We start from the raw sequence: 56,441 nt of genomic DNA, 5'->3' as shown, positions 1-56,441 counted from the left end.
TCAAGCAGTTGCAGGAGTTCAAGTCCGGCAAGCGCAAAAACGCCATCATGATGGGTTTTGCCACAGCGCTGTCCGAGGACGACATGAGAAACGTGGCTTATTGGGCCACCTCCAAAAAAGCCAAAGCCGGTTTCGCCAAGGAGAAGGACCTCGTCACGCTGGGTGAGCGCATTTACCGCGGCGGCATTGGCGATCGCCAGATCGCCGCCTGTGCCGGCTGCCACGGCCCCACCGGGGCGGGTCTTCCCGTGCAGTACCCGCGCCTGAGCGGCCAGCATTCGGAATACACCGCGGCCCAGTTGACGGCCTACCGTGACGGTGTACGTAACAACAACATTGCCATGAGCCAGGTCGCGGCCAAGCTTAATGACAAGGAAATCCGTGCGGTAGCCGATTACATTGCCGGCTTGCATTGAGCACAGCTGGGGCAACCGGCAAGTCGCAACGCGAGGCAAACCTCTTTAGTTGGCGTGAATACGCGTAAAACGCCTGTGACATTGAACCCAGGCCGCCAAAATTAATCACAGCAAGGCGGGTCTTTCCAAGGAAAGTCCGCCTTTTTTCTTTTCAGTCCCTTTTTTCACCCCCTCACCAGCGCCGCCAGGCTTGAGTTTCACGTATGACAGTTTCCACCGAAGGCATGAAAGTCAATTGGGGCTCGCGTCCCTGGCGGGCGTCCGTGGAGTTGCTGTCGTCAATGCGCTTCTCCATTTCCCTGCTGACAGTCATCTGTATTGCATCAGTGATTGGAACCGTCCTCAAGCAGCAGGAGCCACTCGGAAACTACGTGAACCAGTTCGGGCCTTTCTGGGCCCAGGTGTTCAGCTTGGTGAGCCTGAACACGGTCTACAGCGCCTGGTGGTTTTTACTGATTCTGGCCTTTCTGGTGGTCTCTACCTCCCTGTGCATTGCCCGCAACACGCCCAAAATACTGGCTGACTTCAATCAGCTCAAGGAAAATGTCCGGGAGCAGAGCCTGAAGGCCTTCGGCCACCGTGCGCAGGCGGCACTTGCCGAGTCGCCCGAGGCGGCGGCCCGTCGCATCGGCCAAACCCTGGTGCAAAGCGGCTGGAAGGTCAAGCTGCAGCAACGAAGCGCCGGCTGGATGGTGGCGGCAAAAAAGGGGTCAGCCAACAAGATCGGCTACATCGCCGCGCACAGTGCCATTGTGCTGGTTTGCGTGGGCGGGCTGCTCGATGGCGACATGATGGTGCGGGCCCAGATGTGGCTGGGCGGCAAGTCTATTTATACCGGCGGTGGCCTGATTGCCGATGTACCTGCGCAGCACCGGCTGGGCGAGCGCAACCCGACTTTTCGTGCCAATCTGCTGGTAGCTGAAGGCACTCAGTCGAGCACAGCCATCCTGAACCAGCCCGGCGGCGTGTTGCTGCAGGAGTTGCCCTTTGCCGTGGAATTAAAGAAATTCATCGTTGAGTATTACTCCACCGGCATGCCCAAGCTTTTTGCCAGCGATATCGTCATCCACGACAAGGCGACGGGCGAAAAAACGAATGCGCGGGTTGAGGTCAACCATCCCGCTAACTACAAGGGTGTGGAGATTTACCAGTCCAGCTTCGACGACGGCGGCTCCAGCGTCACGCTCAAGGCTGTCCCGATGGCCGCAGCCAGCAAACCCTTCGAAATCCAGGGCACGATTGGCGGCTCCAGCAGCCTGATCAATGGCGAGGGCAACAGCGCTGAAAAACTGACGCTCGAGTACACCGCGTTGCGTGTCATCAACGTGGAAAATTTTGGCGCCGCTGGCAACTCGGGCGGCCCAGCGACGGCCGGAACCGATGTGCGCAAGGTTGATTTGCACAAGGCCATCGAGACGCGGCTGGGCGCTGCCAACAAGACCACGACGAAAAAAGAGCTGCGCAATGTCGGCCCCAGCGTGAGCTACAAGTTGCGCGATGCGTCGGGCCAGGCGCGTGAGTTCCAGAATTACATGCTGCCGGTCAGGATGGATGACAACCCCGACAGTCCTGCCATGTTCCTGATGGGCGTGCGTGAAAACCCGGCTGATTCCTTCCAGTACCTGCGCATACCGGCGGACCCTGAGAGCAGCATGGACACCTTTGTCCGCCTGCGTGCCGCGTTGGCCGACCCAGCGCAACGCGAGCAGGCTGTCAGGCGCTATGCCCGTCTGGCGATTGGAGCCGACCGCCCGGAGCTGATCCAGCAGCTCACGGAGTCGGCTTCGCGTGCGCTGACCTTGTTTGCCGGCGCTGATGGTGCCGGCGTGAGCGTTGGCAAGGCTAAACCGGTCGCTGGTCTGCAGGCGATTTCGGACTTCATGGAAGCCAACGTACCAGAGTCCGAGCGTAGCCGGGCTGGGGAAGTGCTGGTCCGCATTCTGAATGGCGTGCTGTTTGAACTCACGGCGATGACCCGTGAACAAGCCGGTTTGAAAGCGCTGCCGCAGGACCAGAAAACGCAGGCTTTTATGTCACAGCTGGTACTCGGCCTGTCGGATGCACCTCACTATCCGGCCCCAATGACATTTCAGCTGACGGATTTCAAGCAGGTCCAGGCCAGCGTGTTCCAGGTGGCGCGCGCCCCTGGCAAAACCATTGTCTACCTCGGCTGTGCTTTCCTGATTCTGGGCGTATTCGCGATGCTGTACATACGCGAGCGCCGCATCTGGGTCTGGCTGGCACCGGCTGCACACAGCCCTGCAGATACCAGTGCCGAGCCGGATGTTCAGGGCAGGGCAGGGCATTCAATGTCAGAATCTGAGGAAACCAGTCAAGCCACCATGGCTTTTTCGACCAACCGTAAAACGATGGATGGCGACAAGGAGTTTGAGATGTTGAAGACGAAACTGCTGCAGGCACCCCAATGAATACCATCACGAGTATCAACACCACCACCCTGTCTGCCGGGCGAAACCATGACACGCCAAGCCTGAATGAAGCCTATTTTGCCCGGCGCAACGTGCTGGACTGGGTGTTCGCGGTGCTGGTGGCGGGTGGTTTTGTGTATGCATTCGCCCGCTACAACGGCTACATGGATGTGTACGAGAAAGGTATTTTGATGGCTGCCATTCCGGCCGCCATTGCCTTGGGCTGGTTCTGGCGCCCTTTGCGGGTTCTGCTGGCCGTTGTCGTGGGTTTCGCGTTGCTGGGTGTGGCGTCTTACCAGGGCGATCTGGCGCGCGCTGAACAGGTGTTCTGGCTCAAGTATTTTCTGTCCAGCCAGTCCGCCATTTTGTGGATGAGCGTCCTCTTTTTCATGAGCACCATTTTTTACTGGCTCGGCATGTTCGCCGGGAACAAACCTGGCGTCAATGGGGCTTCAAGCCATAGCGCCACGCTCGAATCTCTGGGCTCGAAGATCGCTTGGGTCGGGATCGGCATGGCGTTGATCGGCACGCTGGTGCGCTGGTATGAAAGCTACCTCATTGGGGCCGACGTCGGGCACATACCGGTCAGCAACCTGTATGAGGTGTTTGTGCTGTTCTGCTGGATGACGGCGGCGTTTTACCTGTATTTTGAAGCGCAGTACAAAACCCGTGCGCTGGGTGCATTCGTCATGCTGGTGGTCAGCGGCGCGGTCGGCTTTTTGCTCTGGTACACCGTGATTCGCGAAGCTCATGAGATTCAGCCGCTGGTGCCTGCCCTCAAAAGCTGGTGGATGAAACTGCATGTGCCCGCCAACTTCATCGGCTATGGCATGTTCTCGCTGGCTGCCATGGTGTCCCTGTCTTATCTGGTCAAGCAGCAGGCCCACGAGACCCGCTGGTACAAGCTCACGCCTTTGTGGCTGCTGGCCGTGGTGCTGTGCTTTGTGCCGATTGTGTTCCGCAAGTCGCCTCTGGAAGCGGGCGCAAGCAACTATTGGGTCGGTTATTTGCTGGTGGCTGGGTTGATCGCAGCAGGTATTTTGTTCGGCCGCAAGCATATTGCCGCTCGCCTGCCCAGTCTGGATGTGCTGGACGATGTGATGTACAAGGCAATCGCCGTCGGTTTTGCGTTTTTCACCATTGCCACGGTGCTGGGCGCGCTCTGGGCCGCTGAGGCCTGGGGTGGCTACTGGAGTTGGGACCCTAAAGAAACCTGGGCACTGATCGTCTGGCTTAACTACGCTGCCTGGCTGCACATGAGGCTCATGAAGGGCTTGCGCGGGACCGTGGCGGCCTGGTGGGCACTGGTCGGACTGGTTGTGACCACCTTCGCCTTCCTGGGCGTCAATATGTTCCTGTCCGGCTTGCACAGTTACGGAACCTTGTAGCAAGGGAAGTCTCTACCTGACTTGCCGCTATTCGCGCAAAAGTCACGCAGAGGCGCTCAGGCTGAATCCTTGTGAGAAGTCGCTGCGTATCACGACCTACATTAACGAGAGTCAAGGACTTCACCATGCTCATCAGGACCAACGCCAACGGATTTGACCATCCACTGCCCAGCGAAATAACGCCACAAGGCATCTACCATGGACGGCGTGAGCTGATCAGACTGATGGCCAGCGGCGCGGCTGGGGCGGCTCTGTCCGGCTGGGCCGGGCGCGAGGCCCTGGCACAGACGGTGCAAAAACCCGGAAAGCTGGCCTCATTGGCGGGTGGCAAATCGGCGTTAGCCGGCGCGGTGACGATGGAAAAGATCACCGACTACAAAGACGCAACCACCTATAACAACTACTACGAGTTTGGCGTCGATAAGGCCGAGCCTGCCAAAAATGCGCACACACTGCCCACAAAACCGTGGTCGGTTGCGGTAGAAGGGCTGGTCAAACAGCCTAAAACTTTCACGCTGGAGGACCTGATCAAACTCAGTCCGCAGGAGGAACGCATCTACCGCCTGCGCTGCGTCGAGGGCTGGTCCATGGTGATTCCCTGGGTGGGTTATTCACTGTCTGAACTCATCAAAAAAGTCGAACCGCTGGGGAGCGCCAAATATGTCGAGTTTGTCACGCTGGCTGATCCCAAGACCATGCCATTTGTGGGCTCGCGCGTGCTGGACTGGCCCTATGTGGAGGCGTTGCGCATGGACGAGGCAATGCACCCGCTGGCGCTGCTGACATTTGGTATGTACGGCGAAGTGCTGCCGAACCAGAATGGCGCGCCGGTGCGCATGGTCCTGCCCTGGAAATATGGTTTCAAAAGCGGCAAAAGCATTGTCAAGATACGCTTTACCGACAAGGAACCCCGCACGGCCTGGAACAAGGCTGCAGCACAGGAGTACGGCTTTTATTCGAACGTCAATCCGGCGGTGGACCATCCGCGATGGAGTCAGGAAACCGAGCGCAGGATTGGTGAAGATGGACTGTTTGCGAAAAAGCGCAAAACGCTGCTGTTCAACGGGTACGAGGCACAGGTCGCGCAGCTCTACGCCGGTATGGATCTCAAGAAGAACTTTTAAATGATCTCGCGCCAAAAGCTGCTGCTGCATCGGGCGGCAAAGCCGGTTTTGTTCACCGTCTGCCTGCTGCCCTTTGCATGGCTTTTCTACAGCGCTCTGACCAACCAGCTTGGGGCCAACCCGGCCGAGGCGCTGATTCGGGCGACGGGAGACTGGACGCTGCGCTTTGTCTGCATAGTGCTGGCGGTGACGCCCTTGCGAGTCATCAGCGGCACGCCGGCACTGGCCCGCTTTCGCCGCATGCTTGGCCTGTTTGCCTACTTTTATGTTGTGGTCCACCTGCTGAGCTACAGCGGGTTTGACATGGGCTTTGATGTAGCCGACATTGCCAAGGATATTGCCAAGCGGCCCTTCATCCTGGTCGGCTTCTCCGCGTTTGTGCTGCTCACGCCTTTGGCGGCGACTTCATTCAACGCGGCCATCAAGGCCTTGGGCGCCAAGCGCTGGCAATGGTTGCACAAGCTGGTATACCTGATTGCAGGCCTGGGTTTGCTGCACTTTTTCTGGATGCGGGCCGGCAAGAACAATTTTGCCGAAGTGTTTGTTTATGTCGCGATCGTTGCGCTCCTGTTGATCTGGCGGGTATGGCACCACTTCGGTCGACGTCAGGGGCAACGCCTGACCGCGACGCGGCGAGTAGCCAGCCTGCGCTGAAAGTTTTTTGCTATTAAAAACGGAGCTACTGGTACCCGATTCTGTTGGACGACAACCATTTTTTTAAAAATTCCAGTTTGCCTGGCAGCGCGCAACCCGCTGCTATCGACCGGCCACGGTCATCGCTGGGCCATCCGCCTCACCACCGGGTCAATCGCTGTAGTAGGCAGCTGATAAGAGCGTTCATCAAAAAGGTCGATGCCGCACATCAGGCTGTCGATCCAGTCAAAAAAATCGTTGATCGCCTGCTTGCCCGTGATGGGCGCGCCGTGCTGGGGTACCAGCATGGAAATGTCGAGCTGGCGAGCCATGCGCACCCACAGGCGGAGGATTTTGTTGGCCACCATGTAACGCTGGTGAAAGCCTTGCATTAATGGAATATGGGCTTTTAAGTCAGTCACCGGCTGGGTTGCCTGGGTGCCGGTCATCATTGAAACCGCAAGATCACCTGTGAAAAGAATGCGGCTGACCGGATCGTAGAAGTGGAAGTTCCCCTCCGAATGCATGAAATGCGCGGGCAGCAGCCACAATTCATGACGTCCCAAGGGCAAGCGTCCCCCGCTGTCGGGCACGCCAATCACGCGGTTGTCGGTTTTGCCGACTTTGGTGAAGTGGGGGGCGAAGCGTTCCCAGACGCATGAGATCACCAGCATGGCCTGGGTGCTTGACATCCAGCGGTCCAGCGAGGCAATGATATCCGGGTCGGCGTGCGACGCAATAATATAGGACAGCTTCTGCGGTGAGAAGTGCCGCGTCATGCCCAGGAAGAGTTCGTTGTACGCCAGGTTGCCACCAGGGTCGATGATGGCACCGGTGTCATCGTCAACAATCAGAAACTGGTTGGCTTGAACTGCCTGCCCATCTTCTTCAATGAGGTCGGTAAACATGTAGCAGGCATGATTTTTATCGCGGTAGAGTTCCAGGGGCATTTGGCTATCGCAGTACAGAAAAGCTGCGACTTTACGTCGACCCGCGCAAGTCACCGTTGATTTGCGTCAATCATGTGCTCATGACAACAGTTTTTCGCCCCGGAAGGTGTCCGCAGCTGATTCGCGAACGCGGATGACATGAACTTTGTCGCCATCGACGAGTAACTCTGCTGCTCGGCCACGCGTGTTGTAGTTGCTGGCCATGCTCATGCAATAGGCGCCCGCTGACATGACCGCCAACAGGTCGCCGGCGGCAACGTCGAGGACGCGGTCGTGGCCAATCCAGTCACCACTTTCGCACACGGGGCCAACAACGTCGTAGGTCGTCTCAACCTGATTTTCCGCAATTCCCGGCAGCGCGACCGGGACGATGGCGTGAAAAGCCTGGTACATGGCGGGTCGCGGCAAGTCGTTCATGGCCGCGTCGACGATGCAGAAATTCTTTTGGTCGCCAGGTTTCACATACAGCACTTCCGTGACACAAATGCCGGCATTGCCGACCAGCGAACGGCCGGGTTCTATCATCAGTTTTTTGCCACCGTAGCCTCGGGAGTCCAGTTTGGCGAGCAGTTGGCGCCAGAGCATATCTGCCTCGGGTGGTGTGTCGCTGCTATCGTAATTTATACCCAGCCCGCCGCCAAAATCAATATGTTCCAGCGCGATGTCCGCGCCTTCAATTGCCGCTACCAGGTCCAACACCCGGTCCAAGGCGTCAAGATACGGGGTAATTTCAGTAATTTGTGAGCCGATGTGGCAATCTATGCCGATAACCCGAAGGTGTTCAAGCGAAGCGGCGTGCTGATAGATTCTCAGCGTGTCTTCATGGGCCACGCCAAACTTGTTGCCCTTGAGTCCAGTTGAGATGTAGGGATGGGTCTTCGGGTCGACATTGGGATTGACGCGGATGCTCACGGGAGCCTTCAGCTTCATCGTTCCGGCTACTTCCGAGAGTACGTTCAGCTCCGCTTCACTTTCGACATTAAAGCAGCCAATACCGGCCGCAAGCGCCTGACGCATCTCGGCTCGCGTTTTGCCGACGCCTGAAAAAATGACTTTCCGCATGTCGCCGCCTGCCGCCTGCACGCGTTCCAGCTCGCCGCCAGAGACAATGTCAAAACCGCAACCCGCGCGCGCGAAAACCTGGAGCACGGCCAGCGATGAGTTGGCTTTCATGGCGTAGCAGATCTGCGCCTGGCGCCCTTTAAACCCGCGCTGGTAGGCGGCAAGAGCCGACAGCATGGCGGCTCTTGAATAGACAAACAGCGGCGTTCCGTGCAGATGCGCCAGCTCACTGACGCTTACCTCTTCGGCAAACAACTCGTCGTTGCGGTACGCAAAATGGGGATATCCGGGAAGCGGTGGCAGTGTCATGATTGGCAGCGGAGAAGGGAACGTTTGTTGGCGGGTCCGGGCGGCGAAGCAGCCTGCACAGGTTGATGGTGCAACTGGAATGATTTCGACGCCTTTATTTCTGGCTCGGGATGTCCTTGGTAACAGCGGCAGGGTTCTGCAGGGCAAAGGGTTGGTTCCGGGGCCGGATGCTCATTGGGCCGCGGAGGCCGCCTGCCCGGGTGTGATCACGGCGGGGTTGGCAACAGGACCAGAGGGCTGGAGCAGCGAAGTGGCCGCCAATTTTGGCGGAAGCGGGAGGAAAAGCGGGCCCTTTTGGCCGCAACCTGTCAACGCGGCAACGCCAACCACGAAGGCAACAAGGCCATGGCTGCCCACACTGGCGCGAAGGCGGCCTAAAATTTGAAGTGAAAAAACCATAACAGGATTGTAATGACGGACCTTCAATATCAGGATTTGGCAGAAAGCGTACTCAAGTCCATCGAGATGGAATGCGATCGGCTCAATGATGAGACCGACGCCGACATTGACAATCAGCGCTCGGGCGGCATGATCACGCTGACATTTTCAAATCGCAGCCAGATCGTCATCAATCTGCAAAAGCCGCTGCAGGAAATCTGGATGGCTGCCAAAGCAGGTGGATTTCACTATAAATTTGATGGCGTGCAGTGGTTGGATACCAAGAACTCCAGCGATTTTTTTGCCAATTTTTCACGCTATGCCAGCGAGCAGGCGGGTCAGCCTCTTGTGTTCAAGGCTGCCGACTGATCGTCGCTGGGAAGAAATGAGGGGCTTGCGCACCCCCGCTTCAACCAGCCGAGGTGGATCAGTTTTTGAAAAGATCGAGAATCCGCTTCTTTTCATCAGAGGGTGGCAATACCTGAATCGCCGCTCCAGGCGGCGCGGCGCCGGCCGAGCTGCCAGCCGCCGGATCCTGTTGCATGCCGACGCTGCTGACCCCCGCACCCTTGGCGTACTCGTTGTAGTACCACTCGCCGTTGATGCTCACAATACCTTCGGGTGGCGGGTATTCGGTGACGGCAACGCCTTTGAGCGCATAGTCCATGAAGTTGATCCAGATGGGCAGGCTCAGGCCGCCACCAGTCTCACGATCGCCAAGTTTTTTGGGCGTGTCGTAGCCCATCCAGACCGCTGCCGCGAGCGTAGGCTGAAAGCCCACAAACCAGGTATCAATCGAGTCATTGGTCGTGCCCGTCTTGCCGAAAATATCGGGCCGTTTGAGCATGGCCTGGGCTTTGGCTGCCGTACCCGAGCGGGCTACCTCCTGCAACAGGCTGTCCATGATGAAGGCATTTCGGGAAGGGATACTCCGCATTGATTCGTTCAGAACCGGCGGGGCACTTTCCAGCAGGACCTTGCCGCGTTGATCGGTGATTTTTGTGATTAGATAAGGATTGACTCGGTAGCCGCCATTGGCAAAAACCGAGTAGCCCGTGACCATCTGCATCGGCGTTACCGAGCCAGCGCCGAGCGCCATCGTCAGGTAAGCCGGGTGCTTGTCCGCGTCGAAGCCGAAATGCGTGATCCAATCCTGACCATATTTGGCACCAATGGATTGCAGGATGCGAATGGAAACCAGATTTTTTGATTTTTTCAGCGCCGTGCGCACACTCATCGGTCCTTCGAAAACACCGTCGTAATTCTTGGGCTCCCAGGGTTGGCCTCCCGTGACGCCGGCATCGAAAAATAGCGGTGCGTCATTGACCACGGTGGCGGGGGTGAAGCCTTTCTCCAGCGCCGCCGAATAGATAAAGGGCTTGAAACTCGATCCAGGCTGTCGCCAGGCTTGTGTTACGTGATTGAACTTGTTCTTCTCGAAATCAAAGCCGCCTATAAGCGCCCGCACTGCGCCATCGCGTGGATCCATTGCAACAAAAGCCCCCTCGACTTCGGGGAGTTGCGTAATTTCCCAGGTGTTTTTCGGAGTTTTGGCAACCCGAATCAGGGCACCACGACGAATTTTGATATTGGGCCCGGCTTTGTCCGCCAGGCCGGATTGCGCGGGCTTGAGCCCTTCTCCAGTGATTTCCACTGTTTCGCTGTTTTGGCGCATCGCGAGAATCCGCTTGGGGTTTGCCTCCAGCACCACTGCCGACATCACGTCTCCGTTATCGGGATTGTCGGCCAGAGCGTCGTCAATAGCATCTTCCGTTTCCTGCGGATTGGCAGGCAGGTCAATAAACTTTTCAGGTCCGCGGTAGATTTGGCGCCGCTCGTAATCCATGATGCCTTTGCGCAAGGCTTTGTAGGCCACGATCTGATCGCTGGCTCGCAGCGTGGTGTAGACATTGAGGCCGCGGGTATAAGTTTCATCGCCGTATTGGCCGTAAACCAGTTGCCGCACGGTTTCGGCAACATATTCCGCATGCACGCGCCCGGCGTCACGGCCAGTCTTGACCTCCAGCTCTTCTTCTTTTGCTGCCTTGGCCTGTTGGGCGGTGATAAAGCCGTTTTGCTCCATGCGCTCGATGATGTAGAGCTGCCTCGAACGCGCACGGGTCGGGTTGATGATCGGGTTGTATGCCGAGGGGGCCTTCGGCAGGCCGGCCAGCATGGCGGCTTGGGCAATGGTGATGTTCTTCAACGGCTTGCCGAAATACGCTTCCGACGCGGCGGCAAAGCCATAGGCGCGGTTCCCCAGAAAGATCTGGTTCATGTAGATTTCGAGAATCTGGTCTTTCGTCAGCAGGTGCTCAAGTTTGAAGGTCAGCAGGATTTCGTAAATCTTGCGTGTATAGCTTTTTTCGGCCGAAAGGTAAGCATTTCGCGCGACCTGCATGGTGATGGTTGACGCCCCCTGGCTTTTTGCCCGGCCAACATTGGCCAGACCGGCCCGGATCACGCCGAGATAGTCGACGCCGCCATGCGAAAAGAAGCGCGCGTCCTCGACTGCCAGCACCGCATCTTTCATGACCTGCGGAATATCCTTGATAGGAGTTAGATTGCGGCGCTCCTCGCCAAACTCCCCAATGACCACACCGTCAGCCGAATAAACGCGCAACGGCAACTTGGGCCGGTAATCGGATAAATCCGAAATATCGGGCAGGTTGGGATAGGCGACAGACAGCGCGACTGCCAAAAACAGCACAAGCGCCGCAACCGCCGAAAGTGCCAGAACTCCACCCCACAAGCAGAGCTTCGTGAACCAACGCAGCCAGGATGCCCGTTTTACTGGATCAGATTTTGAATCGGGAGAAGGGGGGGAAGAGGGCATGTTGGCAATCGTAAAGACACTTGGAAATTATAAAAACTTCGGAAAGTTGGTCGTATCAGGTCGAAAACAAAATACGACACTGTTACACACCCGAATAGTGCGTTACTACCCGTTTACATTAGCGTGAAGGCTCAAAACCGTCTGCTTTTGACAACATCCTTGCTGTCGCAAACAGGAAAATTCCTTACTGCACAAAGGGCTTACTGCTACTATTCAAGTGAATTCTTAAGTATGCAAGGCTACATATTAGCTGTCATTTAGGGGCCGTCTTGATCTCTTTGGGATCGTTATTCAATCGCCAGCAGCCCGCTTTGCTGGGCCTTGACATCAGCTCATCCAGCGTCAAGCTGGTGGAGTTGAGTCGTGACAATGCCGGTAACCTGGTGCTTGATCGTTGCGCGATCGAGCCGTTGGAGCGTGGCTGGATTACCGACGGAAACGTCGAAAAATTCGATGAAGTGGCCGATGCGGTTCGCCGGTTGGTTAAGAAAAGCGGGACGCGCACCAAAAATGTGGCGATGGCGCTGCCTGCTTCGGCCGTTATCAGTAAAAAAATTATCCTTCCTGGAGGGCTAAGCGATGCCGAGCTTGAAATTCAGGTCGAATCCGAGGCCAACCAGTACATTCCATTTTCGCTCGATGAGGTAAGCCTGGATTTCTGCGTGGTTGGACCCAGCGCCACCTCCAGCGGCGATGTGGAAGTACTTATTGCCGCTTCGCGCAAGGAAAAAGTGCAAGACAGGCAAGGGCTTGCGGAAGCCGCAGGACTCAGGCCGATCGTGGTTGACGTGGAATCTTACGCGTCTCGGCTTGCCACGGCGCGGTTGATCGAGAACATGCCCAACAAGGGCGTGGATACCATGGTCGCGTTGTTTGAAGTTGGTGCTTTGACCACCAGCATGCAGGTGATCAGAAATGACGAGGTCTTGTATGAGCGCGATCAAGCTTTCGGTGGTGCTCAACTTACGCAGCTGATTGTCAGGCAATACGGATTTTCCGCCGAAGAGGCTGAAAGCAAAAAGCGCAGTGGCGACTTGCCGGAAGACTATGAGTCAGGGGTTCTGAAGCCATTTGTTGAGAGCATGGCGCAAGAGATCGGTCGTGCCCTGCAGTTCTTTTTCACCAGCACGCCGCACAACAAGATTGACTACGTGATGCTGGCGGGTGGTTCCTCGGCGTTGGCGGGGCTGACCGATTCGGTAACGCAGCAGACGTCGTTTGCCTGCTTGTTAGTGAACCCTTTCGAGGGGATGGAGCTTGGCAGCGGCATACGGGAAAAGAAAATGCGGCGTGAGGCGGCCTCCTACCTGACCTCTTGCGGCCTGGCCTTGCGGAGGTTCCTGCAGTGATTTTGATCAATCTGCTCCCGCACCGCGAGGCAGCGCGCAAACGCAGGCGCGAAGTATTCTTTGCAACTCTTGGCGCGGCTGCGCTGCTGGGCGTTCTAATTGGCGGTGCCACCTACTCTTGGTACCTCACGCAGATAGACAGCCAGCGCGGAAGAAATACCTTCCTGCAGTCGGAAATTACCCGTCTTGACGGGCAAATCAAGGACATTGCGAGCCTGCAATCCGAGATTGCGTCGCTCAAAGCGCGTCAAACTGCCGTGGAAGATCTGCAGGGAAACCGCAATCTGCCGGTGTATTTGCTCAGCGAACTGGTCAAACAGCTGCCCGACGGTGTGTATATCAACAGCATGAAGCAGGAAAATCAGACCGTTCTTGTTACGGGTGTGGCCCAGTCCAACGAGCGGGTCTCGGAATTGTTGCGTAATTTTTCTAACAACAGCCCTTGGTTAACCAAGCCCGAACTGGTCGAAATTACCGCCGGCACCGTCGCATTAAGTGCGCGCGACCAGCGCCGTGTCTCCAATTTCACCATGCGCGTCGGCCTCAAGCGTGCCAGTGATCCGAAAACTGCCGGTTCTGCCGCAGGAAACTCTTCTGCGGCCCCTGCGGGACCCTCCACTGCCGCCAAGCCGGCCTTGGCCGATTCCGTTCCATCCAGGGCGTGACTAGGTTCGAATGAGACTGATCATGGCAAAAACCCTCAAACCCTCAATTGATTTCGCAGGCCTGCAGAACATTGCGCGGTCTCAGTTCACTGGTCTTGACCCGAACGATCCGCCGTCCTGGCCAGCTCTGCCGCGCTATCTCTTATGCGCTTTTGTAACGGTGCTTGTGGTTGTCGCACTCTGGTTCCTTTGGTTGAACGCTTCCGATGAAGAGTTGGCTGCCGAGAAAACCAAGGAGGTTCAACTGCGGGAAGACTATAAAAAGAAGCTCACCCAGGCGGTCAACCTTGAAGCTTTGAAGAAACAGCGCGAACAGGTCCAGCAATATGTAACCCAGCTTGAAAAGCAGCTGCCCAGTAAAGCTGAAATGGATGCGCTGCTTTCCGATATCAACCAGGCAGGTCTGGGGCGCAGTTTGCAGTTTGAACTGTTTCGACCGGGTCAGATCAGCGTGAAAGAATATTACGCCGAGTTGCCCATTGCAGTGCGCGTGACAGGCCGCTACCATGATTTGGGAGCTTTCGCGGCAGACATCGCCAATCTTTCCCGTATCGTAACCCTCAATAATCTGACCATTACGCCGGTCAAGGACGGTAACCTGGTGATGGATACGACGGCAAAAACCTTCCGCTATCTTGACAACGAAGAAGTGGCCCTGCAACGCAAGAGCGCCCCCGCGAAGGGAGCGACAAAATGAGATTCATGACTCATGCGTTGATCGCCAGCTTGACGATGGCCTTGTTCGGGCTGGTCGGTTGCGGCTCGTCTGACCAGGAGGAGTTGCAGCAATGGATGACAGAGCAGCGTAACTCTACAAAACCTCAGGTGAAACCGCTGTCGGCGCCTGGCAAGTTCTCACCAGAAACCTATGGACAGGAAGCTGCGATCGAGCCTTTCAGTATTCAGAAGCTGACACAGGCGCTGAAACGCGATTCCAGCCAGGCAACTGCCAATGCAGCGTTGATAGCACCGGAGTTGAGCCGACGCAAAGAGCCGCTTGAAGCTTCGCCACTGGACGCTATTGCGATGGTGGGCAGCCTGATCAAGGTCGGCCAGCCGGTAGCGCTGGTTAGGGTCGATAACCTGGTTTATCAGGTTCGGCCCGGCAATCATCTTGGCCAGAACTATGGCCGAATTACCAAGGTGACGGAAACCAGTCTCGCTTTGCGTGAAATTGTCCAGGACGCTGCCGGCGAATGGATCGAGCGAACCGCGACCTTACAGCTATTAGAGGGAAAAAAATGAACAAGCAATCATGTACATCAGCGGGCAAGGAAAGAGTGGGAAATGGCCTGCTGCAGTTGCTTGGCCGCGGGTTGCGCTGTGCTTCACTCGGTTTGGCCGTATTGGCAACTGCCATTCCCATGATGGCGGCGGCGCAAAACTCCATTCAAGCGGTTTCCGGTTCGGTTCAAGGTGGCTCGGAAGTCATCCGGATTGATCTGGCCGAAGCCTTGACTGTTGTGCCGACTGGATTCACCATCCAGACACCGGCGCGTATTGCCCTGGACTTTCAGGGTGTCAGTAACTCCATGGGACGGTCTGCTGTTGAGCTTGGTCTGGGAAATCTGCGCTCGGCCAACGTCGTTCAGTCTGGTGACCGCACCCGCGTCGTGCTCAACCTCAAGTCGCCAGCCGCCTACAAGGCAGAGATACAGGGCAAATCTTTATTGATTATTCTCGACGCGCAAGCAGCGGCACTGCCTTCCCCGGCGGCGTCACCGGTTTTTGCCGAGAGTCGTAATCGCGATACGCTGCCGCTCAAGGACATAGACTTTCGCCGTGGTCCTGACAACTCGGGCCGCATCGTGGTTGCATTGCCCAATAACGAAGTCGGCGTTGATATTCGCCAACAGGGTAAAACCCTGGTTGTCGAGTTCCTGAAGACCGCCCTGCCCGAGGGCTTGCGTCGTCGCCTCGACGTTGGCGACTTTGGTACTCCAGTGCAAACCGTGACCACTTTCCAGTCGGGCGACAAAGTCCGCATGGTGGTTGAGCCCACAGGCCAGTGGGAGCACAGTGCCTATCAAAGCGACAACCAGTTTGTCCTGGAAGTGCGACCGCAAAAAGTCGATCCGGGCAAGCTGACGCAAGGGCCAGGCTACAACGGCGAGAAGCTTTCGCTGAATTTTCAGAATATTGAGATTCGTTCCCTTCTTCAGGTGATTGCAGACTTCACCAACTTCAATGTGGTGACCTCCGACACGGTCACCGGCGCCGTCACGCTCCGCTTGAAGGACGTTCCCTGGGATCAGGCGCTGGACATCATTTTGCAGGCCAAGGGGCTGGGAATGCGAAAGGCCGGCAATGTGCTGCTGATCGCGCCCAAGGATGAGTTGGCGGCCAAAGACAAGCTGGAACTGGAATCCCGCAATGCCATCCAGAGCCTCGAAGCGGTGCGCACGCAATCGTTCCAGATCAACTACGCCAAGGCAGCCGATATTGCCACGCAGATTACAGCCGGTGGCTCTGGGCCTGCCAGCGCGAGAATCCTGTCCACCAGGGGCAGCGTCATCGCCGAACCGCGTACTAATCAGTTGTTCGTAACGGATATACCATCGAAACTGGAGCAGGTGCAGCAGCTGATTGCCAAGCTTGACGTGGCTGTGCGGCAAGTGCTGATCGAGGCGCGCATCGTGGAAGCCACTGACACTTTCGGCAAATCGCTCGGCGTGAAGTTGGGTGGAGGCGATCTCCGGTCGCAGCGCGGCGGCGACGGCGGCTACCAGGTCAGCGGCAATAACCGTGTGGCTTTGGGTACCAACTACGGTAATGCCACAGCCAGCAGCGGTGCCGGCGGTACCGTCGATACCTCAGGCAATTTTGTAAACCTGCCAGCCTCAACTCTCGGGGTGGCCAATGCAGCGGCATCATTTGCCGTATCCATATTCAACGCGTCCGCCAATCGCTTCCTTAACCTGGAGTTGTCCGCGCTTGAGGCCGACGGCAAAGGCAAGATTGTTTCAAGCCCGCGTGTGGTGACCGCAGACCAGACTAAAGCCTTGATAGAACAGGGTACGGAATTCCCTTACCAGGTCGCCACATCGAGCGGGGCCACTTCGCTCGCTTTTCGCAAGGCCAACCTGAAGCTGGAAGTCACCCCTCAGATCACGCCTGAGGGTAATATTATTCTCGACCTGGATGTCAATAAAGACAGCCGTGGCGAGACGACGGCTGCGGGCATCGCCATTGACACCAAACACATCAAGACGCAGGTCCTGGTCGAAAATGGCGGTACGGTGGTCATCGGCGGCATTTTTACGCTGGACGAAACGCAGAACGAAACCAAGGTTCCATTGCTGGGAGACGTGCCTTACCTGGGTAACCTTTTCAAGAGCCGAGCACGTACATCACGCAAGCAGGAAATGCTGGTGTTCATCACGCCAAAAATGATCTCTGATCGCTCTGCTGCACGATAATTGTCGATTTCTCCCCCCTTTGTTAATTCAGGAGTTTCCAGATGCGTTTTTTGTCTTACCTGACGACATTTCTGGTCGTTATGTTGCTTGGTGCTTGCGGGGGGGGCGGCGGTTCTTCCGGGTCAAACCCCAACCAGCCGACTGTTTTCACGACGGCGCCTGCTCAGTTGCTGCTGCCCATTGGCGCCATCGGCCAGTATGAAATCCGGGGCGGCGTTGCCCCCTATACCGTCAACACCAGCAATTCGCGGGTGGTGACTGTGTCGATCAGCGGGACTACTTTTATCGTGAACCCGGTCGGTCAGGGAACTGCCACCATCAGCGTGCGCGACAACAACAACGGCTCTGCCTCGATTGCTGTCACGGTTGGCGACCCCCTGAAGTTGTCCATGGAAACTATCAAGTCTTATGTGGGCGACAAGATCAATGTGCTCATCACTGGTGGCACGCCGCCATACCGCGCGACCAGCCTTGATCTGGCGATTGGCGCTACGGTCAACGGAAACAATCTGCTGCTCGATCTCCGGGCCATCAGCAAGGTTGATGTTGTCGTGATCGATGCGCTGAACCAGCAGGCCAAGGTCAATGTCGAGGTAGTGGCCGGGTCACCACAGTTCAATCTGGTACCGATTGCCCAGTCGATTGCCGAAAATTCGACCCAGCCTATTTTCCTGAATGTCGTCGGTGGCGTTGCTCCGTTGCGTGTGCAAAGTTCTGACACCACCCTGCTGCAAGCCTCGATCCAGGGCAATGTGGTTACGGTGACCACCGGTACCAACCTGCAACGATGCGTTCCGGCAGATGCGCCACCAGTGACCATTACGGTGATCGACGCGCGCGGCGGTTTTGCCACCTCGCTCATCACTCTGGTACGCAATCCGGCGGGCTGCGGTTTGCGCGTCTCCGCCAATCCGGTCACCATGATTGAAGGCCAGACGGTCAAGGTAACTCTCGAAGGCACGTCTGATACTGGCGTCATTTCATTGTTGTCTTCCAGCCCGCAAAAAGTCACGGCAACTTACAGCGCTGGCATCATCACCCTGACAGGTGTGGCAACGACCATCGTGCCGGCTACCACTGAAGTCCGCGGTATCCCCACAGGATGCGGTCCTGCACCGGCCCCCGTCTGCACAACGCAGCCGGCCGCAGCGGTTCCCGAGCACGACGAGCCAGTGACGATTACTGTCGTTGACAGTGGTCCGCCTGCACGCAGCATTCCCTTCAATGTCTCGGTGCTGAAAAAGGCGCCCTGATACCGCTGTGATTGCGCTGGTCGGTCTGCCCGGCTCAGGCAAAACCACTGTCGGGCGGCAGCTCGCCCGGCGGCTGGGGCTTGCCTTTACCGATTCGGATCAAGTGATCGGTGCCCAGCTTGGTTGCTCGATCAGGGCCTACTTTGAACGCGAAGGGGAGGCCTCTTTTCGTGATGTCGAGCAGGCAGTCATTGACGACCTGACCCTGCACGGCGCGGGCGTTCTTTCGACCGGCGGCGGGTCTGTGCTGCGCGAGGCCAATCGTCGGCATTTGCAAGAGCGCTGTTTTGTGATCTACCTGCGCTCCGGTGCTGATGAGTTGTTCAAGCGTTTGCGCCATGATGTCAATCGGCCTTTGCTTCAGGTTGCCGACCCTGCGGGAAAGTTGCGTGATTTGTACGCAGAGCGCGATCCGCTTTATCGCGAAACCGCGCATTTCGTGATTGAAACCGGCCGGCCGTCGGTTGCCATGCTGGTCAACATGGTCATCATGCAGCTGGAACTGGCGGGCATCGTTCCCGCGTCATAGTCAGCAAGTCTTCCAGTCTGGCAACAGCCAGCTGTGCCTGCCCGGTTACTCAGTGCCTCTACACTCACGCTGATGCAAGAAGATTTTCCCATCGCTGCGGCCCGCGTTCACATTGATCTGGATGAGCGCAGCTACGCCATCGATATTGGCTCCGGCTTGTTAAACAAGCCCTTGACCTACCAGAACCTGCCCAGGGCGGCGACGGCGCTCGTCGTTTCCAATGCCACGGTGGCTCCGCTCTACGCCGCGCCACTTATCGATGCTCTGCAGGGGCACTTTTCCAGGGTCTTGCTCGTGACGCTACCGGATGGCGAGGTCCATAAGGACTGGCCGACGCTGCAATTGATATTTGACGCGTTGCTGGAAAACGCGTGTGACCGCAAGACCGTGTTGTTTGCCCTGGGCGGGGGTGTGGTGGGCGACATGACGGGCTTCGCGGCCGCCAGTTATATGCGCGGAGTGCCTTTTGTGCAGGTGCCCACCACGTTGCTGGCCCAGGTGGATTCGTCTGTGGGCGGAAAAACCGCCATCAACCACCCACTGGGCAAAAACATGATAGGGGCGTTCTATCAGCCCCTGCAGGTCGTGTGCGATCTGGATGTGCTGAAAACGCTACCCGACCGCGAACTCAGCGCCGGTCTGGCCGAAATCATCAAATACGGCCCGATTGCCGACATGGATTTTCTCGGCTGGATCGAGACCAACGTCGACGCCCTTCTGGCCAAGGACCCGCTTGCCCTTGCGCATGCCATCAAGAGAAGCTGCGAGATCAAGGCGCGGGTGGTGGGTCAGGATGAGCGCGAATCGGGTCTGCGGGCCATTCTCAATTTCGGCCATACCTTCGGTCACGCCATCGAATCCGGCTTGGGCTACGGTGAGTGGCTGCATGGTGAGGGCGTCGGTTGCGGCATGGTGATGGCGGCGCATCTGTCGCAGCGCCTGGGCCTGGTCGACATGCCATTTGTCGAGCGCTTGAGCAGGCTGCTGCGGCGCGCCGGGCTGCCGGTCAAGGCGCCAGTGCTGGCAACTGGCGACAATGCGGGCCGCTACCTGGAGCTGATGCGGGTGGATAAAAAATCCGAGGCCGGTGAGATTCGCTTTGTTCTGATCGACGGCCCAGGCAAGGCCTGCGTCCGTGCCGCGCCGGACGCGCTGGTGCGTGACGTGATTGATTCGTGCGCCGCATGACTTTTGAAAAACTCTAGTCGTGGGTTGCTATTTAATTAATAGCCGTTAATGACCGTATTCAATGGACTGTAAGCTGTTTTGACCACTAAATCGTGATTTTGGCCTGCTATGCGTGTGACCCCGGCCTGACACGCGGCCGTCGCTACCCTGAAATCCCTGCACCGACGCGGACCGATTTCCAGCGTGACCGCGATCGCATCGTTCATTCCACCGCGTTTCGCCGTCTGGTCTACAAAACCCAGGTTTTTTTAAACCATGAGGGCGACCTGTTCCGCACCCGCCTGACCCATTCGCTCGAAGTCGCGCAGCTCGGCCGATCCATCGCCCGCTCGCTGCAACTCAACGAAGACCTGGTGGAGGCGATTGCCCTGGCGCATGACCTGGGTCATACACCCTTCGGTCATGCGGGGCAGGACGCGCTGAATGACTGCCTTCAACGCCATAATCCCGAAAGCGCCGGATTCGAGCACAACCTGCAAAGCCTGCGCGTGGTTGATGCGCTGGAGGAATGTTATCCGGCATACAACGGGCTGAACCTGACTTTCGAGACGCGCGAAGGTATTTTGAAGCACTGTTCGAAGCGCAATGCCCGGCATATCGAGGCTCGCGAGCCGGGGGGCGTGGGCTACCGCTTTATTGAGCAGCCCACTGAAGGCCCGCAATGGCAGCAACCCAGCCTGGAGGCCCAGCTGGCCAACCTGGCGGACGAGATCGCCTACAACGCCCACGATATCGACGACGGCGTACGCTCGGGTCTGCTCAGTCTGGAGCAGCTGGAGCAGGTTGCGTTGTTCAGCCAGCACAGGCGGGAAAGCCTCGTTCTGTATCCTGATTTGCGCGGCCGCCGACTGCTGTTTGAAACCATACGCCGTATGCTCAGCGCGCAGGTTTACGATGTGATTGACGCCACGCGCCTAGCTCTGCGGCAGGCCATGCCAGCAAACGTAAATGCGGTCCGATATCACTCCCGGCTGCTGTGCTTTTCTGATGACATGGCCCGGCAGTCGGCATTACTAAAGCGTTTTCTGCTACAAAATCTATACCGGCACCCGCAAGTTGTGCAAACCACGCTGTCCGCACAGCAGGTGGTGCGCGATCTTTTTGACGCCTACATGGCTGACCCTGGACAAATGCCGCAGGCCCATATTGACCGTTTTGGAGGCATCGATAGCCGTCACGCTGCAGAGACAAAACCAGAGCGCGTGGTGGCTGACTACATCGCCGGCATGACCGACCGTTTTGCCGCCCGGGAACACGAGCGACTCAAGGGAGTAGTCGCTTTCCCTGGTTGACCTGGGCGCTTGGCCTGCTTTGGAGCCGGGCTGCAAGGGCGGCGAGGCGTGCATTTTGGAGGCATGACTTTATGACAGCTCGGCATTGACGACCCGATTTGTTGTCGCTAAAAAGTATTAAACTGTACGTTGATGCGGTAAATCGTTGCATTTGAAACAAATAGTTTGTTTTTTTGCACAATAGACACGTGAGTTGCTGTGTTTGACCTATTTTCGTAACAAGGAGGCTTCATGGGCTTCAATCGCCGTCAACTGGTTCTCTCGGGTATTTCGGCAGGTGTGGCGGTCGCCGGCCCTGCGGTTTGGGCGCAGGGGCCCAAAACCATCCGCAAGGTCTTGCTTGGTCAGTCGGTGCCACTTACGGGGGCGGCCGACCAGATCGGTCTGGCTTACCTTAATGGCGCCAAAATCTGCTTTGACGCGCTCAACGCGAAAAACCCTGGCAGTGGCTACAGGATTGAAGTCAAGGCGCTGGATGACGGCTACGACCCGGCCAAAGCCGCGGCCAACGCCAAGCAGCTGATTGACGAAGGCGTGGACGCCCTTTTCGGCTTTGCCGGGACAGCTAGTTGCGACGCGGCCTTCGCCGTTGCCAAATCGTCTGGGATGCTCTTTTTTGCCCCTTTTGCGGCCTCCGATACTTTGCATGATCCGGCCTTGGCCAACGTGTTCCATGTCCGACCCGCGCTGGCTGATGAGGCCTACAAAGTGGCAAGGCACTGCGCTACGCTCAACCAGGACCGTATTGCCGTGTTTGCCGAGGACGACGCCATGGGGCGCGCCGGACTGGCGGCCGTCAATCAGGCGCTGATTGACCTCAAACGCCCACCCCTCGTGGCCAGCGCCTTGTCAGCGGTCAACAGTGACAAGGTAGAAGGGGCGGTAGCCCAATTGATGAAGGCGCAACCGCAAGCCATTATCCAGGTCAGCTTGTTCAATTCAGCGGCGGCCTTCATCCGCAAAATGCGCCGCGCGGGTTTCGGTGGGCAGTTCCTCACATTTTCGGTAGTGGGTATCGACCCGCTGTTCAGTGCGCTGGGCAAGGAAATTGGGGGTATTGTCATCTCCCAGGTGGTACCCTCACCGCGCAGCACCGGTACGCCCATCATCAGGGAATACCTTGATGTCCTCAATCAGACCGACCAGACGCCCAGTTATGAAAGCGTGGAAGGGTATATCGCGGCGCGCAGTTTTAACGAAGGCGTGCGGCGCAGTGTCGCAGCGGGCGGCAAACCCGATCGGGCAGGGCTGCAAAAAGCGTTTGAGTCCATGACGGACTACGACGTCGGAGGGTTTCGCGTCAACCTGCGTCCGCGCCAGTACGAGTCGGTTCGCGCGATTGATCTGGTTAGCATTACGCCGGACGGAAAAATCGTCCGCTAGGTCTCGGACGCGGGCGCTCAGGATCAGGAACAGTCCGCAAAGGTTCAAACTATGATGGCGCCAACTCTGGACAATGCATCACATGGCGCGTCTTCCCCGTCTCAACCTCCCAGGCTATCCCTATCTCGTTGTTCAGCGAGGCAATAACGGCCAAGCTATTGTGTCGACTGCCAGCGACTACCAATTGCTGCTCGCCTTGATCGATGAAAACGCCCGGAAATTTGGCGTCGCAATTCATGCCTACGTCTTGATGGGCGACCACTTTCAGCTGCTTGCCACTCCTACCAGCGCGGACGGTCTGCCGCAGATGATGCAGGCGCTTGGTCGTCGTTATGTGCGTTATTTCAACGATCGGCAGGGGCGTTCAGGTACGCTGTGGGAAGGGCGCTATCGCTCGACGCTGATGGACGCCGAACGCTATCTGCTGCCCTGCATGGCCTTTATGGACCTCAAGCCTGCGCGGGAGGGAATCGTCAAGGAGCCGAGGGATTACAGCTGGTCAAGCCATGCCCACTATGTCGGGCTGCGCAGCGACCGGATGGTCACGCCTCATGCCTTGTTCTGGACACTTGGAAATACACCTTTCGCGCGTGAAGCGGCTTATGTGGAGTTGGTCCGCGTCGGCGTTAGCCGTGAGCAGCAGGAAGCGCTGACACGCTCAACGCTGGGTGGATGGGCCCTGGGTGATGAAAACTTTGTCTCTGATTTACAAAAACTCACTGGGCGACGTGTCAGTAAAACCCGCTCTGGTCGCCCAGTGCGTGCCACCGAATCGCCTTGAAAACCGATTTTTTTCCTGTGAATGATGGGCTTTATGCTATTACTTTTGATGTGTCCCTTATTTAATAAATATCGGATAAAAATTTTAATAATAAGAATCTGACCCCAATTTAAATACTTTTAATTTTTGTTGCACTGCACTATGCTTGGGACAACTTTAAATATCTTGAACCTAGGCGCAAAAGACTGAGCGAGCGTGCGCGACGCCGCTTTTGCTGTCAACTGACGAGGAATTGCCATGACCACGGCTGCTGAAATTAAACACTTTGAACAACACGGTCTGTACGCGGGCGTCAATGAGCATGACGCTTGCGGTGTCGGCTTTGTGGCGCACATCAAGGGTCACAAAAGCCATGCCATTGTTCAGCAGGGTTTGAAAATTCTTGAAAACCTCGATCATCGGGGTGCGGTCGGGGCCGACAAGCTGATGGGAGATGGTGCCGGCATCCTGATCCAGCTGCCTGATGCGCTTTACCGCGAAGAAATGGCCAGTCAAGGCGTGGAGCTTCCTCCGCCGGGTGAATATGGCGTGGGCATGGTGTTGTTGCCCAAGGAGCATGCATCGCGTTTGGCCTGTGAGCAGGCGCTCGAGCGCGCCGTCAAGGCCGAAGGACAGGTTTTGCTGGGCTGGCGCGACGTGCCGGTGAACCGCGACATGCCCATGTCGCCCACCGTACGAAAAAAAGAACCTATCCTGCGTCAGATTTTCATCGGCCGTGGCACCGATGTGATTGTCCAGGATGCACTCGAACGCAAGCTGTATGTCATCCGGAAAACCGCAAGCGCGGCCATCCAGAACTTGCGCCTGACGCACAGCAAAGAATATTACGTGCCGAGCATGTCCAGCCGCACTGTGGTCTACAAAGGCCTTCTCCTGGCTGACCAGGTGGGTACTTATTACCTTGATCTGAAAGACGTCCGCTGCGTTTCTGCGCTCGGTCTGGTGCATCAGCGCTTCTCGACCAACACTTTCCCCGAGTGGCCGCTCGCTCACCCCTACCGCTATGTGGCGCACAACGGCGAAATCAACACCGTCAAGGGCAACTACAACTGGATGAAGGCACGCGAAGGCGTGATGTCTTCGCCGGTGCTCGGCGCCGACCTGCAAAAGCTCTACCCGATCAGCTTTGCCGGCCAGTCCGATACCGCCACGTTCGATAACTGTCTTGAGCTGCTGACCATGGCGGGCTACCCGATCAGCCAGGCCGTGATGATGATGATTCCCGAGCCCTGGGAACAACACACCACCATGGACGAGCGGCGCAAGGCGTTTTACGAATATCACGCTGCCATGCTGGAGCCTTGGGACGGCCCAGCGTCGATCGTGTTTACCGATGGCCGCCAGATCGGCGCCACACTGGACCGCAACGGCCTGCGGCCTTCGCGTTATTGCGTCACCGACGACGACCTGGTCATCATGGCGTCTGAATCGGGCGTGTTGCCAATTCCCGAACACAAGATTGTCCGCAAATGGCGGCTGCAGCCCGGCAAGATGTTCCTGATTGATCTGGAGCAAGGCCGCATGGTCGATGACGAAGAAATCAAGGCGACACTGTCGCACAGCAAACCCTACAAGCAGTGGATTGAAAACCTGCGCATCAGGCTGGACGACGTCGCCACCCAGCCCCATGCGGGCGCGGCCAGGACGCCGCTCGCAAACGAGGTTTCCCTGCTCGACCGCCAGCAGGTTTTTGGCTACACCCAGGAAGACATCAAGTTCCTGCTCTCGCCCATGGCCGCGAATGGCGAAGAAGCTACCGGCTCAATGGGAAACGACAGCCCTCTGGCCGTGCTATCGAATAAAAACAAGCCGCTCTACAACTATTTCAAGCAGTTGTTCGCGCAGGTGACCAACCCGCCAATTGACCCGATTCGCGAGGCCATCGTGATGTCTCTGGTGTCCTTCATCGGCCCCAAACCCAACCTGCTGGACATCAATCAAGTCAACCCGCCGATGCGGCTGGAAGTCAGCCAGCCTGTGCTTGACAGCGCCGGCATGCAAAAACTGCGCGACATTGAAGCGCATACCCAAGGCAAGTTCAAAAGCTACATCCTGGATATCACCTACCCGCTGGCCTGGGGCCGCGAAGGTGTCGAGGCCAAGCTGGCTTCGCTGTGTGCCGAAGCGGTCGATGCGATCAAGGATGGCAAAAATATACTGATCATCAGCGACCGCCAGCTGAATCCCACTCAGGTCGCCATTCCGGCCCTGCTGGCGCTGTCGGCGATTCATCAGCATCTGGTAAAAGAGGGGCTTCGAACCACGGCCGGACTGGTGGTCGAGACCGGTTCGGCGCGTGAAGTACATCACTTTGCCGTGCTTGCCGGCTATGGTGCCGAGGCCGTACATCCCTATCTGGCCATGGAAACCCTGGCCGAGCTTTCCAGCGGTTTCCAGGGTGAGCTCAGTGCCGACAAGGCGGTGTACAACTACACCAAGGCCATCGGCAAGGGACTGTCCAAGATCATGTCCAAAATGGGTGTCTCAACCTACATGAGCTATTGCGGCTCGCAGCTGTTCGAAGCGATCGGCCTGAATCGCAACACCGTCGATAAATTTTTTACCGGAACCGCGACCCAGGTCGAGGGCATGGGCGTGTTCGAGATTGCCGAAGAAGCGCTGCGCATGCACAAAGCTGCGTTTGGTGACGATCCGGTGTTGGCCAACATGCTGGATGCCGGTGGCGAGTACGCTTGGCGCGTGCGCGGCGAAGACCATATGTGGACGCCGGACACGATTGCCAAGCTGCAGCACTCCACGCGTGCCAACAACTGGAATACTTACAAGGAGTTTGCCCAGCTTGTCAACGACCAGAACCGCCGCCACATGACCTTGCGCGGCCTGTTCGAGTTCAAGATCGATCCATCCAGGGCCATCCCGATCGACGAAGTCGAGCCGGCCAAGGAAATTGTCAAACGTTTTGTCACCGGCGCCATGTCGCTCGGCTCGATCAGCACCGAAGCCCACGCCACCCTCGCCGTCGCCATGAACCGAATTGGCGGCAAGAGCAATACCGGCGAGGGCGGGGAAGACCCGGCGCGCTACCGAAAGGAACTGAAAGGCATTTCGATCCGGAAAGGCGAAACGCTGAAAAGCGTGATCGGCGAAAAGATTGTGGAGGTCGATTTGCCGCTGCAGGACGGCGATTCCCTGCGTTCGCGCATCAAGCAGGTGGCTTCAGGCCGCTTTGGCGTAACCGCCGAATACCTGGTGTCGGCCGACCAGATCCAGATCAAGATGGCGCAGGGCGCCAAGCCGGGCGAGGGTGGTCAGCTGCCCGGCGGCAAGGTTAGTGAATACATCGGCAGCCTGCGTTACTCGGTGCCCGGCGTCGGCCTGATTTCGCCGCCACCGCATCACGACATTTATTCGATCGAGGATCTGGCGCAGCTGATCCATGATTTGAAAAACGTCAACCCGCGCGCCAGTATCAGCGTCAAGCTGGTCAGCGAAGTGGGCGTCGGAACGATTGCCGCCGGCGTGGCCAAGGCCAAGGCCGACCACGTCGTGATTGCCGGCCATGATGGCGGCACCGGTGCTTCCCCCTGGTCGTCAATCAAACATGCCGGCTCGCCTTGGGAAATCGGTTTGGCTGAAACCCAGCAGACGCTAGTGCTCAACCGCCTGCGAGGCCGCATAAGGGTGCAGGCCGATGGCCAGATGAAAACCGGCCGCGATGTGGTGATTGGCGCGCTCCTGGGCGCTGACGAGTTCGGTTTTGCCACTGCGCCGCTGGTCGTAGAAGGCTGCATCATGATGCGCAAATGCCACCTCAACACCTGCCCGGTCGGCGTGGCGACGCAAGACCCCGTGCTGCGCCAGAAATTCAGCGGCAAGCCCGAGCATGTGGTCAATTATTTCTTCTTTGTGGCCGAAGAGGCGCGCCAGCTGATGGCGCAGCTCGGCGTGCGCAAGTTCGACGAGTTGATCGGCCGTCCCGACCTGCTCGATACGCAAAAAGGCATCGAGCACTGGAAAGCCAGCGGCCTGGACTTCAGTCGCTTGTTTTACCAGCCCAATGTGCCGGCCGATGTGCCGCGTTTGCATGTGACGGAGCAGGACCACGGCTTGGGCAAGGCGCTGGACGTGCGGCTGATTGAGAAATCCAAGGCGGCACTGGAAAAGGGCGAAAAAGTCCAGTTCATCGAGGTGACTCGCAACGTTAACCGTACCGTCGGCGCCATGTTGTCAGGCGAGCTCACGCGGCTGCGTCCCGAAGGCCTGCCGGACGACACGCTGCGCATCCAGCTCGAAGGCACCGGCGGCCAGTCTTTTGGCGCCTTCTTGGCAAAAGGCATCACGCTGTACCTGATTGGCGACGCCAACGACTACACCGGCAAGGGGCTGAGTGGCGGTCGAATCATCGTGCGCCCGAGCATTGAGTTTCGCGGCGATGCAGCCAAGAACACCATCGTCGGCAATACCGTGCTCTACGGCGCCACTACCGGTGAAGCCTTCTTCAGCGGTGTGGCCGGCGAGCGTTTTGCGGTGCGCCTGTCGGGAGCGACGGCAGTCGTTGAAGGCACGGGTGACCATGGCTGCGAATACATGACAGGCGGCACTGTGGTGGTGCTGGGCAAAACCGGCCGTAACTTTGCCGCCGGCATGAGCGGCGGCGTGGCCTACGTTTACGACGAAGACGGACAGTTTGCAACGCGCTGCAACACGTCCATGGTGTCGATGGATCGGGTGGTGAGCACGGCCGAGCAGCACACCCACGACAAGTCGGACTGGCATGGCGGCGAAAGCGACGAAGAGCTGCTGAAGCGCCTGTTGCAGGAGCACAACCGCTGGACCGGCAGCAAGCGTGCCAGGGAGTTGCTGGACAGCTGGAGTGAGTCACGCCGGAAGTTTGTGAAAGTGTTCCCCAATGAGTACAAGCGGGCACTGGCTGAGCGCAGGGAGCGCCGGCTGGAAGCCGCGACTGAAACCACCCGCGCCCAGGTAGCCACCAATCAGGAAACCGTGGGGGCCAAATAAGGCGCTTCGCAACAACACCTGCATTAATCAAAGAATCGACAGGACTCGTCATGGGAAAAATTACCGGCTTCATGGAATATGAGCGCATCGAAGAGGGCTACAAGCCCGTCACCGAGCGCCTGAAAAATTACAGGGAATTTGTCATCGGCCTGGACGACGCCCAGGCCAGCCAGCAGGCAGCGCGTTGCATGGATTGCGGCACGCCTTTTTGCAACAGCGGCTGCCCGGTCAACAACATCATTCCCGACTTCAACGACATGGTATTTCGCGGCGACTGGAAAAGCGCGATCGACACGCTGCACAACACCAATAATTTCCCGGAGTTCACCGGCCGTATCTGCCCTGCACCCTGCGAGTCGGCCTGCACGCTTAACGTGAACGACGAGGCAGTGGGAATCAAATCCATTGAACACGCCATCATTGACCGCGCTTGGGCTGAAGGCTGGGTGAAACCCCAGTTGTCCCAGCACAAGACCGGCAAGACGGTGGCTGTCGTGGGCTCCGGCCCCGCCGGTCTGGCCGCCGCGCAGCAATTGGCGCGCGCGGGTCATGCTGTCACGCTGTTTGAAAAGAATGACCGTATCGGCGGCCTGTTGCGCTACGGCATTCCCGATTTCAAGATGGAGAAAATCCATATCGACCGCCGCGTCGAGCAGATGCAGGCCGAAGGCGTGACCTTTCGCACCGGCGTCATGGTCGGCAGCCTGCCCAAAGGTTCCAAGGTCATCAACTGGGCCAAGGAAACCATCACACCTGAACAACTTCAAAAAGACTTCGATGCCGTGGTCCTGAGCGGTGGCGCCGAGCAGTCGCGTGATTTGCCGGTTGCCGGCCGCGAACTCGACGGCGTACATTTCGCCATGGAGTTTTTGCCTTTGCAAAACAAGGTCAACGCTGGCGACAAGGTGAAGGGCCAGTTGCGCGCCGAGGGAAAGCACGTCATCGTGATTGGCGGCGGCGACACCGGTTCTGACTGCGTCGGCACCAGCAACCGCCACGGTGCGGCCAGCGTGACCCAGTTTGAATTGATGCCGCAGCCACCCGTTGAGGAAAACAGGCCTATGACCTGGCCCTACTGGCCCATCAAGCTGCGGACCAGTTCCAGTCATGAGGAAGGCTGCGAGCGCGAGTTCGCCATATCGACCAAGGAACTGATCGGCGAAAAAGGCAAGCTTACTGGCCTGAAAACCGTTCACGTTGAATGGAAAGACGGCAAGATGGTCGAAATTCCCGGTTCGGAGAAAATTCTCAAGGCTGATCTGGTGCTTCTGGCCATGGGTTTTGTGTCGCCCGTTGCTTCCGTGCTGGAAGCTTTCGGTGTAGAAAAAGACAGCCGGGGCAACGCCAGGGCTAGCACCGACTTTACTGGCGGCTATGCCACCAATATGCCCAAAGTGTTTGCCGCTGGAGACATCCGGCGCGGCCAGAGCCTGGTTGTGTGGGCGATTCGTGAAGGACGGCAGGCTGCAAGGGCTGTGGATGAGTTCCTGATGGGCTACAGCGACCTGCCACGCTAATTAGCGTAATCCCTTATGATCCACGAGCCGGAATATCCGGCTTTTGTTTTTCCAATGCCCTCATCTTCTACTACTCCCCTCGTTGAATTGCGTCACCTGACCTTTGGGTACGGGGAACGCGTCATTCTCGACGACATTTCGTTGTCGGTGCCCAGGGGCAAGGTTACCGCCTTGATGGGGGCTTCTGGCGGCGGCAAGACGACTATCCTGCGCCTGATTGGCGGCCAGAATCGGGCGCAATCGGGCGAACTGCTGTTTGATGGTCAGGATGTCACGCCGATGGATCAGACCCAGATTTATGCAGCCCGCAGGCGCATGGGCATGCTGTTCCAGTTTGGCGCGCTGTTTGCCGACCTGAGCGTCTTTGAAAATGTGGCCTTCCCGCTACGCGAGCATACGGACCTGCCTGAAGCACTGATTCGCGACATTGTCCTGATGAAGCTCAATGCCGTGGGTTTGCGGGGCGCGCGCGACCTGATGCCGAGCGAGGTATCGGGCGGCATGGCGCGGCGTATTGCACTGGCGCGAGCCATTGCGCTGGACCCCGAACTGGTCATGTATGACGAGCCCTTTTCAGGGCTTGATCCGATTTCGCTGGGAACCGCAGCTCGCCTGATTCGCCACCTTAACGATAGCCTGGGACTGACCAGCCTTTTTGTCTCGCACGAGCTGGAGCAGACCTTTGCCATCGCCGACCATGTGATCATTCTGGCCAACGGCAAGGTTGCCACCCAGGGCACGCCCGACGAGGTGCGCAACAGCACCGATCCGCTGGTCTACCAGTATGTGCATGCGCTGCCGGATGGCCCGGTGCGCTTTGACTATCCGGGCGCCACGGTCGAGCAGGACTTCGGTCCTGCAGTGATGGCGGCACCCCTGAAATCCGGAGCTTCATCATGAGCTGGTACAAGCCTGCGGACGTCGGATTCGTCACCCGCAGCTGGCTGACCAATCTGGGCTTTGGCACCCGGCTGTTCATTCGGCTGCTGGCCACCTTTGGCTCCAGTTTCAAACGTTTTGGCCTGGTGCGCGACCAGATCCATTTTCTGGGCAATTATTCGCTGGTCATCATCGCCGTTTCAGGTTTGTTTGTCGGCTTTGTATTCGGCTTGCAGGGCTACTACACCTTGCTGCGCTTTGGATCGACCGAGGCGCTCGGCCAATTGGTTACCTTTACTCTGGTACGCGAACTTGGCCCCGTCGTGACAGCGCTTTTGTTTGCTGGCCGGGCCGGCACCTCACTGACGGCCGAAATCGGGCTGATGAAGGCCGGCGAGCAAATCAGTGTCATGGAAATGATGGCGGTCGATCCGGTGCAGCGAGTCCTGGCGCCGCGCTTCTGGGCCGGCGTTATTGCCATGCCTCTGCTGGCCGCCGTGTTCAGCGCCATGGGCGTGATTGGCGGCTGGGTGGTGGGGGTGTTGATGATCGGTATCGATGCTGGTTCATTCTGGAGCCAGATTCAGGGCAGTGTCGATGTCTGGCTTGATGTGGGTAATGGCATCATCAAAAGCATCGTGTTCGGTTTCACCGTGACTTTCATTGCCCTGTTGCAGGGTTACGAGGCGCAACCTACACCTGAAGGCGTGGCAAGCGCTACGACGCGCACGGTGGTGGTGGCCTCCCTGGCGGTACTGGCTCTGGATTTTATCCTGACCGCGATGATGTTTACGAAGTGATGACCTGAGAATTTGTGGGACAGCTCCTTGCTGCGCAAAAGTCGTGCAAGTGCCATCCTCAACCGTTTGGAAAGAAGTTAGATGCAACGCTCGAAAATTGATGTGTGGGTTGGTCTGTTTGTCCTGATTGGCGCCGCAGCCATCTTGTTTTTGGCACTGCAGGCTGCCAATCTGCTGAACCTGAATTTCCAGCCTATTTACAAGATTACGGCTGAATTCGACAACATTGGCGGGCTCAAAACCAAAGCCTCGGTGCGCAGCGGTGGCGTGGTGGTGGGCCGTGTGGAAGACGTCAGCTTTAATGACAAGACTTTTCAGGCGCGTGTGACACTCGACATGCAGGGCCGCTATGCGTTTCCCAAGGACAGTTCGCTGAAAATTCTCACCAGCGGCCTGCTTGGAGAACAATACATTGGCATACAGGCAGGCGGCGATGAAAAAAACCTGGTTTCAGGCGACGTGATCAGGCAGACACAATCTGCCGTGGTGCTTGAAAACCTGATTGGGCAATTGTTGTTCAGCAAGACAGCCGATGAAAGTTCGGGGTCAGCCCACACCCCACCAGTAACCGGAACCACAGAAAAAAAATGACCACAGCGATCACTCTGAAAAAAGCCTCAGGTTGGGCTACAGCGGCTCTGGCTTTAACCCTGCTGCAAGGCTGCGCAAGCGGCCCCAAGGCCAACCCGGCCGATCCGCTGGAGCCCTTCAATCGCAGCGTGTACAACTTCAACGAAGGGCTGGACCGCGCTGTACTCAAGCCGGTAGCCACGGCCTACCAGAGCGTTACCCCGGCGCTGGTGCGCACGGGGGTCACGAATGTCTTTGAAAATCTTTCGGATGCCTGGTCATTCGTGAATAACGTGTTGCAGGCTAGGCCTGCAGAAGCCGCAGATACGTTATTCCGCTTCACGACCAACACGTTCTGGGGGCTGGGTGGCATTTTTGATGTAGCCAGCGAAATGAAAATTCCCAAGCACAAAGAAGATTTTGGCCAGACGCTGGGTACCTGGGGTGTGGCTTCGGGTCCGTATGTGGTGCTTCCGCTTTTTGGTCCCTCAAGCGTGCGAGACTCGGCGGGTTTGGTGGTCGATCTGCAGGGCAGCTTGGTGTCGCAGGTTGACAATGTGCCGGTACGCAATTCGCTGACGGGCTTGCGTCTGGTGGACACGCGCGCCAATTTGCTCAGCGCCGGCAATCTGCTCGACCAGGCTGCGCTCGACAAATACGCCTTTACCCGAGATGCTTATTTACAGCGCCGCCAGAGCCTGATAGGCGGCGATAACCGCAATGAACGTGTTGTGCCTGAAGAGCGCTTCGACCTGCCGGAAACCGCGCCTGGCAGCGCGCCTGCTTCCTCCGCGCCCAAACCTCCATAAATTTTTCATAACAAGCTTCATCGAACTTACCAAATTTACCGAACGGTGTTAAAACTTTATCGGTCATCGGCGAACAAGCTTGCAAAATACGCATCACAACATGGATCGTCAGTTGAGCGGGCATGAATAAACTTGTCGCGATGCTGACATCCGTCTGTTTTTACTTTGAAAGAAAAATCCCATGAACCGTAGAACTATCGGTCGTTTGCTGACCGCCACGCTTAGCCTGGCATTGCTGGTTTCCGCGCCTTTTGTGCACGCTGCCGATGAAGCCCCTGACGCGTTGATCAAGCGTGTTTCCAGCGAAGTGCTGGACGCTATCAAGTCTGACAAGGCCATCCAGGCGGGCGAATCGAATCGGCTGCTGGCACTGGTGGACACCAAGGTCATGCCCAATGTCAATTTCACCCGCATGACCGCCTCCGCCGTGGGCCGCAGCTGGCGCGTGGCCACACCGGAGCAGAAAGCCCGACTGCAGGATGAGTTCAAGACCCTGCTGATCCGTACCTATTCCGGTGCGCTGTCGCAGGTGAACGACCAGAAACTCAGTGTCAAACCTCTGCGTTCGGCGCCTGCGGACACCGACGTGACGGTGCGCACTGAAGTGCTGGGGCGCGGCGAGCCGGTTCAACTGGATTACCGCATGGAAAAGACACCCACCGGCTGGAAAATCTATGACCTTAATGTGCTCGGTGTCTGGCTGGTGGAAACCTACCGTACCCAGTTCGCCCAGGAAATCAGCGCCAAGGGAGTCGATGGCCTTATCGCTTCGATGTCTGAGCGCAACAAGACCAACGCGGCCAGCAACAAGACCTGAGCGCCCAGTCTGCCATGTTGAAACTTCCTGCTGTATTGACCCATGCTGTCGCTTCGGAGTTTTTTCGCACAGTGGCCAAGGACGCGCTGCCTGTTGGCAAGGCGGTGAGGGTTGACGCAGGCGCACTGCAGCAGTTTGATTCTTCGGCGCTCGCGGTTCTACTGGAGTGCCGTCGTCAGGCACTGGCAGCGGGCATGACCTTTGCGGTTCTTGGTGCGCCGCAACGGCTGCTTCAATTGGCAGATGTCTACGGCGTTGCAGATTTGATTCCCGCTGCCGGACCGGTTTCGCCTGCGTTATGAAGGCTTGAGAGCTCATGCAGCGTCCTGTCAGATAAAAAAGCCATCAGCCCCTAAAATAGCGGGTTCATGCCAGCCATATCATTTCAGTCTGTCTCCAAAACTTACCCCTCCACGCGAAACCAAGCCGGCCCCGGCTTGAAGGCTCTGGATCACGTCAGCTTTGACATCCAGCAAGGCGAATTTTTCGGCTTGCTCGGCCCCAACGGCGCAGGAAAAACCACACTCATCAGTATTCTGGCTGGCCTGTCACGCGCCAGCAGCGGCCGTGTGCTGGTGCACGGCAGTGATGTGCTGAGCGATTACGCCAATGCCAGGCGCAAGCTTGGTGTGGTACCGCAGGAACTGGTGTTTGATCCTTTTTTTACGGTCCGCGAAGCACTGCGTATCCAGTCCGGCTATTTCGGCATCAAGCACAACGATGACTGGATTGACGAGTTGCTGACCCACTTGGGCCTGCTGGATAAGGCCAATGCCAACATGCGCCAACTCTCGGGCGGCATGAAGCGGCGGGTGCTGGTTGCCCAAGCGCTGGTGCACAAGCCGCAGGTCATCGTGCTTGACGAGCCCACTGCCGGCGTTGATGTTGAATTGCGCCAGACCCTGTGGCAGTTCATCGCGAAACTTAACAAGCAGGGCAGCACGGTTCTGCTGACCACCCATTATCTTGAAGAGGCCGAGGCCTTGTGCAGCCGGATTGCCATGCTCAAGCACGGCAAAGTGGTGGCGTTGGCGCCGACTTCCGAACTTCTCAAGACGGCATCCTCGAACGTGCTTCGCTTTAAAATTGATAGCGAGCTACCCCCGTATTTAGCTGACCAGGCGCGTATTACGGGTCGAATTGTGCAGTTTCCAGCGCACAGTGCCCGTGAAATCGAGCAATATCTGGCTGCCGTTCGTGAGGCTGGCCTGGTGGCGGAAGATGTTGAAATCCGCAAGGCCGACCTGGAAGATGTTTTCCTTGCAGTCATGAATGGAAGCGACGCGAAAGAACCCTTGATGCCGGACTTTTCTGGAGCGGCAGCATGAGCGACGTCAAGAATATCCTGAGCGCGGCCGAGCGCCGCGCCGGGTCGGCCCAAGCAAGCACAGCCCCCTCGGGGGGCAGCGCAGTACGCGCAGCGACCAGCGTGGGGGCGACTGAAGTGCGCCGCGCCGGGCCGCCCCAAGCAAGCACAGCCCCCTCGGGGGGCAGCGCAGTACGCGAAGCGACCAGCGTGGGGGCCTTATGACCGGCTGGCAAACACTTTTCTACAAGGAAATCCTGCGCTTCTGGAAGGTCGGTTTCCAGACCGTCGGCGCGCCGATATTGACTGCCGTGCTCTACATGCTGATCTTCGGCCATGTGCTGCAGGGGCAGGCGCTGGTGTATGGCAAGGTCACTTACACCGCCTTCCTGGTGCCAGGCCTGGTGATGATGAGCGTGCTGCAAAACTCCTTTGCCAACAGTTCTTCGTCGCTGATTCAGAGCAAGATCATGGGCAGCCTAGTGTTCGTGCTGCTTTCTCCGCTTTCGCACTGGCACTGGTTTTTTGCTTACGTGGGCTCGTCGGTGCTGCGCGGCCTGATGGTGGGTGCCGGCGTGTTTGTCGTTACGGTGTTTTTTGGCCAGCCCGGCTTCCAGGCGCCGATATGGATCGTGGTGTTTGCCATCCTGGGCTCGGCCATGCTGGGCGCGCTGGGCGTGATTGCCGGCTTGTGGGCAGAAAAATTTGACCAGATGGCGACCTTCCAGAATTTCATCATCATGCCGATGACCTTCCTGAGCGGTGTTTTTTACTCCATCCATTCGCTGCCGCCGATCTGGCAAAAGATTAGCCACCTGAACCCGTTTTTCTACATGATCGACGGCTTTCGCTACGGCTTTTTCGGAGTCAGTGATGTCTCGCCATGGCTCAGCCTGGGCCTGGTGCTGAGCGCATTTCTCATCATCAGCGCCGTGGCGGTCAACATGCTGCGCGTGGGCTACAAAATCAGGCACTAGAAATATGGCCCTGCGCCTGCCACAGGCTGCCTTGCGCGGCTTACTCTTTTTTTAAAAAATATTTATGACCAGCGAAGAACTTCAAACCATCATTGCCGCAGGCCTGCCCTGTGAGCATCTCGAACTGTCCGGCGATGGCCGGCACTGGTATGCGACCATCGTGTCCAGCGCTTTTGAAGGCCTTCGCCTGATCCAGCGCCACCAGCGCGTGTATGCCACGCTGGGCGGCCGCATGCAGAGCGACGAAGTACATGCGCTTTCGATGAAAACCTACACGCCCGTCGAATGGGCGGCCAACGGCGTGCAGTAAATAACATGGACAAATTAAGTATCAAGGGCGGCAGATCCCTGGCCGGCAGGGTAGAAATTTCAGGCGCCAAAAACGCCGCGCTTCCGGAGTTGTGCGCGGCTTTGTTGACCGCCGACACGGTCACGCTGCACAACGTGCCCGGTCTGCAGGACGTGGCAACCATGCTCAAGCTGATTCGCAACATGGGCGTCGAGGCCGAGCGCAGTGCAGGTGTTTCTGGTACGGTCACCATCAATGCGGGACCGCTGAGTTCGCCTGAAGCGCCTTACGAGCTGGTGAAAACCATGCGCGCTTCGGTGCTGGCTCTGGGCCCCTTGTTGGCACGGTTCGGTGAAGCGACTGTGTCGCTGCCCGGTGGCTGCGCCATTGGCTCGCGGCCGGTGGACCAGCACATCCGGGGCTTGCAGGCCATGGGTGCAGAAATTGCCGTTGAACATGGCTACATACTGGCTAAATTGCCGGCAGGCCCGGACGGAGGGCGCGGGCGCTTGAGGGGCGCGAGCATCACGACCGACATGGTCACCGTGACCGGAACCGAGAATTTCCTGATGGCCGCCACGCTGGCCAAGGGGGAAACCATTCTGGAAAACGCGGCGCAGGAGCCCGAGATTGTCGATCTGGCTGAAATGCTCATCAAGATGGGCGCAGAAATTCAAGGCCACGGTACGCGGCGTATCCGCATCCAGGGTGTCGAGCGCCTGCACGGTTGTACCCACCAAGTGGTGGCTGACCGCATTGAAACCGGCACTTTTTTGTGTGCCGTTGCGGCGGCCGGTGGCGATGTGGTCCTGAATCATGGCCGCGCCGACCACCTTGACGCCGTGATCGACAAGCTGCGTGAGGCGGGCGCGACCGTCACTGCCGGAGCGGGTTTCATCCGGATTCAGGCGCAGGGCCGCTTGAAGGCCCAGTCTTTTCGCACCACCGAATATCCCGGTTTCCCGACCGACATGCAGGCCCAGTTCATGGCGCTCAACATGATTGCGGAGGGCACCAGCACCGTGACCGAGACGATTTTTGAAAACCGCTTCATGCACGTCAACGAAATGGTGCGGCTCGGTGCAAAAATCCAGATCGAGGGCAAGGTGGCCGTCATTGAAGGCGTGGAACGGCTTTCGGGCGCCACCGTGATGGCCACCGATCTGCGGGCTTCCGCCAGCCTGGTGATTGCCGGCTTGGTCGCCACCGGCGAAACGCTGGTGGAGCGCATCTACCACCTCGACCGGGGTTACGACCAGATGGAAGCCAAGTTGCGCAGTATTGGCGCGGATATTGAAAGAATCAGATCATGATCACGCTTGCATTATCAAAGGGTCGTATTTTTGACGACATCCTGCCCTTGCTCAAAACAGCCGGTATTGAAGTGCTTGACGACCCCGAAAAGTCACGCAAGCTGATTCTCGATACCAACCATCCCGACCTGCGCGTGGTGCTGGTGCGCGCCACCGACGTACCGACCTATGTGCAGTACGGCGGCGCTGACCTGGGCGTGGTTGGGAAGGATACGCTGCTCGAATCGGGCAGCCAGGGCCTGTACCAGCCGCTCGATCTGCAGATTGCCAAATGCCGCATCAGCGTGGCGGTGCGACAGGGCTTTGACTACCCGGCTGCGGTACGGCAGGGATCGCGCCTGAGGGTGGCGACCAAGTATGTAGCGATTGCGCGCGACTTTTTTGCCACCAAGGGGGTTCATGTCGATTTGATCAAGCTCTATGGCAGCATGGAGCTGGCGCCGCTCACCGGGCTGGCCGATGCAATTGTCGATCTGGTCTCCACCGGCAGCACTCTCAAGGCCAATCACCTGGTCGAGGTCGAGCGCATCATGGACATCAGCTCGCACCTGGTGGTCAACCAGACAGCGCTCAAGCTGAACCAAGTCCCCATTCGCAAGCTCATAGATGTGTTTGCAGCCGCTATCGCCAGCCAGCCAAAATCCTGAAAGCCATGAAACACATCGCTGCCCCTGTCCGTATTTCAAGCACTGCAATCGATTTTGAAGTGCAATTCAAGGCGCGACTGCATTGGTCGGCCGCTACCGATGCGGCGATTGAGCAGCGTGTCGCCGACATTCTGGCTGACGTGCAGCAGCGCGGCGATGCGGCAGTGCTGGAATACACGGCGCGCTTCGATGGTCTGGACCTTGCCGCCATGGCCGACCTGGAACTCACGCAGGCTGAGCTGAAAGCGGCGTTTGAGGCGATTTCCGCCGCCCAGCGCGATGCCCTGCAGGCCGCCGCCCGCCGCGTGCGCACTTACCACGAGGCGCAAAAAAAGGCCACCGGCGAAAGCTGGAGTTACCGCGATGAGGACGGCACCCTGTTGGGCCAGAAAGTCACGCCGCTGGACCGCGTCGGCATTTATGTGCCGGGTGGCAAGGCGGCTTACCCCTCCTCGGTACTGATGAATGCCATCCCTGCCCATGTGGCGGGTGTCGGCGAAATCATCATGGTCGTGCCCACGCCGAGGGGTGAGAAAAACGCGCTGGTGCTGGCTGCTGCCTACGTGGCCGGCGTAACCCGCGCTTTCACCATCGGCGGCGCGCAGGCCGTGGCCGCGCTGGCTTACGGCACGGCCACGGTGCCCAAGGTGGACAAGATCACCGGCCCGGGCAACGCCTATGTCGCCAGCGCCAAAAAGCGTGTGTTTGGCACCGTCGGCATCGACATGATCGCCGGGCCGTCCGAAATTCTGGTGCTGGCCGATGGCACGACGCCGGCCGACTGGGTCGCCATGGACCTGTTCAGCCAGGCTGAGCACGACGAACTGGCGCAAAGCATTTTGCTGTGTCCCGACGCCGCCTATATCGACGAAGTGCTGGCCGCGATGAATCGCCTGCTGCCCGCCATGCCGCGCGCCGACATCATTGCGAGGTCCCTCAATGACCGGGGCGCGCTGATTCACACCCGCAGCATGGAAGAAGCCTGCGCCATCAGCAACCGCATTGCGCCCGAACATCTGGAAGTGTCAAGCCGCGACCCGCATCGTTGGGAGCCGCTGCTCAAGCACGCCGGCGCGATTTTCCTCGGCGCCCATACCAGCGAAAGCCTGGGTGACTACTGCGCTGGCCCCAATCACGTGTTGCCCACCAGCGGCACCGCGCGCTTTTCCAGCCCGCTCGGCGTCTACGACTTCCAGAAACGCTCCAGCCTGATCGAGGTCAGCGAAGCAGGTGCGCAGGTGCTGGGCCAAATTGCCGCTGAACTGGCCTATGGTGAAGGCCTGCAGGCCCATGCGCGCGCCGCCGAGTTGCGTTTGCATGCCGTGCCTGAAATGAGAGTAACTAAATAAATGACCGCGCCTGACGCCACACTCGATCCAAAATTCAGCAGACTGATTCGCCAGGATGTGCAGTCAATGCACGCCTACGCCATCCAGGATTCGGCCGGCATGGTCAAGCTTGACGCGATGGAAAATCCGCACCGGCTGCCCGCTTCGCTGCAGGCTGATCTGGGTCAGCGGCTGGGCGCTCTGGCGCTGAACCGTTACCCCGATGGCCGCGTCAATGACCTGCGCCACGCACTGGCCGACTATGCCCGGATGCCGGAAGGCTTTGACATCATGCTGGGCAATGGCTCGGACGAGCTGATCGCGCTGCTGGCGATGGCCTGCGATGTGCCCGGTGGCTCGGTGCTGGCGCCGCTGCCCGGTTTTGTGATGTATGCCATGAGCGCGCAGTTGCAGGGCCTGAAATTCATCGGTGTCGATTTGACGCCCGACTTCGAGCTCGACGAAGCCGCCATGCTGGCCGCAATCCACCAGCACAAGCCCTCCATTACCTACCTGGCCTACCCGAACAACCCCACGGCCAACCTCTGGGACGACGCGGTAATTGAAAAAATCATCGACGCCGTCGGCGAGCAGGGCGGCCTGGTGGTGATGGACGAAGCCTACCAGCCGTTTTCCAGCAAGAGTTACATCGACCGCATTACCCGGCACAGCCACGTACTGCTGATGCGCACCATGAGCAAGTTCGGCCTGGCCGGCGTGCGCCTGGGTTACATGATGGGCCCGAAAGCCTTGATTGCCGAAATCGACAAGGTACGCCCGCCCTACAACATCAGCGTGCTCAACTATGAATGCGCACTTTTTGCGCTGGAGCACCAGGACGTGTTTGTCGCCCAGGCGCATGACCTGGTGGCGCAGCGCGAGCTTTTGCTTGCCGCGCTTGGCGCGCTGGCGGGCGTGAAAGTCTGGAAAAGCGACGCCAACATGATTCTGGCGCGGGTGCTTGGCGACGGTGATAGAGCCGCCAAGGTATTTGAGGGCATGAAGGCGCGTAAGGTGCTGGTAAAAAACGTTTCTAAAATGCACCCATTGCTGCACAACTGTTTGCGCCTGACCGTCGGCACCTTTGACGAAAATGCGCAGATGCTGGCCGCGCTTGAAGAATCCCTATGACCACCCCTACATTTGCTCCCGGCATGACTCCGCGCACGGCGGAAGTCACGCGAAACACCGCCGAAACCCAAATCACCGTCAGGGTCAACCTGGACGGCACCGGCGAGGCCAAACTGTCCACCGGCATCGGTTTTTTTGACCACATGCTCGACCAGATCGCCCGCCACGGGCTGATTGACCTGGACATTCTCGCCATGGGCGATCTGCACATTGACGGCCACCACACGGTGGAGGACGTCGGCATCACCTTCGGTCAGGCGGTCGCCCGGGCGGTGGGTGACAAAAAAGGTCTGCGGCGCTATGGCCACGCCTATGTACCGCTCGATGAAGCGCTGTCGCGCGTGGTGGTTGACTTTTCAGGCCGGCCCGGCCTCAGCATGGATGTGCCCTTCAAGAGCGGCATGATAGGAACTTTTGATAGCCAGCTGGCTTACGAATTTTTTCACGGCTTTGTGAATCATGCCTTTGTGACGCTGCACATCGACAACCTGAAAGGCGAAAACGCCCACCATCAGGCCGAAACCGTGTTCAAGGCCTTTGCCCGCGCACTGCGCATGGCGCTGGAAATCGATCCGCGTGCCGCTGGCGTGATTCCCTCGACCAAAGGCTCGCTGTAGGCACGGCAGAACCGCAAGCCTCGGCATCTGATCGTCAATTATGGGTGTTTTAGGTTTCATGTCCAGTAAGTACCGGCATCACTAGCTATTAATTTAATAGCAATCATTGATTTTTTATTTTTTCCTTACGGATGACCAATTTGAAAACAGTGGCGGTGGTCGATTACGGCTCTGGCAATTTGCGCTCGGTTTCCCAGGCTGTCCAGCATGTGGCGCAAGGCAGTGGCTACGAAGTCCTGGTCACATCGCGTGCGCAGGACGTACTGGATGCAGAACGCGTCGTGTTGCCCGGCCAGGGCGCCATGCCTGACTGCATGCGTGCGCTGGCCGAGTCTGGCCTGCAGGCGGCGGTGCTGCATGCCGCCGCAAACAAACCGCTGTTCGGCGTGTGCGTCGGCATGCAGATGCTGCTGGACCAAAGCCAGGAAGGGATGGACGGTCTTGCAACGCCCGGACTGGGGCTGATTCATGGCGAAGTCCTCAAGTTTGAACTGGCTGGTCAAATTCAGCCCGACGGCAGCCGCTACAAGGTGCCGCAAATGGGCTGGAACCAGGTTTACCAGTCGCGGCCAGACGGGCAGAATGTGCATCCGGTCTGGGCCGGCGTGCCTGACGGCGCGTATTTTTACTTTGTTCACAGCTTTTACGCGCGACCGTCTGATGTACGCCACATCGCGGGCGAGGCAGACTACGGTGCGCGCTTTGCTGCGGCGATAGCGCGCGATAATATTTTTGCAACCCAGTTTCACCCGGAAAAAAGTGCCGAAGACGGTTTGGCCCTGTACCGTAATTTCCTGCACTGGAAACCCTGATCCGTCATTTTTCATATCGCCGAATGCACCCCCTGCGCCAGGGTGCATTATTTTCAACCTCTTCAACTGCGTTCCTCCAGCCCCAACATGCTACTCATTCCCGCGATTGACCTGAAAGACGGTCACTGCGTTCGCCTCAAACAGGGCGACATGGACCAATCCACCACTTTCAGCGAAGACCCTGCCGCGATGGCGCGCCGCTGGGTTGACAAGGGCGCGCGCCGCCTGCACCTGGTGGATCTGAACGGCGCGTTTGCCGGCAAGCCGAAAAACGAGCTGGCCATCAAGCGCATCCTGGCGGAAGTCGGCAACGAAATCGATGTGCAGCTGGGCGGTGGCATTCGCGACCTCGACACCATTGAGCGTTACCTTGATGCCGGCCTGCGTTACGTCATCATCGGCACCGCAGCGGTGAAGAACCCGGGCTTTTTGCAGGATGCGTGCACTGCATTTGGGGGCCACATCATCGTCGGGCTGGATGCGAAAGACGGCAAGGTCGCGACCGACGGCTGGAGCAAGCTGACGGGCCATGAAGTGATTGATCTGGCCAAGAAATTCCAGGACTACGGTGTGGAATCCGTCATCTACACCGACATTGGTCGCGACGGTATGCTCAGCGGCATCAACATTGAAGCCACCGTCAAGCTGGCGCAGGCACTGACAATTCCCGTCATTGCTTCGGGCGGGCTGTCGAACATGGCTGACATCGACGCGCTGTGCGCCGTGGAAGATGAAGGCGTGCAGGGCGTGATCTGCGGCCGCTCGATCTACAGCGGCGACCTGGATTTTGAAGCCGCCCAGACCAGGGCAGATGAGTTAAACGGATGACCGCAGCAGCGACGAATAGCGGCTCTGCGTGCCAACAGGATACGCATAACCGGCTTGGCCGGGCCTCAGGCGCAGCGGCCCCCTCAGGGAGCAGGAAGCCACACCCAGTGGTCGGCCGTGGGGACTTATGTTAGCGAAACGCATTATTCCCTGCCTCGACGTCACTGGTGGCCGCGTCGTCAAGGGCGTCAATTTTGTCGAGCTGCGCGACGCCGGCGACCCGGTTGAAATTGCCGCGCGCTACAACGACCAGGGTGCCGATGAACTGACCTTCCTGGACATTACCGCCACCAGCGATGGCCGCGACCTGATTTTGCACATCATCGAAGCTGTCGCCTCGCAGGTGTTCATCCCGCTGACCGTCGGCGGCGGCGTGCGCACAGTCGAAGACGTGCGTCGCCTGCTCAACGCCGGGGCCGACAAAACCAGTTTCAACTCGGCCGCGCTGGCCAATCCGCAGGTGATTGAAGACGCCTCGGCCAAATACGGCGCGCAGTGCATCGTGGTGGCGATTGACGCCAAGCGCCGCAGCGCAGAACACGCCCTGACGCGCGGCGCCGGATGGGACGTCTACAGCCACGGCGGGCGCAAGAACACCGGCCTCGATGCGGTGGCCTGGGCCGCCGAGATGGCGCGGCGCGGCGCCGGCGAGATTTTGCTGACCAGCATGGACCGCGACGGCACCAAGTCGGGCTTCGATCTGGCGCTGACGCGCGCTGTCAGCGACGCGGTCAGCGTGCCGGTGATTGCGTCGGGCGGTGTCGGCAACCTGGATCATCTGGCCGACGGCGTGCAGCGGGGCGGCGCCGACGCGGTTCTGGCGGCCAGCATTTTCCATTATGGCGAATACACCGTTGAGCAGGCCAAGCGCCACATGGCCGGTCGCGGTATTCCGGTCCGGCTTTGAATTTCAAGACTTTCAGGCCTGTAGTCCAGGTTTTATCGGCCCAAGCAGCTATTAATTCTATAGCAAACTGGAAACCCGCAAGCCCCCCGCAATGGCGGACAATACTTTCATGAATTGGTTAGACACGGTCCGTTGGGACGATAAGGGCCTGGTGCCGGTGATTGCGCAGGAAGCCGCCAGTGGCGATGTGCTGATGTTTGCGTGGATGAACCGCGAGGCGCTGCAAAAAACCGCCGAACTGGGCCAGGCTGTGTATTTCAGCCGTTCGCGCGGGCGCCTGTGGCACAAGGGGGAAGAGTCGGGCCATCTGCAGACGGTGCATGAAATCCGGCTTGATTGCGACAGCGATGTGGTGCTGCTCAAGGTCACCCAGCTGGGTCATCAGCCCGATCAGCCAGGAATTGCGTGTCACACTGGTCGCCACAGCTGTTTTTTCAGCCTTTATCGGGACGGCCAGTGGGTCGTTACCGAACCGGTGCTGAAAGACCCGGCCAGCATCTACCAATAGAACCCATCAACATGCCCTCCACCGACACCCTCAAGCGCCTGGCGCAGACCATTGAAAGCCGCACGCCGGCGCGTGGCGGCGATCCCGCGCAAAGTTATGTGGCGCGACTGCTGCAAAAGGGCCCGGATGCCTTTCTGAAGAAAATCGGCGAGGAGGCCACCGAAACCGTGATGGCCGCCAAGGATATTGATTGCGGCGGCCCGACGGCCGAGTTGAAAGCCAGGCTGGTCGGCGAGGTGGCCGATTTGTGGTTTCACACGCTGGTTGCGCTGGTCCACTATGGCCTCACGCCGGCCGACGTGCTGGCCGAGCTGGAGCGCCGTGAAGGCACCAGCGGCATCGAAGAAATGGCGCTGCGCAAGGCGCTGATCCGGGATAGCCACGAGGCGGCTGAAAAACACTGAAGTCCCGACCAGAAGGAAGTCGAACCATGCAAACCAATCTGACCCAATATGAAGGCAAGACCCCGGGTGACCGCACGGTCATGCATGTGCTGTATGGCCTGCACACGCTGGCCTGGTTCAGCGGCGGCGTGTTCGCGGTCATCGCGCTTATCGTCAACTACCTCAGGCGCTCGGACGAGCTCGATACGCTCTACCTGGCCCACCATAATTACATGATTGCCACTTTCTGGTGGACGCTGCTCTGGCTGGTCTTGCTATCGCCCCTGTGGCTGCTGTTCATTTTGCCAGGCGCCATTGCCTACGGCATTATCTGGCTCTGGTACCTGTATCGCTGCATCAAAGGCTGGATGCGCTTTAATGGGGACCGCCTGCCCTGAGCCGCCGCGGCCGAGCTCCTTTTTTTTGCTGAAATGTCTTTACCGCCCGTCATTTGAAACAACGCATGAGCCCTCCAGACAACTGCATTTTCTGCAAAATCGCCGCCGGTGCCGTCCCCAGCCGTAAGGTATATGAGGACGACGAACTGTTCGCGTTTCATGACCTTCACCCCTGGGCCCCCGTGCATTTCATGATTATTCCCAAGGTGCACATTCCGTCCATGGCGCAGCTCGGCCCCGGGCACGCGGCGCTGTTGGGCCGCATGATGGTATTGGCACCCCAACTGGCGCTGGAACAGGGCTGCAATCCCTACCCGCAAGGGGGATTTCGCATCGTGATCAATACCGGCTTGGAAGGCGGGCAGGAAGTGCACCACCTGCACATCCATGTCATCGGCGGCCCCCGACCCTGGCTGAAAGGCTGACGGGCCAATGTTGGCAAGTCGGGGGGAACCCTTGCGCCCGGGCAGACACTAACCTGACCAGCAGGCCGGGAGGGTCATCGCCGCATGTCACACTGGGCCTTTAGAATCAGACCATGGTGGGTAATCGAGCCCACTGGCAATTACAGAGCAGGAGCAAAAAATGGGTGGATTTTCCATATGGCACTGGTTGATCGTGCTGTTGATCGTGGTGATGGTGTTCGGCACCAAAAAGCTGCGAAACATGGGTGGTGACCTTGGCGGCGCGGTCAAGGGATTCAAGGACGGCATGAAAGAGGGCGGGCAGGCGCCGGCCGAGGAAAAACCTGTCGTTCCGGCGAGCCAGGTCACAAATGCCCAAGCCCAGGCGGCAGACAAGGCAGAGCGCAACACGATCGATGTTGAAGCCCGGCAAAAGCCTTGAGCGTGCCATACACACCTGTGTCAAATCTTTTTTCGCATGATCTGACGTGATTGATCTTGGCATCTCCAAAATCGCGCTGATAGGGGCGGTGGCGCTGATAGTGATCGGCCCTGAAAAGCTGCCACGCGTGGCCCGCACCGTCGGCACGCTGCTGGGCAAGGCGCAGCGCTATGTCAATGATGTCAAGCAGGAAGTCAGCCGCTCGATGGAGCTTGACGAGTTCAAGAAGATGAAGGAAACGGTAGAAGGCGCCGCCCGCGACGTTGAAAACACGATCAAGACCAACGCCAGTGATTTCGAAAAATCATGGGCTGAAACCAGCAGCAGCGCCGCCGACCCGTTGCCCGGTTTTGAGGTATTTCCCGAATACCGCCACCCTAAAAAAAAATGGCGACTCAAGCAGGGTGCAACGCCCCAGTGGTTCAAGGCCCGTGCCGGCGTTCGGACCAAGGCCCAGTCCGGCGCGGCCCGCGTCGCGCGTTTTCGCCCACAAGCTGGCCGCAAGGCCTGAGCCTCCTTCCGATTTTCTTTTTGCGTGCAGACCGGCGCAAACTACCCAGCGCATACTTCCTTCATGAGCGACCCCAATTCTCCCGGTAGCGACAAGCCCGACGAACTAGCCGGCACTGAGCAACCCTTTGTGCAGCACTTGGTGGAGCTGCGTGACCGGATGATCAAGGCAGTGATTGCCATCGGCATCGCCGCCGCCGTGCTGGCGCTGTTCCCCGGCCCTGGCGCGCTTTACGACCTGATGGCTGCGCCGCTGGTGGCCAGCCTGCCCAAGGGGGCTACGCTGATTGCGACCAACGTCATTTCGCCTTTTGTCGTGCCGATCAAGATCATGTTCATGGCGGCTTTCATGATTGCGCTGCCGGTGGTGCTTTACCAGGTCTGGGCTTTCGTTGCGCCCGGCCTGTACTCGCACGAGAAAAAACTGGTGATGCCGCTGGTGGTTTCCAGTACCCTGCTGTTTTTTGCCGGTGTGGCGTTTTGTTACTACTTCGTGTTTGGTCAGGTCTTCAGGTTCATCCAGAGCTTTGCCCCGAAGTCGATCACCGCCGCGCCAGACATTGAGGAATACCTTAATTTCGTGCTGGGCATGTTTCTGGCCTTCGGGCTCGCGTTTGAAGTGCCGATTGCCGTGATCCTGCTGGTGCGCATGGGGGTGCTCAGCGTCGCCCAGCTGCGCCAGTATCGCGGTTACTTCTGGGTCGCCGCTGCCATTGGCACGGCACTGGTCACGCCGCCCGATGCGGGCTCCATGATCATGCTGCTGATGGTCGTGGGCGGACTTTACGAGGTCGGCATTGTCGCGGCGCAGATCTTCATCAAGCGCACCAAGGCGCCGAGCGAGGACAGCGAGTCGGAAAGCGCAAAGTCGTCCTGAGCCAATTGGCCAATTGTCCGCCGTCCAGCGGCCGCTTTGTGGCAGACTTTAGGTAAAATTGGTGTGACGTCCAATGAATATCGGCATCGTTTGCTATTAAATATATAGCAATCTGCTCCGCTTTATGCGGCCCGCCGCATTTCCCACACAACGCCTGCCCATCCCACACTCCGCGCCAACCGATAGCCCGGCGCAGGCCGTTCTAGCGCTGTACCCTGGGTCGCTGGCGTTTTCCGGGTGTCACGGCAACCTGCACCGCGCCGTCACCGCGCAGCACCGTCAGCGGCGCGGGCGTGCCGGGTTTGAGCGCCGCCACGGCGATCAGCAGCTGGCTTACGCTGCTGACGGGTTTGCTGTCTACTGCGGTGATGACGTCGCCGGGCCGGATGCCGGCCTCCGCGGCGGGGCCGTTCTGCAGCACGCCCGTGATGATGACGCCGCCGGCTTTCGCCGCTTCCGGCTTGAGCTTGAAGGCCTCGGCCAGTTCGGCGTTCAACTCCTGCGGCTCCACGCCAATCCAGCCGCGTGTTACCTGGCCATCCTTCACGATGCCCTCGAGTACCTGTCGGGCTGTCGATACAGGAATCGCGAAACCGATTCCCATGGAACCACCCGAGCGGGAGTAAATCGCCGTGTTGATGCCCATCAGGTGGCCGTTCACATCGACCAGCGCGCCGCCCGAATTGCCGGGGTTGATGGCCGCATCGGTCTGGATGAAATTCTCGAAGGTGTTGATGCCGAGCTGGTTCCGCCCGAGCGCGCTGACAATGCCGGCTGTGACGGTCTGGCCGACGCCGAAAGGGTTGCCGATGGCCAGCACCGGGTCGCCCACCTGCAGCGCCTCGGTGTTGCCCAGCACGATCACGGGCAGCTTGTCGAGCTCGATCTTGAGGATGGCCAGGTCGGTGTCGGGGTCGGTACCAATCACCTTGGCCTTGGCTTTGCGAGTGTCGTTAAGGACCACTTCAATGTCGTCCGCGCCTTCGACCACATGGTTGTTGGTCAGGATGTAGCCGCTCGCGCTCACAATCACGCCGCTGCCCAGGCCGCCCTGAGGCTCGCCCGAACCCTGGTCGCCGAAAAAAAACTTGAACCACGGGTCATCGGCTTGCGGATTGCGGATGGCCGCCTTGCTGGTGTTGATGCTGACCACCGCAGCCGAGGCCAGCTTTGCGGCCGAGGCAAAGCTGCCGACCGGACTGGCGCCGCGTGGCACGCTGGCAGGCGCCTGGATCACCGGCAGGTCCCAGGCCGGGCCCTTGTTCAGCCACTGCGGCTTGAGTGTGGCGACGACAAAATACGCAGCAACCAGAATGGTGACGGTCTGGGAAAAAAGGAGCCAGGTGCGCTTCATGAATGTAAAAGGGTCAGCAGGCGTTAAAGAACAGGAAAAATGCCTTGGCGGTGCCGGGGTTGGCGCCTGCCAGCTCCGTATTGTGCCTTCAAGCACGCAATGCCACAGCCCGGTCAGCGCCCTGCGGCGCTGGCCTGAGACAATCACGGCATGAGCACCACAAGACAGGTTTTACTCCAGGCCTTCGACGCGCTGCTGCAGCCGGCGCGTTTCAAGGACCATGGCCCCAACGGCTTGCAGGTGGAGGGACGCGCGCGCATCGGAAAAATCGTTTCAGGCGTGACAGCCAGCCGCGCGCTGATCGAAGCGGCGATCGCGGCAAAAGCGGACGCCCTGTTTGTCCACCACGGCCTGTTCTGGCGTGGCCAGGATGGTTGCGTCACTGGCTGGATGAAGCAGCGCCTGGCGCTGCTGCTGGCCCATGACATCAACCTTTTTGCCTATCATCTGCCGCTGGATGCCCACCCCGGGCTGGGCAACAACGCACAGCTCGGCCTGCAGCTCGGTATGCAGGCCACGTCGCGCTTTGGCGAGCAGGAGCTGGGCTTTCTGGGCGGCCGGATCGATGGCGCCAGCTTTCCCAGCATCGAGGCCCTGGCTGAACACCTGGAAAAGGTATTGAATCGACCTGTGGTCCATGTAGGACGGCCGCAGCAAGCTATTAAAAACATAGCATGGTGTTCTGGCGGGGCGCAAGGCTATTTTGAAGCGGCGATTGTCGCCGGTGCCGACGCCTTCATCACCGGCGAAATTTCCGAGCCGCAAGCACATTACGCGCGCGAGATGGGTGTGGCTTTTCTTGCCTGTGGGCACCACGCAACGGAGCGTTATGGCGCGCCGGCCGTGGCGGCGCACATGGCGGCCCAATTCGGGCTGATGCATCAGTTCATCGACATAGACAACCCCGCATGACCCATCTTCCGCCCAAGCCGCTGCTCATCACCATGGGCGATGCCGCAGGCATCGGCCCGGAAATCATTGCGAAGGCGTTTCGCGAGGCGCCAACAGAGATGGCCGGCTGCGTCGTGGTTGGTGACGTGGCCACGCTGCGCCGCGCGGCGGCCCTGACTGCCGCCGCGGCGGGCGCGCTGGCGCTGCCGGTCGCGCAGCTTGATGCGCTGGGCCAAGCGTCAACCGTGCCGCCGAACTGCATCGGTGTGCTACAAAAATGTGAGCTGGCTGCGCCCGTGCCGTTTGGACGAGTCAGCGATCTGGCCGGAAAAGCCGCGGCCCAATGCATTGTCTGGGCGGCACGCGCCGTGCTGGCCGGCGAAGCTTCGGCCATGGTGACGGCACCGATACACAAGGAAGCGCTGGCGGCAGCGGGTGGCTGGCTAGCAGGTTTTCCGGGCCACACTGAAATGTTGCAGGCCGAGGCTGCCGTGTTTCTGGGCAAGCCGGTGAGCGAACTGCCGGTGCGCATGATGCTGGCCAATGACGAGTTGAAAACCGTGCTGGTCAGCATCCACCTGTCCCTGAGAAACGCTATCGAAGCGGTGACTTTTGACAACGTACTGCAGACTTTGCGCATCTCCCACCGCGCCGTAAGCGCCAGCCTGGGTCGGCCGCCACGCATCGCCGTGGCAGGGCTGAACCCGCATGCCGGTGAAGCTGGCCTGTTTGGCAGCGAAGAGCAGACCATCATCGCGCCGGCCATCGCGGCGGCACGCGCCGAAGGGCTGAATGTGAGCGGTCCGTTCGCGCCAGACACGGTTTTCATGCGGGCCCGCAACACGGCGGCCAGGCCGGGTGAGTTTGACGTGGTGGTCGCCATGTACCACGACCAGGGGCTGATTCCCGTGAAGTACCTGGGGGTGGAGCAGGGCGTCAATGTCACGCTCGGCCTGCCGCTGGTGCGCACCAGTCCCGACCATGGGACGGCCTTCGACATCGCCGGCACCGGCAAGGCCGACGCTTCCAGCCTGCTCGCCGCCATCCGCCTGGCGCGCCGGCTGGCCCCCTGAGAAAAATGGGGGTTAAATCACGTTGTGGTCCAATGAAATTCGGCACTAGTAGCTACAAAATTAATAGCAAATCGGGTTCGCGCGATCGGCTGAGCGGGCGGCCAAACGCCATCAGAGCCTAATGAGGGCAGCCGCATTTCGTGGCGTGAGCCTGGGCGCGCGCAGGGCGCGCGGCGGTGCTTACCTTTTCAGACTGTCACGGATTTCGCGCAGCAGCATGATGTTTTCAGCAGGCGCGGCAGGCGCTGGCGCAGGCTGCGTTTTTTTCATGCGGTTGACCTGTCTGATCATCAGGAAAATGATGAAAGCCAGAATGGCAAAGTTGACCGCCACGGTGATGAAATTGCCGTACGCGAACACTGGAACGCCGGCTTTCTTCAGCGCATCCAACGTCATGGCGGTGCCCGCCGGCACGCCGCCCAACACCACGAACAGGTTGGAAAAATCCAGCTTGCCGACCACCGCACCAATCACCGGCATGATCAGGTCGCCGACCATAGAGTCGACGATCTTGCCGAAAGCCGCGCCGATGATCACGCCGACAGCCAGGTCAATCACGCTCCCCCTGGCCGCGAACTCCCTGAATTCCTGCATCATTCCCATACGGTTTTCCTGTTGTTTTTGACATTTTTCTGATCGTGAACCGGGACAGCCGATAATCAATTATGACTCTTGGCTATGACTTTCGCATTGCGTTCTGATGAGCAGTTGCAAAACAAGTCCTGAGCGCTGCAGAAGCGGCAAGCTGCGCGCCGGGGCAGGCGCCATCCCGTTTTTGGCCTTGAAAAGGATACGCACGCTCCGCTACAATTACAGGTTAACCCCACTATGCCTTTTTCAAGCCAGCCTTGAAGGACTTTCATGACCGAAGCAAGCGTAATCGGTGTGCCGCACGGCGCGCCTGTCGATAAAGATAAGAGAAACTGGATCGCAGCCACCTGCGCCGTGGGCGGTGCAGGCGTTGTAGCCGTGGCCGTACCTTTCGTAAGCACCTTTCAGCCGTCTGAAAGAGCCAAAGCCACCGGCGCTGCGGTAGAAGTTGATATTTCAGCCTTGAAACCGGGCGAAAAAATGACGGTGGAGTGGCGTGGCAAGCCCGTATGGATTGTCAAACGCACCCCTGCGCAACTCGCTTCACTGACAAAAGTCGATTCGCTGCTGGCTGATCCGAAGTCTGAACGCAAACTGCCCGAATGGACGCCCGAATACGCGCGCAACGAAACCCGTTCCATCAAGTCCGACACCCTGGTGGTGGTTGGCATTTGCCCGCACCTGGGCTGCTCGCCGTCGGACAAGTTTCAGCCCGGTGCACAGCCTTCGCTGCCTGATGACTGGGTGGGCGGATTTTTATGTCCATGCCATGGTTCCACCTTCGATCTGGCGGGCCGTGTGTACAAGAACAAGCCTTCGCCCGATAACCTGGAAGTGCCCCCGCACATGTACCTGTCGGACGCAAGACTAATCATTGGTGAAGACAAAAAGGCCTAAGGGCGCGCCAACTCCTTCTCAAGATTTTGCCACGAGCGCTTGATACCCTGCCGTCCTGCACCGTACCAAGCCATGGTCAAAGAAACTTACCGAACCAGGATCAGTTATGGCTGAATTCAAAGAAATTTCCCCCGATGCCCCATTCGCTGAAAAAGCGATAACCTGGGTCGACAACCGCTTTCCCGCCAGCAAGCTCTTCAAAGAGCACATGAGCGAATATTACGCGCCCAAGAACTTCAATTTCTTTTATGTTTTTGGCGCGCTGGCGTTGCTGGTGCTGGTCATACAAATCGTCACCGGCATTTTCCTGACGATGAATTACAAGCCTGAAGCCTCGCTGGCTTTTGGCTCGGTCGAGTACATCATGCGCGACGTGCCTTGGGGCTGGCTCATCCGCTACATGCATTCCACTGGCGCTTCCGCCTTTTTCATCGTGGTCTACATGCATATGTTTCGCGGCCTGATTTACGGCAGCTACCGCAAGCCGCGTGAGTTGATCTGGGTGTTCGGTTGCGCAATTTTTCTGGCGCTGATGGCTGAAGCCTTCATGGGCTACCTGCTGCCCTGGGGCCAAATGAGCTATTGGGGCGCCCAGGTTATCGTGAACCTGTTTGCCGCCATTCCGTTTATCGGCGCTGACCTTGCGCTCCTGATCCGTGGCGACTATGTGGTCGGCGATGCGACTTTGAACCGGTTCTTTGCCTTTCACGTAATTGCCGTGCCACTGATGTTGCTGGGTCTGGTTGTGGCACACATCATTGCGCTGCACGAAGTGGGTTCCAACAACCCGGATGGCGTCGAGGTCAAGGGTCCGAACGCGCCGCGCGATGCCAACGGCCATCCACTGGATGCGATTCCGTTTCATCCGTATTACACGGTGCATGACATTTTCGGGGTCAGTATTTTTCTGATGATTTTCAGTGCGATTATTTTCTTTGCGCCGGAGTTTGGCGGCTATTTCCTGGAATACAACAACTTCATTCCCGCCGACCCATTGAAAACGCCTCTGCACATCGCCCCGGTCTGGTACTTCACGCCTTACTACTCGATGCTGCGCGCCATCACCAGCGAGATGATGTATGCCTTGATTGCCTGTGTGCTGGCCGGTGCGGTGCTCGGAGTGCTCAAGGCCAAGATCGCCGCTTTGTTCAAACTGATCATCGTCGGCGTTGCCGTAGTGCTGGTTGCTGCGATGTTGATGATCGATGCCAAGTTCTGGGGTGTCGTGGTCATGGGCGGAGCGGTCATTATTCTGTTCTTCCTGCCCTGGCTGGACAACAGTGAAGTCAAATCGATCCGCTATCGTCCGACCTGGAACAAGTATCTGTACGGTGCCTTTGTGATCAATTTCCTGATTCTGGGCTACCTGGGTGTACAACCACCATCGGCCATCGGCGAGCGCGTCTCGCAGCTCGGAACCTTGTTCTACTTCGGTTTCTTTCTCCTGATGCCATGGTGGAGCCGGCTGGGTACCTTCAAGCGCGTTCCTGACCGCATTACTTTTGCGGCTCACTGAGCAGGAAACTACAAACATGAAAAAAATCATCTTCGCCCTGATTACAGCGGTCGGTCTGATGACTGGCGTGCAGGCTAACACCGGGGGGCTTGCCTGGGACAAAGCGCCCAATAAAACCAACGATGTAGCGGCCCTGCAAAATGGCGCCAAGCTGTTTGCCAATTACTGCCTGAATTGCCACTCGGCAGCCTTCATGCGGTTCAACCGCCTGAAAGACATCGGTCTGACCGAACAGCAGATCAAGGACAACCTTCTGTTCACGACTGAAAAAGTCGGAGAAACCATGAAGGTTGCGATGGATCCGAAACAGGCTAAAGACTGGTTCGGTGGTACTCCGCCCGACTTGACCGTGATTGCACGTTCGCGAGCTGGCGCTGGCGGCAGCGGTGCCGACTACCTCTACACTTACCTGCGTACTTATTACCGGGACGACACCAAGGCGACGGGCTGGAACAATCTGGCTTTCCCCAATGTGGCCATGCCACACGCGTTGTGGCAACTTCAGGGTGAACGTAAACCCGTCTATGCAGAACAGGAAGAGCACGGCCACAAGGTTGCCATTTTCAAAGGGTGGGAGCAGGTTACGCCGGGCTCCATGACACCGCTGCAATATGACCAGGCCATCGGCGATCTCGTCGGTTATCTGCAGTGGATGTCGGAGCCGGTCCAGAATACGCGCGTTCGTATTGGTGTCTGGGTGCTTATTTTTCTGCTTGGACTGACCTTTGTGGCATGGCGCCTCAATGCGGCGTTCTGGAAAGACGTCAAGTAAATTTTCGCCGATCGATGTGCCCGGGGTGCGCCCTGGTGCGCATCGGCATCTTCGGAGTGGACGGTTCTAAGGTTTGAATCTTAGCCTCCACTTTTTTGTTTTAGGAGTTCCGAATCATGATGGTCCTTTATTCAGGCACGACCTGCCCGTTCTCGCATCGCTGCCGTTTTGTGCTGTTTGAAAAAGGCATGGATTTCGAAATCCGCGACGTTGACCTGTACAACAAGCCCGAAGACATCAATGTGATGAATCCTTACGGTCAGGTGCCAATTCTGGTCGAGCGCGACCTGATCCTGTACGAATCCAACATCATCAACGAGTACATCGACGAACGCTTTCCGCACCCGCAACTGATGCCCGGCGATCCGGTTGACCGCGCAAGGGTTCGCCTGTTTCTGCTGAACTTTGAAAAGGAACTGTTCGTTCACGTCAGTTCGCTTGAATCCCGAGCTACCAAGGGCAACGAAAAGGCGCTGGAAAAATCCCGCGCACACATTCGCGATCGCCTGACGCAGCTGGCTCCGATTTTCCTGAAAAACAAGTTTATGCTGGGCGACAACTTCTCCATGCTTGACGTGGCGATTGCACCATTGCTCTGGCGGCTGGACTACTACGGCATCGACCTGTCGAAAAATGCCGCGCCGCTGCTCAAATATGCTGAACGCATTTTCTCGCGGCCCGCCTACATTGAAGCGCTGACTCCTTCGGAAAAGGTCATGCGCAAGTAATGGCGGCATCTAATACCGGAATCAAGCACCTTGGCTGACCTCATAAACGCGCCAGACGCCACGTCAACGCGCCCTTATCTGATACGCGCCCTCTATGAGTGGTGTACTGATAACGGCTTGACGCCTTACGTGGCCGTGGCGGTGGACGACAGTGTGCAGGTGCCGCGCGAGTACGTGAAAAACAACGAAATTGTGCTCAATATCGGTTTTGATGCGACCAGCTCGCTCACTCTGGGCAATGAGTTCATCGAGTTCAAAGCGCGTTTTGCTGGCACTGCGCGTGAAATCCTGGTGCCCATCAGCCATGTGATCGCCATTTACGCCCGCGAAAACGGGCAGGGCATGGCTTTCCCGATGGAGGCGGCCTCAAGAGAAACCCCGGCGGATGTCGAGCTGGGTCGGACTGAAACTGCGGCTCCGCCTGCATCCACGCCAGACCCATCTGAAACGCCGGAAGCCAAGTTTATGCAACTCGTGCCCGAGAGTATTCCGGATGCTGGTATCAGCGAAAACCCTGATTCCCCGGAGCCGCCACCACCGTCGCGCCCACGGCCCTCACTCAAGCGAGTGAAGTAAAATAAGAATTATGCCGCTTTAGCTCAGTTGGTAGAGCAACCGCCTTGTAAGCGGTAGGTCGTCAGTTCGATTCCGACAAGCGGCACCACTCCACTCCAACACTTTCGTCGAAATCTTGCCATCATCACTTTGTTCTTGTCCTTGTCCCTGCCACAAGGGCGCAGTGCGCAATAAATTCAGTGGCAACAACCGCACTGCTGGAAAAAATGCGGACCTTGATCCTGCCGTTAAGCCTGAGCAGAGTCCTTGATTGCTTATTTTTTGACCAGTAGTATCTTCAACCGAATTGAGTTAACCTTCAAGCCCTCGCGGACTAGCCGGGCCTGGATAAGCGTAATCAAGTGCGGGGTTTTTGCCGCTGCTGGGTTGCCTCTTACCAGCCGGCACCAGCTTTTATCGTCATTGGGTCCCGCCTTGACGGCATCACGAAGCGCTTCGGGAAGCAGTGACTCAATTGCCTTGAGCCGGTCGTTTGATTCCTTGACCAATACCGTCAACCGTGCCAGTGAGGGGGCATTGCCCGCCGCCTGGTGTACGGAAAGGGCCTGGTGAAGGCGCCGGTGGATAGTCAAGTTAGTCAAGGCCTGCTTTAACGGTTGCAAGCTTTTAA

Annotated in this window: 58 protein-coding genes and 1 tRNA gene (1 of these 59 running past the window's edge); 52 read left to right on the top strand and 7 right to left on the bottom strand. The window is 58.3% G+C overall.

Features of this window, described 5'->3' with window-relative positions:
- From HHJ19_RS00795 to HHJ19_RS00775, 5 genes are all read left to right on the top strand, one after another.
- Window positions 1–416, top strand: partial view of a c-type cytochrome gene (locus HHJ19_RS00795; RefSeq protein ID WP_296903208.1) — the 3' portion only. The gene continues 244 nt to the left of window position 1, outside the view; the window shows 416 of its 660 coding nt (coding positions 245–660); its start codon lies off the left edge, out of view; the stop codon is at window positions 414–416.
- A 203-nt stretch (window positions 417–619) separates the two neighbouring features.
- Entirely contained in the window at window positions 620–2,845 is a 2,226-nt protein-coding gene (locus HHJ19_RS00790) for a cytochrome c biogenesis protein ResB (RefSeq protein ID WP_296903206.1), read from the top strand.
- Window positions 2,842–4,233, top strand: coding sequence for a c-type cytochrome biogenesis protein CcsB (ccsB, locus tag HHJ19_RS00785; protein ID WP_296903205.1), 1,392 nt, complete (start codon window positions 2,842–2,844; stop codon window positions 4,231–4,233). Before HHJ19_RS00790 ends, ccsB begins: the two co-directional genes overlap by 4 nt.
- A gap of 125 nt (window positions 4,234–4,358) precedes the next feature.
- Window positions 4,359–5,357 carry a protein-methionine-sulfoxide reductase catalytic subunit MsrP gene (gene msrP / locus HHJ19_RS00780; RefSeq protein ID WP_296903203.1) on the top strand — a complete coding sequence of 333 codons (999 nt, stop codon included), beginning with the start codon at window positions 4,359–4,361 and terminating at the stop codon, window positions 5,355–5,357.
- On the top strand, window positions 5,358–6,011 hold the full coding sequence (locus tag HHJ19_RS00775) for a sulfite oxidase heme-binding subunit YedZ (RefSeq protein WP_296903201.1): 654 nt from the start codon (window positions 5,358–5,360) through the stop codon (window positions 6,009–6,011).
- A 119-nt stretch (window positions 6,012–6,130) separates the two neighbouring features.
- Here the strand turns inward: HHJ19_RS00775 and HHJ19_RS00770 are convergent, their stop codons facing one another.
- The 3 genes from HHJ19_RS00770 to HHJ19_RS17975 form a co-directional block, all read right to left on the bottom strand.
- Window positions 6,131–6,940 (bottom strand): MBL fold metallo-hydrolase, encoded by an 810-nt coding sequence (locus tag HHJ19_RS00770; RefSeq protein WP_296903215.1) that lies wholly within the window; start codon window positions 6,938–6,940, stop codon window positions 6,131–6,133.
- A gap of 78 nt (window positions 6,941–7,018) precedes the next feature.
- A complete protein-coding gene (lysA, locus tag HHJ19_RS00765) occupies window positions 7,019–8,311 on the bottom strand; it encodes a diaminopimelate decarboxylase (RefSeq protein ID WP_296903199.1) in 1,293 nt (430 codons plus the stop codon).
- A gap of 171 nt (window positions 8,312–8,482) precedes the next feature.
- Window positions 8,483–8,710, bottom strand: coding sequence for a lipoprotein (locus HHJ19_RS17975; protein ID WP_366929370.1), 228 nt, complete (start codon window positions 8,708–8,710; stop codon window positions 8,483–8,485).
- A gap of 12 nt (window positions 8,711–8,722) precedes the next feature.
- On the opposite strand from HHJ19_RS17975, the gene cyaY reads away from it, so the two are divergent.
- Window positions 8,723–9,058 (top strand): iron donor protein CyaY, encoded by a 336-nt coding sequence (cyaY, locus tag HHJ19_RS00760; RefSeq protein ID WP_296903197.1) that lies wholly within the window; start codon window positions 8,723–8,725, stop codon window positions 9,056–9,058.
- Window positions 9,059–9,116: 58 nt separating this feature from the next.
- Here the strand turns inward: cyaY and HHJ19_RS00755 are convergent, their stop codons facing one another.
- Complete coding sequence (locus HHJ19_RS00755; RefSeq protein WP_296903196.1) at window positions 9,117–11,525, bottom strand: penicillin-binding protein 1A; 2,409 nt, start codon at window positions 11,523–11,525, stop codon at window positions 9,117–9,119.
- 269 nt (window positions 11,526–11,794) lie between these two features.
- Between HHJ19_RS00755 and HHJ19_RS00750 the strand changes: the two genes are divergently transcribed.
- The 38 genes from HHJ19_RS00750 to tatC all read left to right on the top strand — a co-directional run bounded on the left by HHJ19_RS00750 (window position 11,795) and on the right by tatC (window position 47,433).
- The gene (locus HHJ19_RS00750) at window positions 11,795–12,874 is read left to right on the top strand and encodes a pilus assembly protein PilM (RefSeq protein WP_296903195.1); all 1,080 of its coding nucleotides are present in this window, start codon (window positions 11,795–11,797) and stop codon (window positions 12,872–12,874) included.
- Complete coding sequence (locus HHJ19_RS00745; RefSeq protein ID WP_296903194.1) at window positions 12,871–13,539, top strand: PilN domain-containing protein; 669 nt, start codon at window positions 12,871–12,873, stop codon at window positions 13,537–13,539. Before HHJ19_RS00750 ends, HHJ19_RS00745 begins: the two co-directional genes overlap by 4 nt.
- Window positions 13,540–13,561: 22 nt before the next feature.
- Window positions 13,562–14,236 (top strand): type 4a pilus biogenesis protein PilO, encoded by a 675-nt coding sequence (locus HHJ19_RS00740; protein ID WP_296903192.1) that lies wholly within the window; start codon window positions 13,562–13,564, stop codon window positions 14,234–14,236.
- A complete protein-coding gene (locus HHJ19_RS00735) occupies window positions 14,233–14,784 on the top strand; it encodes a pilus assembly protein PilP (protein ID WP_296903191.1) in 552 nt (183 codons plus the stop codon). Before HHJ19_RS00740 ends, HHJ19_RS00735 begins: the two co-directional genes overlap by 4 nt.
- Entirely contained in the window at window positions 14,781–16,958 is a 2,178-nt protein-coding gene (locus HHJ19_RS00730) for a type IV pilus secretin PilQ (RefSeq protein ID WP_296903189.1), read from the top strand. Before HHJ19_RS00735 ends, HHJ19_RS00730 begins: the two co-directional genes overlap by 4 nt.
- Before the next feature lie 41 nt (window positions 16,959–16,999).
- On the top strand, window positions 17,000–18,211 hold the full coding sequence (locus tag HHJ19_RS00725; protein ID WP_296903186.1) for a hypothetical protein: 1,212 nt from the start codon (window positions 17,000–17,002) through the stop codon (window positions 18,209–18,211).
- Window positions 18,212–18,218: 7 nt separating this feature from the next.
- A complete protein-coding gene (locus HHJ19_RS00720; protein ID WP_296903185.1) occupies window positions 18,219–18,740 on the top strand; it encodes a shikimate kinase in 522 nt (173 codons plus the stop codon).
- Window positions 18,741–18,812: 72 nt separating this feature from the next.
- Window positions 18,813–19,928 carry a 3-dehydroquinate synthase gene (gene aroB, locus HHJ19_RS00715; protein ID WP_296903183.1) on the top strand — a complete coding sequence of 372 codons (1,116 nt, stop codon included), beginning with the start codon at window positions 18,813–18,815 and terminating at the stop codon, window positions 19,926–19,928.
- Between the two features lie 92 nt (window positions 19,929–20,020).
- Window positions 20,021–21,220, top strand: a complete 1,200-nt coding sequence (locus HHJ19_RS00710) for a deoxyguanosinetriphosphate triphosphohydrolase (protein ID WP_296903181.1) — start codon at window positions 20,021–20,023, stop codon at window positions 21,218–21,220.
- Window positions 21,221–21,451: 231 nt separating this feature from the next.
- Complete coding sequence (locus tag HHJ19_RS00705) at window positions 21,452–22,603, top strand: ABC transporter substrate-binding protein (RefSeq protein WP_296903179.1); 1,152 nt, start codon at window positions 21,452–21,454, stop codon at window positions 22,601–22,603.
- Window positions 22,604–22,685: 82 nt separating this feature from the next.
- Window positions 22,686–23,384 carry a transposase gene (locus HHJ19_RS00700; RefSeq protein WP_296903178.1) on the top strand — a complete coding sequence of 233 codons (699 nt, stop codon included), beginning with the start codon at window positions 22,686–22,688 and terminating at the stop codon, window positions 23,382–23,384.
- Window positions 23,385–23,621: 237 nt separating this feature from the next.
- Window positions 23,622–28,364, top strand: coding sequence for a glutamate synthase-related protein (locus HHJ19_RS00695; protein WP_296903176.1), 4,743 nt, complete (start codon window positions 23,622–23,624; stop codon window positions 28,362–28,364).
- Between the two features lie 50 nt (window positions 28,365–28,414).
- Window positions 28,415–29,881, top strand: coding sequence for a glutamate synthase subunit beta (locus HHJ19_RS00690; protein ID WP_296903175.1), 1,467 nt, complete (start codon window positions 28,415–28,417; stop codon window positions 29,879–29,881).
- Window positions 29,882–29,935: 54 nt separating this feature from the next.
- Window positions 29,936–30,781 (top strand): ABC transporter ATP-binding protein, encoded by an 846-nt coding sequence (locus HHJ19_RS00685; RefSeq protein WP_296903174.1) that lies wholly within the window; start codon window positions 29,936–29,938, stop codon window positions 30,779–30,781.
- Complete coding sequence (gene mlaE / locus HHJ19_RS00680) at window positions 30,778–31,560, top strand: lipid asymmetry maintenance ABC transporter permease subunit MlaE (RefSeq protein ID WP_296903173.1); 783 nt, start codon at window positions 30,778–30,780, stop codon at window positions 31,558–31,560. The genes HHJ19_RS00685 and mlaE overlap by 4 nt, the downstream gene beginning before the upstream one ends.
- 81 nt (window positions 31,561–31,641) lie before the next feature.
- Window positions 31,642–32,151 (top strand): outer membrane lipid asymmetry maintenance protein MlaD, encoded by a 510-nt coding sequence (mlaD, locus tag HHJ19_RS00675; protein WP_296903172.1) that lies wholly within the window; start codon window positions 31,642–31,644, stop codon window positions 32,149–32,151.
- On the top strand, window positions 32,148–32,939 hold the full coding sequence (locus HHJ19_RS00670; RefSeq protein ID WP_296903171.1) for a VacJ family lipoprotein: 792 nt from the start codon (window positions 32,148–32,150) through the stop codon (window positions 32,937–32,939). The genes mlaD and HHJ19_RS00670 overlap by 4 nt, the downstream gene beginning before the upstream one ends.
- A gap of 181 nt (window positions 32,940–33,120) precedes the next feature.
- Entirely contained in the window at window positions 33,121–33,756 is a 636-nt protein-coding gene (locus HHJ19_RS00665) for a phospholipid-binding protein MlaC (protein ID WP_296903169.1), read from the top strand.
- Between the two features lie 14 nt (window positions 33,757–33,770).
- Window positions 33,771–34,058, top strand: coding sequence for an STAS domain-containing protein (locus HHJ19_RS00660; RefSeq protein ID WP_296903167.1), 288 nt, complete (start codon window positions 33,771–33,773; stop codon window positions 34,056–34,058).
- 66 nt (window positions 34,059–34,124) lie between these two features.
- Window positions 34,125–35,084: an ABC transporter ATP-binding protein gene (locus HHJ19_RS00655; protein ID WP_296903166.1), complete on the top strand. Its 960-nt coding sequence runs from the start codon at window positions 34,125–34,127 to the stop codon at window positions 35,082–35,084.
- The gene (locus HHJ19_RS00650) at window positions 35,081–35,287 is read left to right on the top strand and encodes a hypothetical protein (protein ID WP_296903165.1); all 207 of its coding nucleotides are present in this window, start codon (window positions 35,081–35,083) and stop codon (window positions 35,285–35,287) included. The genes HHJ19_RS00655 and HHJ19_RS00650 overlap by 4 nt, the downstream gene beginning before the upstream one ends.
- On the top strand, window positions 35,284–36,039 hold the full coding sequence (locus tag HHJ19_RS00645; protein WP_296903164.1) for an ABC transporter permease: 756 nt from the start codon (window positions 35,284–35,286) through the stop codon (window positions 36,037–36,039). The genes HHJ19_RS00650 and HHJ19_RS00645 overlap by 4 nt, the downstream gene beginning before the upstream one ends.
- A gap of 64 nt (window positions 36,040–36,103) precedes the next feature.
- Window positions 36,104–36,349, top strand: coding sequence for a BolA family protein (locus HHJ19_RS00640; protein WP_296903162.1), 246 nt, complete (start codon window positions 36,104–36,106; stop codon window positions 36,347–36,349).
- A gap of 5 nt (window positions 36,350–36,354) precedes the next feature.
- Complete coding sequence (gene murA, locus HHJ19_RS00635) at window positions 36,355–37,641, top strand: UDP-N-acetylglucosamine 1-carboxyvinyltransferase (RefSeq protein ID WP_296903160.1); 1,287 nt, start codon at window positions 36,355–36,357, stop codon at window positions 37,639–37,641.
- On the top strand, window positions 37,638–38,288 hold the full coding sequence (hisG, locus tag HHJ19_RS00630; RefSeq protein WP_296903158.1) for an ATP phosphoribosyltransferase: 651 nt from the start codon (window positions 37,638–37,640) through the stop codon (window positions 38,286–38,288). The genes murA and hisG overlap by 4 nt, the downstream gene beginning before the upstream one ends.
- 5 nt (window positions 38,289–38,293) lie before the next feature.
- Window positions 38,294–39,637, top strand: coding sequence for a histidinol dehydrogenase (gene hisD / locus HHJ19_RS00625; RefSeq protein WP_296903156.1), 1,344 nt, complete (start codon window positions 38,294–38,296; stop codon window positions 39,635–39,637).
- Window positions 39,638–40,747: a histidinol-phosphate transaminase gene (gene hisC, locus HHJ19_RS00620; protein WP_296903155.1), complete on the top strand. Its 1,110-nt coding sequence runs from the start codon at window positions 39,638–39,640 to the stop codon at window positions 40,745–40,747.
- Window positions 40,744–41,364: an imidazoleglycerol-phosphate dehydratase HisB gene (gene hisB, locus HHJ19_RS00615; RefSeq protein ID WP_296903154.1), complete on the top strand. Its 621-nt coding sequence runs from the start codon at window positions 40,744–40,746 to the stop codon at window positions 41,362–41,364. Before hisC ends, hisB begins: the two co-directional genes overlap by 4 nt.
- A 131-nt stretch (window positions 41,365–41,495) precedes the next feature.
- Window positions 41,496–42,176: an imidazole glycerol phosphate synthase subunit HisH gene (gene hisH, locus HHJ19_RS00610; RefSeq protein ID WP_296903153.1), complete on the top strand. Its 681-nt coding sequence runs from the start codon at window positions 41,496–41,498 to the stop codon at window positions 42,174–42,176.
- An 87-nt stretch (window positions 42,177–42,263) separates the two neighbouring features.
- Window positions 42,264–43,004: a 1-(5-phosphoribosyl)-5-[(5-phosphoribosylamino)methylideneamino]imidazole-4-carboxamide isomerase gene (hisA, locus tag HHJ19_RS00605; RefSeq protein ID WP_296903152.1), complete on the top strand. Its 741-nt coding sequence runs from the start codon at window positions 42,264–42,266 to the stop codon at window positions 43,002–43,004.
- A gap of 127 nt (window positions 43,005–43,131) precedes the next feature.
- Window positions 43,132–43,911, top strand: coding sequence for an imidazole glycerol phosphate synthase subunit HisF (gene hisF, locus HHJ19_RS00600; RefSeq protein ID WP_296903150.1), 780 nt, complete (start codon window positions 43,132–43,134; stop codon window positions 43,909–43,911).
- Between the two features lie 109 nt (window positions 43,912–44,020).
- The gene (gene hisI / locus HHJ19_RS00595; protein ID WP_296903149.1) at window positions 44,021–44,419 is read left to right on the top strand and encodes a phosphoribosyl-AMP cyclohydrolase; all 399 of its coding nucleotides are present in this window, start codon (window positions 44,021–44,023) and stop codon (window positions 44,417–44,419) included.
- Between the two features lie 11 nt (window positions 44,420–44,430).
- On the top strand, window positions 44,431–44,823 hold the full coding sequence (locus HHJ19_RS00590) for a phosphoribosyl-ATP diphosphatase (protein WP_296903147.1): 393 nt from the start codon (window positions 44,431–44,433) through the stop codon (window positions 44,821–44,823).
- A 26-nt stretch (window positions 44,824–44,849) separates the two neighbouring features.
- Window positions 44,850–45,200, top strand: coding sequence for a hypothetical protein (locus HHJ19_RS00585; protein WP_296903145.1), 351 nt, complete (start codon window positions 44,850–44,852; stop codon window positions 45,198–45,200).
- Between the two features lie 65 nt (window positions 45,201–45,265).
- Window positions 45,266–45,625, top strand: coding sequence for a histidine triad nucleotide-binding protein (locus HHJ19_RS00580; RefSeq protein WP_296903143.1), 360 nt, complete (start codon window positions 45,266–45,268; stop codon window positions 45,623–45,625).
- Between the two features lie 160 nt (window positions 45,626–45,785).
- Entirely contained in the window at window positions 45,786–46,046 is a 261-nt protein-coding gene (tatA, locus tag HHJ19_RS00575; protein WP_296903141.1) for a Sec-independent protein translocase subunit TatA, read from the top strand.
- Window positions 46,047–46,092: 46 nt separating this feature from the next.
- Complete coding sequence (tatB, locus tag HHJ19_RS00570) at window positions 46,093–46,557, top strand: Sec-independent protein translocase protein TatB (RefSeq protein ID WP_296903139.1); 465 nt, start codon at window positions 46,093–46,095, stop codon at window positions 46,555–46,557.
- A 63-nt stretch (window positions 46,558–46,620) separates the two neighbouring features.
- Complete coding sequence (tatC, locus tag HHJ19_RS00565; RefSeq protein ID WP_296903138.1) at window positions 46,621–47,433, top strand: twin-arginine translocase subunit TatC; 813 nt, start codon at window positions 46,621–46,623, stop codon at window positions 47,431–47,433.
- A gap of 202 nt (window positions 47,434–47,635) precedes the next feature.
- Here the strand turns inward: tatC and HHJ19_RS00560 are convergent, their stop codons facing one another.
- Window positions 47,636–48,787, bottom strand: a complete 1,152-nt coding sequence (locus HHJ19_RS00560) for a trypsin-like peptidase domain-containing protein (RefSeq protein WP_296903137.1) — start codon at window positions 48,785–48,787, stop codon at window positions 47,636–47,638.
- 150 nt (window positions 48,788–48,937) lie between these two features.
- Between HHJ19_RS00560 and HHJ19_RS00555 the strand changes: the two genes are divergently transcribed.
- Entirely contained in the window at window positions 48,938–49,699 is a 762-nt protein-coding gene (locus HHJ19_RS00555) for a Nif3-like dinuclear metal center hexameric protein (protein ID WP_296903136.1), read from the top strand.
- Window positions 49,696–50,751 carry a 4-hydroxythreonine-4-phosphate dehydrogenase PdxA gene (gene pdxA, locus HHJ19_RS00550; protein WP_296903135.1) on the top strand — a complete coding sequence of 352 codons (1,056 nt, stop codon included), beginning with the start codon at window positions 49,696–49,698 and terminating at the stop codon, window positions 50,749–50,751. Before HHJ19_RS00555 ends, pdxA begins: the two co-directional genes overlap by 4 nt.
- 180 nt (window positions 50,752–50,931) lie before the next feature.
- On the opposite strand, the gene mscL is transcribed toward pdxA, so the two are convergent.
- Window positions 50,932–51,354, bottom strand: a complete 423-nt coding sequence (gene mscL, locus HHJ19_RS00545; protein ID WP_296903134.1) for a large conductance mechanosensitive channel protein MscL — start codon at window positions 51,352–51,354, stop codon at window positions 50,932–50,934.
- A 258-nt stretch (window positions 51,355–51,612) separates the two neighbouring features.
- On the opposite strand from mscL, the gene petA reads away from it, so the two are divergent.
- The 6 genes from petA (at window position 51,613) to HHJ19_RS00515 (ending at window position 55,919) form a co-directional block, all read left to right on the top strand.
- Complete coding sequence (gene petA, locus HHJ19_RS00540; protein WP_296903132.1) at window positions 51,613–52,239, top strand: ubiquinol-cytochrome c reductase iron-sulfur subunit; 627 nt, start codon at window positions 51,613–51,615, stop codon at window positions 52,237–52,239.
- A 106-nt stretch (window positions 52,240–52,345) separates the two neighbouring features.
- Window positions 52,346–53,755 (top strand): cytochrome bc complex cytochrome b subunit, encoded by a 1,410-nt coding sequence (locus HHJ19_RS00535; protein WP_296903130.1) that lies wholly within the window; start codon window positions 52,346–52,348, stop codon window positions 53,753–53,755.
- 16 nt (window positions 53,756–53,771) lie between these two features.
- A complete protein-coding gene (locus HHJ19_RS00530) occupies window positions 53,772–54,527 on the top strand; it encodes a cytochrome c1 (protein WP_296903128.1) in 756 nt (251 codons plus the stop codon).
- Between the two features lie 116 nt (window positions 54,528–54,643).
- A complete protein-coding gene (locus HHJ19_RS00525) occupies window positions 54,644–55,255 on the top strand; it encodes a glutathione S-transferase N-terminal domain-containing protein (protein ID WP_296903126.1) in 612 nt (203 codons plus the stop codon).
- 42 nt (window positions 55,256–55,297) lie between these two features.
- Window positions 55,298–55,831, top strand: a complete 534-nt coding sequence (locus HHJ19_RS00520) for a ClpXP protease specificity-enhancing factor (protein ID WP_296903214.1) — start codon at window positions 55,298–55,300, stop codon at window positions 55,829–55,831.
- A 12-nt stretch (window positions 55,832–55,843) separates the two neighbouring features.
- Window positions 55,844–55,919: transfer RNA gene (locus HHJ19_RS00515), tRNA-Thr, on the top strand.
- A gap of 166 nt (window positions 55,920–56,085) precedes the next feature.
- Here the strand turns inward: HHJ19_RS00515 and HHJ19_RS00510 are convergent.
- Window positions 56,086–56,441 (bottom strand): hypothetical protein (locus tag HHJ19_RS00510; RefSeq protein ID WP_366929369.1); only part of this gene is annotated, 356 nt, incomplete at its 5' end.

The sequence above is a fragment of the Polaromonas sp. genome (assembly GCF_012927415.1).
Lineage (GTDB): Bacteria > Pseudomonadota > Gammaproteobacteria > Burkholderiales > Burkholderiaceae_C > Polaromonas.
Note: the sequence above shows the minus strand (reverse complement) of the source record. Positions and strands in the feature narration are given on the sequence as shown.

Bases quoted from the DNA above. Each gene is read 5' to 3' on its own strand.
- HHJ19_RS00645 (WP_296903164.1), top strand. From the start codon at position 35,284: ATGACCGGCTGGCAAACACTTTTCTACAAGGAAATCCTGCGCTTCTGG.
- HHJ19_RS00755 (WP_296903196.1), bottom strand. From the start codon at position 11,525: ATGCCCTCTTCCCCCCCTTCTCCCGATTCAAAATCTGATCCAGTAAAA.
- HHJ19_RS00560 (WP_296903137.1), bottom strand. From the start codon at position 48,787: ATGAAGCGCACCTGGCTCCTTTTTTCCCAGACCGTCACCATTCTGGTT.
- HHJ19_RS00685 (WP_296903174.1), top strand. From the start codon at position 29,936: ATGCCCTCATCTTCTACTACTCCCCTCGTTGAATTGCGTCACCTGACC.
- murA (WP_296903160.1), top strand. From the start codon at position 36,355: ATGGACAAATTAAGTATCAAGGGCGGCAGATCCCTGGCCGGCAGGGTA.
- mlaD (WP_296903172.1), top strand. From the start codon at position 31,642: ATGCAACGCTCGAAAATTGATGTGTGGGTTGGTCTGTTTGTCCTGATT.
- msrP (WP_296903203.1), top strand. From the start codon at position 4,359: ATGCTCATCAGGACCAACGCCAACGGATTTGACCATCCACTGCCCAGC.
- HHJ19_RS00735 (WP_296903191.1), top strand. From the start codon at position 14,233: ATGAGATTCATGACTCATGCGTTGATCGCCAGCTTGACGATGGCCTTG.
- cyaY (WP_296903197.1), top strand. From the start codon at position 8,723: ATGACGGACCTTCAATATCAGGATTTGGCAGAAAGCGTACTCAAGTCC.
- HHJ19_RS00650 (WP_296903165.1), top strand. From the start codon at position 35,081: ATGAGCGACGTCAAGAATATCCTGAGCGCGGCCGAGCGCCGCGCCGGG.
- hisI (WP_296903149.1), top strand. From the start codon at position 44,021: ATGAATTGGTTAGACACGGTCCGTTGGGACGATAAGGGCCTGGTGCCG.
- HHJ19_RS00580 (WP_296903143.1), top strand. From the start codon at position 45,266: ATGAGCCCTCCAGACAACTGCATTTTCTGCAAAATCGCCGCCGGTGCC.
- HHJ19_RS00590 (WP_296903147.1), top strand. From the start codon at position 44,431: ATGCCCTCCACCGACACCCTCAAGCGCCTGGCGCAGACCATTGAAAGC.
- HHJ19_RS00725 (WP_296903186.1), top strand. From the start codon at position 17,000: ATGCGTTTTTTGTCTTACCTGACGACATTTCTGGTCGTTATGTTGCTT.
- HHJ19_RS00640 (WP_296903162.1), top strand. From the start codon at position 36,104: ATGACCAGCGAAGAACTTCAAACCATCATTGCCGCAGGCCTGCCCTGT.
- tatC (WP_296903138.1), top strand. From the start codon at position 46,621: ATGAGCGACCCCAATTCTCCCGGTAGCGACAAGCCCGACGAACTAGCC.
- HHJ19_RS00790 (WP_296903206.1), top strand. From the start codon at position 620: ATGACAGTTTCCACCGAAGGCATGAAAGTCAATTGGGGCTCGCGTCCC.
- mlaE (WP_296903173.1), top strand. From the start codon at position 30,778: ATGAGCTGGTACAAGCCTGCGGACGTCGGATTCGTCACCCGCAGCTGG.
- HHJ19_RS00555 (WP_296903136.1), top strand. From the start codon at position 48,938: ATGAGCACCACAAGACAGGTTTTACTCCAGGCCTTCGACGCGCTGCTG.
- HHJ19_RS00770 (WP_296903215.1), bottom strand. From the start codon at position 6,940: ATGCCCCTGGAACTCTACCGCGATAAAAATCATGCCTGCTACATGTTT.
- ccsB (WP_296903205.1), top strand. From the start codon at position 2,842: ATGAATACCATCACGAGTATCAACACCACCACCCTGTCTGCCGGGCGA.
- tatA (WP_296903141.1), top strand. From the start codon at position 45,786: ATGGGTGGATTTTCCATATGGCACTGGTTGATCGTGCTGTTGATCGTG.
- petA (WP_296903132.1), top strand. From the start codon at position 51,613: ATGACCGAAGCAAGCGTAATCGGTGTGCCGCACGGCGCGCCTGTCGAT.
- HHJ19_RS00525 (WP_296903126.1), top strand. From the start codon at position 54,644: ATGATGGTCCTTTATTCAGGCACGACCTGCCCGTTCTCGCATCGCTGC.
- HHJ19_RS00730 (WP_296903189.1), top strand. From the start codon at position 14,781: ATGAACAAGCAATCATGTACATCAGCGGGCAAGGAAAGAGTGGGAAAT.
- hisD (WP_296903156.1), top strand. From the start codon at position 38,294: ATGAAACACATCGCTGCCCCTGTCCGTATTTCAAGCACTGCAATCGAT.
- HHJ19_RS00660 (WP_296903167.1), top strand. From the start codon at position 33,771: ATGTTGAAACTTCCTGCTGTATTGACCCATGCTGTCGCTTCGGAGTTT.
- HHJ19_RS00695 (WP_296903176.1), top strand. From the start codon at position 23,622: ATGACCACGGCTGCTGAAATTAAACACTTTGAACAACACGGTCTGTAC.
- hisA (WP_296903152.1), top strand. From the start codon at position 42,264: ATGCTACTCATTCCCGCGATTGACCTGAAAGACGGTCACTGCGTTCGC.
- HHJ19_RS00585 (WP_296903145.1), top strand. From the start codon at position 44,850: ATGCAAACCAATCTGACCCAATATGAAGGCAAGACCCCGGGTGACCGC.
- pdxA (WP_296903135.1), top strand. From the start codon at position 49,696: ATGACCCATCTTCCGCCCAAGCCGCTGCTCATCACCATGGGCGATGCC.
- HHJ19_RS00700 (WP_296903178.1), top strand. From the start codon at position 22,686: ATGGCGCGTCTTCCCCGTCTCAACCTCCCAGGCTATCCCTATCTCGTT.
- hisH (WP_296903153.1), top strand. From the start codon at position 41,496: ATGACCAATTTGAAAACAGTGGCGGTGGTCGATTACGGCTCTGGCAAT.
- hisG (WP_296903158.1), top strand. From the start codon at position 37,638: ATGATCACGCTTGCATTATCAAAGGGTCGTATTTTTGACGACATCCTG.
- HHJ19_RS00655 (WP_296903166.1), top strand. From the start codon at position 34,125: ATGCCAGCCATATCATTTCAGTCTGTCTCCAAAACTTACCCCTCCACG.
- hisB (WP_296903154.1), top strand. From the start codon at position 40,744: ATGACCACCCCTACATTTGCTCCCGGCATGACTCCGCGCACGGCGGAA.
- aroB (WP_296903183.1), top strand. From the start codon at position 18,813: ATGCAAGAAGATTTTCCCATCGCTGCGGCCCGCGTTCACATTGATCTG.
- HHJ19_RS00665 (WP_296903169.1), top strand. From the start codon at position 33,121: ATGAACCGTAGAACTATCGGTCGTTTGCTGACCGCCACGCTTAGCCTG.
- HHJ19_RS00530 (WP_296903128.1), top strand. From the start codon at position 53,772: ATGAAAAAAATCATCTTCGCCCTGATTACAGCGGTCGGTCTGATGACT.
- HHJ19_RS17975 (WP_366929370.1), bottom strand. From the start codon at position 8,710: ATGGTTTTTTCACTTCAAATTTTAGGCCGCCTTCGCGCCAGTGTGGGC.
- HHJ19_RS00670 (WP_296903171.1), top strand. From the start codon at position 32,148: ATGACCACAGCGATCACTCTGAAAAAAGCCTCAGGTTGGGCTACAGCG.
- HHJ19_RS00775 (WP_296903201.1), top strand. From the start codon at position 5,358: ATGATCTCGCGCCAAAAGCTGCTGCTGCATCGGGCGGCAAAGCCGGTT.
- hisF (WP_296903150.1), top strand. From the start codon at position 43,132: ATGTTAGCGAAACGCATTATTCCCTGCCTCGACGTCACTGGTGGCCGC.
- HHJ19_RS00690 (WP_296903175.1), top strand. From the start codon at position 28,415: ATGGGAAAAATTACCGGCTTCATGGAATATGAGCGCATCGAAGAGGGC.
- mscL (WP_296903134.1), bottom strand. From the start codon at position 51,354: ATGGGAATGATGCAGGAATTCAGGGAGTTCGCGGCCAGGGGGAGCGTG.
- HHJ19_RS00740 (WP_296903192.1), top strand. From the start codon at position 13,562: ATGGCAAAAACCCTCAAACCCTCAATTGATTTCGCAGGCCTGCAGAAC.
- hisC (WP_296903155.1), top strand. From the start codon at position 39,638: ATGACCGCGCCTGACGCCACACTCGATCCAAAATTCAGCAGACTGATT.
- HHJ19_RS00705 (WP_296903179.1), top strand. From the start codon at position 21,452: ATGGGCTTCAATCGCCGTCAACTGGTTCTCTCGGGTATTTCGGCAGGT.
- HHJ19_RS00535 (WP_296903130.1), top strand. From the start codon at position 52,346: ATGGCTGAATTCAAAGAAATTTCCCCCGATGCCCCATTCGCTGAAAAA.
- lysA (WP_296903199.1), bottom strand. From the start codon at position 8,311: ATGACACTGCCACCGCTTCCCGGATATCCCCATTTTGCGTACCGCAAC.